The organism is Pseudomonas sp. NPDC012596 (genome assembly GCF_042902325.1).
Lineage (GTDB): Bacteria > Pseudomonadota > Gammaproteobacteria > Pseudomonadales > Pseudomonadaceae > Aquipseudomonas.
Genome location: NZ_JBIBEB010000002.1, coordinates 417,637 through 473,795, shown reverse-complemented (window position 1 = coordinate 473,795; position 56,159 = coordinate 417,637). Strand labels below are relative to the sequence as shown.

Annotated in this window: 51 protein-coding genes, 2 tRNA genes and 1 pseudogene (2 of these 54 only partly in view); 26 read left to right on the top strand and 28 right to left on the bottom strand. The window is 61.9% G+C overall.

Features of this window, described 5'->3' with window-relative positions:
* A protein-coding gene (locus ACFY68_RS04710) for an RHS repeat-associated core domain-containing protein (protein WP_387523775.1) crosses the window boundary here: on the bottom strand, positions 1 to 749 show its 5' portion. Its footprint begins 4 nt before the window's first position; 749 of the gene's 753 nt are visible here — the first part of the coding sequence; its start codon is at positions 747 to 749; the stop codon falls past the left edge of the window.
* 153 nt (positions 750 to 902) lie between these two features.
* On the opposite strand from ACFY68_RS04710, the pseudogene ACFY68_RS04705 reads away from it, so the two are divergent.
* Positions 903 to 1,277 (top strand): annotated as a pseudogene (locus ACFY68_RS04705) (transposase); the annotation flags it as partial.
* A gap of 63 nt (positions 1,278 to 1,340) precedes the next feature.
* On the opposite strand, the gene ACFY68_RS04700 reads toward ACFY68_RS04705, so the two are convergent.
* The 7 genes from ACFY68_RS04700 to ACFY68_RS04670 all read right to left on the bottom strand — a co-directional run bounded on the left by ACFY68_RS04700 (position 1,341) and on the right by ACFY68_RS04670 (position 10,698).
* Positions 1,341 to 2,153 (bottom strand): RHS repeat-associated core domain-containing protein, encoded by an 813-nt coding sequence (locus ACFY68_RS04700; RefSeq protein ID WP_387523772.1) that lies wholly within the window; start codon positions 2,151 to 2,153, stop codon positions 1,341 to 1,343.
* A gap of 753 nt (positions 2,154 to 2,906) precedes the next feature.
* Complete coding sequence (locus ACFY68_RS04695; protein ID WP_387523769.1) at positions 2,907 to 3,677, bottom strand: electron transfer flavoprotein subunit beta; 771 nt, start codon at positions 3,675 to 3,677, stop codon at positions 2,907 to 2,909.
* A gap of 10 nt (positions 3,678 to 3,687) precedes the next feature.
* Positions 3,688 to 4,920: an electron transfer flavoprotein subunit alpha/FixB family protein gene (locus ACFY68_RS04690; RefSeq protein ID WP_387523766.1), complete on the bottom strand. Its 1,233-nt coding sequence runs from the start codon at positions 4,918 to 4,920 to the stop codon at positions 3,688 to 3,690.
* Positions 4,920 to 6,872 carry a dimethylglycine demethylation protein DgcB gene (gene dgcB / locus ACFY68_RS04685; protein WP_387523763.1) on the bottom strand — a complete coding sequence of 651 codons (1,953 nt, stop codon included), beginning with the start codon at positions 6,870 to 6,872 and terminating at the stop codon, positions 4,920 to 4,922. The genes ACFY68_RS04690 and dgcB overlap by 1 nt, the downstream gene beginning before the upstream one ends.
* A 164-nt stretch (positions 6,873 to 7,036) precedes the next feature.
* Positions 7,037 to 9,097, bottom strand: a complete 2,061-nt coding sequence (gene dgcA / locus ACFY68_RS04680) for a dimethylglycine demethylation protein DgcA (RefSeq protein ID WP_387523760.1) — start codon at positions 9,095 to 9,097, stop codon at positions 7,037 to 7,039.
* 15 nt (positions 9,098 to 9,112) lie between these two features.
* Positions 9,113 to 9,643 carry a DUF5943 domain-containing protein gene (locus tag ACFY68_RS04675; protein WP_027594293.1) on the bottom strand — a complete coding sequence of 177 codons (531 nt, stop codon included), beginning with the start codon at positions 9,641 to 9,643 and terminating at the stop codon, positions 9,113 to 9,115.
* A gap of 77 nt (positions 9,644 to 9,720) precedes the next feature.
* Entirely contained in the window at positions 9,721 to 10,698 is a 978-nt protein-coding gene (locus tag ACFY68_RS04670; protein ID WP_139667934.1) for a dipeptidase, read from the bottom strand.
* Positions 10,699 to 10,983: 285 nt separating this feature from the next.
* Here ACFY68_RS04670 and ACFY68_RS04665 point away from each other — a divergent pair, with 285 nt between their 5' ends.
* From ACFY68_RS04665 to ACFY68_RS04655, 3 genes are all read left to right on the top strand, one after another.
* A complete protein-coding gene (locus ACFY68_RS04665; RefSeq protein WP_387523755.1) occupies positions 10,984 to 11,400 on the top strand; it encodes a lysozyme inhibitor LprI family protein in 417 nt (138 codons plus the stop codon).
* Positions 11,401 to 11,536: 136 nt separating this feature from the next.
* Positions 11,537 to 12,229 (top strand): hypothetical protein, encoded by a 693-nt coding sequence (locus ACFY68_RS04660; protein ID WP_387523752.1) that lies wholly within the window; start codon positions 11,537 to 11,539, stop codon positions 12,227 to 12,229.
* Between the two features lie 63 nt (positions 12,230 to 12,292).
* Positions 12,293 to 12,910 carry a hypothetical protein gene (locus tag ACFY68_RS04655; protein WP_387523750.1) on the top strand — a complete coding sequence of 206 codons (618 nt, stop codon included), beginning with the start codon at positions 12,293 to 12,295 and terminating at the stop codon, positions 12,908 to 12,910.
* 3 nt (positions 12,911 to 12,913) lie between these two features.
* Here the strand turns inward: ACFY68_RS04655 and ACFY68_RS04650 are convergent, their stop codons facing one another.
* Positions 12,914 to 13,861 (bottom strand): GlxA family transcriptional regulator, encoded by a 948-nt coding sequence (locus ACFY68_RS04650; protein WP_387523747.1) that lies wholly within the window; start codon positions 13,859 to 13,861, stop codon positions 12,914 to 12,916.
* A gap of 144 nt (positions 13,862 to 14,005) precedes the next feature.
* Between ACFY68_RS04650 and choX the strand changes: the two genes are divergently transcribed.
* The 5 genes from choX (at position 14,006) to ACFY68_RS04625 (ending at position 17,938) form a co-directional block, all read left to right on the top strand.
* Positions 14,006 to 14,950, top strand: coding sequence for a choline ABC transporter substrate-binding protein (choX, locus tag ACFY68_RS04645; RefSeq protein WP_346613563.1), 945 nt, complete (start codon positions 14,006 to 14,008; stop codon positions 14,948 to 14,950).
* Between the two features lie 123 nt (positions 14,951 to 15,073).
* A complete protein-coding gene (locus tag ACFY68_RS04640) occupies positions 15,074 to 15,958 on the top strand; it encodes a 3-keto-5-aminohexanoate cleavage protein (RefSeq protein ID WP_346613562.1) in 885 nt (294 codons plus the stop codon).
* A gap of 18 nt (positions 15,959 to 15,976) precedes the next feature.
* Positions 15,977 to 16,942 carry an L-carnitine dehydrogenase gene (locus tag ACFY68_RS04635; RefSeq protein WP_387523743.1) on the top strand — a complete coding sequence of 322 codons (966 nt, stop codon included), beginning with the start codon at positions 15,977 to 15,979 and terminating at the stop codon, positions 16,940 to 16,942.
* A gap of 10 nt (positions 16,943 to 16,952) precedes the next feature.
* Entirely contained in the window at positions 16,953 to 17,426 is a 474-nt protein-coding gene (locus ACFY68_RS04630) for a thioesterase family protein (protein ID WP_387523740.1), read from the top strand.
* Positions 17,427 to 17,680: 254 nt separating this feature from the next.
* A complete protein-coding gene (locus ACFY68_RS04625; RefSeq protein WP_387523737.1) occupies positions 17,681 to 17,938 on the top strand; it encodes a hypothetical protein in 258 nt (85 codons plus the stop codon).
* A gap of 96 nt (positions 17,939 to 18,034) precedes the next feature.
* On the opposite strand, the gene ACFY68_RS04620 is transcribed toward ACFY68_RS04625, so the two are convergent.
* The 7 genes from ACFY68_RS04620 to ACFY68_RS04590 all read right to left on the bottom strand — a co-directional run bounded on the left by ACFY68_RS04620 (position 18,035) and on the right by ACFY68_RS04590 (position 30,111).
* Positions 18,035 to 19,690 (bottom strand): ABC transporter ATP-binding protein/permease, encoded by a 1,656-nt coding sequence (locus tag ACFY68_RS04620; RefSeq protein WP_387523734.1) that lies wholly within the window; start codon positions 19,688 to 19,690, stop codon positions 18,035 to 18,037.
* Positions 19,687 to 22,455 carry an insulinase family protein gene (locus ACFY68_RS04615; RefSeq protein ID WP_387523731.1) on the bottom strand — a complete coding sequence of 923 codons (2,769 nt, stop codon included), beginning with the start codon at positions 22,453 to 22,455 and terminating at the stop codon, positions 19,687 to 19,689. The genes ACFY68_RS04620 and ACFY68_RS04615 overlap by 4 nt, the downstream gene beginning before the upstream one ends.
* 27 nt (positions 22,456 to 22,482) lie before the next feature.
* Positions 22,483 to 25,311, bottom strand: a complete 2,829-nt coding sequence (locus ACFY68_RS04610) for a TonB-dependent receptor plug domain-containing protein (protein ID WP_387523728.1) — start codon at positions 25,309 to 25,311, stop codon at positions 22,483 to 22,485.
* Positions 25,312 to 25,470: 159 nt separating this feature from the next.
* Positions 25,471 to 26,442 (bottom strand): FecR family protein, encoded by a 972-nt coding sequence (locus tag ACFY68_RS04605; protein ID WP_387523725.1) that lies wholly within the window; start codon positions 26,440 to 26,442, stop codon positions 25,471 to 25,473.
* A gap of 88 nt (positions 26,443 to 26,530) precedes the next feature.
* Positions 26,531 to 27,046 carry a sigma-70 family RNA polymerase sigma factor gene (locus tag ACFY68_RS04600; protein ID WP_387523722.1) on the bottom strand — a complete coding sequence of 172 codons (516 nt, stop codon included), beginning with the start codon at positions 27,044 to 27,046 and terminating at the stop codon, positions 26,531 to 26,533.
* Positions 27,047 to 27,233: 187 nt separating this feature from the next.
* Complete coding sequence (locus ACFY68_RS04595) at positions 27,234 to 28,340, bottom strand: GlxA family transcriptional regulator (protein ID WP_346613553.1); 1,107 nt, start codon at positions 28,338 to 28,340, stop codon at positions 27,234 to 27,236.
* 394 nt (positions 28,341 to 28,734) lie between these two features.
* On the bottom strand, positions 28,735 to 30,111 hold the full coding sequence (locus ACFY68_RS04590; protein WP_387523719.1) for an L-serine ammonia-lyase: 1,377 nt from the start codon (positions 30,109 to 30,111) through the stop codon (positions 28,735 to 28,737).
* A 442-nt stretch (positions 30,112 to 30,553) separates the two neighbouring features.
* On the opposite strand from ACFY68_RS04590, the gene ACFY68_RS04585 reads away from it, so the two are divergent.
* The 3 genes from ACFY68_RS04585 to choV all read left to right on the top strand — a co-directional run bounded on the left by ACFY68_RS04585 (position 30,554) and on the right by choV (position 33,606).
* On the top strand, positions 30,554 to 31,501 hold the full coding sequence (locus ACFY68_RS04585; RefSeq protein WP_346613551.1) for a choline ABC transporter substrate-binding protein: 948 nt from the start codon (positions 30,554 to 30,556) through the stop codon (positions 31,499 to 31,501).
* A gap of 81 nt (positions 31,502 to 31,582) precedes the next feature.
* Positions 31,583 to 32,431 (top strand): choline ABC transporter permease subunit, encoded by an 849-nt coding sequence (gene choW / locus ACFY68_RS04580; RefSeq protein ID WP_346613693.1) that lies wholly within the window; start codon positions 31,583 to 31,585, stop codon positions 32,429 to 32,431.
* Positions 32,428 to 33,606, top strand: a complete 1,179-nt coding sequence (gene choV / locus ACFY68_RS04575) for a choline ABC transporter ATP-binding protein (RefSeq protein ID WP_346613550.1) — start codon at positions 32,428 to 32,430, stop codon at positions 33,604 to 33,606. The genes choW and choV overlap by 4 nt, the downstream gene beginning before the upstream one ends.
* 120 nt (positions 33,607 to 33,726) lie before the next feature.
* Here the strand turns inward: choV and hisF are convergent, their stop codons facing one another.
* From hisF to ACFY68_RS04545, 6 genes are all read right to left on the bottom strand, one after another.
* On the bottom strand, positions 33,727 to 34,497 hold the full coding sequence (hisF, locus tag ACFY68_RS04570; protein ID WP_176509087.1) for an imidazole glycerol phosphate synthase subunit HisF: 771 nt from the start codon (positions 34,495 to 34,497) through the stop codon (positions 33,727 to 33,729).
* 10 nt (positions 34,498 to 34,507) lie between these two features.
* Positions 34,508 to 35,245, bottom strand: coding sequence for a 1-(5-phosphoribosyl)-5-[(5-phosphoribosylamino)methylideneamino]imidazole-4-carboxamide isomerase (gene hisA, locus ACFY68_RS04565; protein ID WP_060494680.1), 738 nt, complete (start codon positions 35,243 to 35,245; stop codon positions 34,508 to 34,510).
* 27 nt (positions 35,246 to 35,272) lie between these two features.
* Positions 35,273 to 35,533, bottom strand: a complete 261-nt coding sequence (locus ACFY68_RS04560; protein ID WP_387523713.1) for a DUF2164 domain-containing protein — start codon at positions 35,531 to 35,533, stop codon at positions 35,273 to 35,275.
* Positions 35,534 to 36,172: an imidazole glycerol phosphate synthase subunit HisH gene (gene hisH / locus ACFY68_RS04555; RefSeq protein ID WP_346613548.1), complete on the bottom strand. Its 639-nt coding sequence runs from the start codon at positions 36,170 to 36,172 to the stop codon at positions 35,534 to 35,536.
* Positions 36,173 to 36,766 carry an imidazoleglycerol-phosphate dehydratase HisB gene (hisB, locus tag ACFY68_RS04550; RefSeq protein ID WP_346613547.1) on the bottom strand — a complete coding sequence of 198 codons (594 nt, stop codon included), beginning with the start codon at positions 36,764 to 36,766 and terminating at the stop codon, positions 36,173 to 36,175.
* Between the two features lie 212 nt (positions 36,767 to 36,978).
* Positions 36,979 to 38,637 carry an OFA family MFS transporter gene (locus ACFY68_RS04545; protein ID WP_387523709.1) on the bottom strand — a complete coding sequence of 553 codons (1,659 nt, stop codon included), beginning with the start codon at positions 38,635 to 38,637 and terminating at the stop codon, positions 36,979 to 36,981.
* 370 nt (positions 38,638 to 39,007) lie between these two features.
* Here ACFY68_RS04545 and ACFY68_RS04540 point away from each other — a divergent pair, with 370 nt between their 5' ends.
* The 5 genes from ACFY68_RS04540 (at position 39,008) to ppk2 (ending at position 43,930) form a co-directional block, all read left to right on the top strand.
* Complete coding sequence (locus tag ACFY68_RS04540; RefSeq protein WP_387523706.1) at positions 39,008 to 41,251, top strand: AsmA family protein; 2,244 nt, start codon at positions 39,008 to 39,010, stop codon at positions 41,249 to 41,251.
* Positions 41,248 to 42,315: an A/G-specific adenine glycosylase gene (mutY, locus tag ACFY68_RS04535; RefSeq protein WP_387523704.1), complete on the top strand. Its 1,068-nt coding sequence runs from the start codon at positions 41,248 to 41,250 to the stop codon at positions 42,313 to 42,315. The genes ACFY68_RS04540 and mutY overlap by 4 nt, the downstream gene beginning before the upstream one ends.
* Positions 42,312 to 42,584, top strand: coding sequence for an oxidative damage protection protein (locus tag ACFY68_RS04530; protein ID WP_346613543.1), 273 nt, complete (start codon positions 42,312 to 42,314; stop codon positions 42,582 to 42,584). Before mutY ends, ACFY68_RS04530 begins: the two co-directional genes overlap by 4 nt.
* Positions 42,585 to 42,674: 90 nt before the next feature.
* A tRNA-Phe gene (locus ACFY68_RS04525) sits at positions 42,675 to 42,750 on the top strand.
* Positions 42,751 to 42,943: 193 nt separating this feature from the next.
* Positions 42,944 to 43,930, top strand: coding sequence for a polyphosphate kinase 2 (gene ppk2, locus ACFY68_RS04520; RefSeq protein ID WP_387523701.1), 987 nt, complete (start codon positions 42,944 to 42,946; stop codon positions 43,928 to 43,930).
* 4 nt (positions 43,931 to 43,934) lie between these two features.
* On the opposite strand, the gene ACFY68_RS04515 is transcribed toward ppk2, so the two are convergent.
* Positions 43,935 to 44,471: a hypothetical protein gene (locus ACFY68_RS04515; RefSeq protein ID WP_387523698.1), complete on the bottom strand. Its 537-nt coding sequence runs from the start codon at positions 44,469 to 44,471 to the stop codon at positions 43,935 to 43,937.
* A gap of 126 nt (positions 44,472 to 44,597) precedes the next feature.
* On the opposite strand from ACFY68_RS04515, the gene ACFY68_RS04510 reads away from it, so the two are divergent.
* Positions 44,598 to 45,041, top strand: a complete 444-nt coding sequence (locus ACFY68_RS04510) for a hypothetical protein (RefSeq protein ID WP_346613540.1) — start codon at positions 44,598 to 44,600, stop codon at positions 45,039 to 45,041.
* Between the two features lie 171 nt (positions 45,042 to 45,212).
* Here ACFY68_RS04510 and gabP read toward each other — a convergent pair whose 3' ends face one another.
* Positions 45,213 to 46,598 (bottom strand): GABA permease, encoded by a 1,386-nt coding sequence (gene gabP, locus ACFY68_RS04505; protein WP_346613539.1) that lies wholly within the window; start codon positions 46,596 to 46,598, stop codon positions 45,213 to 45,215.
* Positions 46,599 to 47,248: 650 nt separating this feature from the next.
* Here gabP and ACFY68_RS04500 point away from each other — a divergent pair.
* The 5 genes from ACFY68_RS04500 (at position 47,249) to ACFY68_RS04480 (ending at position 51,549) form a co-directional block, all read left to right on the top strand.
* Complete coding sequence (locus ACFY68_RS04500) at positions 47,249 to 48,022, top strand: ABC transporter ATP-binding protein (protein ID WP_387523694.1); 774 nt, start codon at positions 47,249 to 47,251, stop codon at positions 48,020 to 48,022.
* A 13-nt stretch (positions 48,023 to 48,035) separates the two neighbouring features.
* On the top strand, positions 48,036 to 48,797 hold the full coding sequence (locus ACFY68_RS04495) for an ABC transporter substrate-binding protein (RefSeq protein WP_387523692.1): 762 nt from the start codon (positions 48,036 to 48,038) through the stop codon (positions 48,795 to 48,797).
* A 55-nt stretch (positions 48,798 to 48,852) separates the two neighbouring features.
* A complete protein-coding gene (locus tag ACFY68_RS04490) occupies positions 48,853 to 49,548 on the top strand; it encodes an ABC transporter permease (RefSeq protein ID WP_387523689.1) in 696 nt (231 codons plus the stop codon).
* Positions 49,545 to 50,234, top strand: a complete 690-nt coding sequence (locus tag ACFY68_RS04485) for an ABC transporter permease (RefSeq protein ID WP_346613535.1) — start codon at positions 49,545 to 49,547, stop codon at positions 50,232 to 50,234. Before ACFY68_RS04490 ends, ACFY68_RS04485 begins: the two co-directional genes overlap by 4 nt.
* A 109-nt stretch (positions 50,235 to 50,343) precedes the next feature.
* Positions 50,344 to 51,549 (top strand): methyltransferase, encoded by a 1,206-nt coding sequence (locus ACFY68_RS04480; protein ID WP_387523686.1) that lies wholly within the window; start codon positions 50,344 to 50,346, stop codon positions 51,547 to 51,549.
* A gap of 366 nt (positions 51,550 to 51,915) precedes the next feature.
* Here ACFY68_RS04480 and ACFY68_RS04475 read toward each other — a convergent pair whose 3' ends face one another.
* Positions 51,916 to 52,188 carry a DUF3077 domain-containing protein gene (locus tag ACFY68_RS04475; protein ID WP_387523683.1) on the bottom strand — a complete coding sequence of 91 codons (273 nt, stop codon included), beginning with the start codon at positions 52,186 to 52,188 and terminating at the stop codon, positions 51,916 to 51,918.
* The gene (locus ACFY68_RS04470) at positions 52,185 to 52,460 is read right to left on the bottom strand and encodes a hypothetical protein (RefSeq protein ID WP_387523681.1); all 276 of its coding nucleotides are present in this window, start codon (positions 52,458 to 52,460) and stop codon (positions 52,185 to 52,187) included. The genes ACFY68_RS04475 and ACFY68_RS04470 overlap by 4 nt, the downstream gene beginning before the upstream one ends.
* Positions 52,461 to 53,005: 545 nt before the next feature.
* Between ACFY68_RS04470 and ACFY68_RS04465 the strand changes: the two genes are divergently transcribed.
* The 3 genes from ACFY68_RS04465 (at position 53,006) to ACFY68_RS04455 (ending at position 54,056) form a co-directional block, all read left to right on the top strand.
* Positions 53,006 to 53,254 carry a hypothetical protein gene (locus ACFY68_RS04465; protein ID WP_387523679.1) on the top strand — a complete coding sequence of 83 codons (249 nt, stop codon included), beginning with the start codon at positions 53,006 to 53,008 and terminating at the stop codon, positions 53,252 to 53,254.
* A gap of 98 nt (positions 53,255 to 53,352) precedes the next feature.
* Positions 53,353 to 53,428, top strand: a tRNA-Thr gene (locus ACFY68_RS04460).
* A gap of 304 nt (positions 53,429 to 53,732) precedes the next feature.
* A complete protein-coding gene (locus ACFY68_RS04455; RefSeq protein ID WP_387523676.1) occupies positions 53,733 to 54,056 on the top strand; it encodes a helix-turn-helix domain-containing protein in 324 nt (107 codons plus the stop codon).
* Here the strand turns inward: ACFY68_RS04455 and ACFY68_RS04450 are convergent.
* Positions 54,053 to 54,403, bottom strand: a complete 351-nt coding sequence (locus ACFY68_RS04450) for a type II toxin-antitoxin system RelE/ParE family toxin (RefSeq protein WP_387523810.1) — start codon at positions 54,401 to 54,403, stop codon at positions 54,053 to 54,055. The genes ACFY68_RS04455 and ACFY68_RS04450 overlap by 4 nt on opposite strands.
* A 500-nt stretch (positions 54,404 to 54,903) precedes the next feature.
* A protein-coding gene (locus tag ACFY68_RS04445; RefSeq protein ID WP_387523673.1) for a HEPN domain-containing protein crosses the window boundary here: on the bottom strand, positions 54,904 to 56,159 show its 3' portion. Its footprint extends 262 nt past the window's final position; only the last 1,256 of its 1,518 coding nucleotides appear in the window; the start codon falls outside the window, past its right edge; the stop codon is at positions 54,904 to 54,906.

Genomic DNA, 56,159 nt, shown 5'->3' with positions numbered 1-56,159 from the left:
ACCGCGGTGGTCCTGATCGGGCTCACATCGGACCTGGCATTCCACTGATTGCCGTGTACCGGGTAGCGCTCCGGCATAGGCGCAGTTGCAATGCTGAACAGTTCGGCGAAGGAAATCGCCGTGGCAAAAAATCCAAACGCCATATCCACCCAAGCAAGTAAATCGCCATGGGCGCCCATCAAACGCGCACCGGCGGTACCGATACTCATACCCGCACTCACCCCGCCCAACGTGGCCAGCACCTTGTCGCGCGTGCTCCACGTGTTCAAGGGTGTTTCGGCGGTGTTGAATGCCAGCACCCCCGCTCGGCTTCCTGCATCATGTCCCGAGATATTGAAATTACGCTCAGTGTTGTAATTGCGATAAACCCCGACCGCGGTGACGAGCAGATTGGCGACCCCTGCTGCAAAGCTTCTGAGCGGTCCGAGCCAGGCGGGACTCTGACCACTGGGGTCTGCCCTGTTGACCGGATCATTACCGCAGTAGGCATAGGCATTGATCCCGCCTTTGCCGAAGGGGCTCAGGCGATCCGCTGAATGAAAGCGCATCAAGACTGGGTTGTAGCTTCGATGGCCATTGCCCAGGTGATAGCAGCCGGTGACGCGATCGCGTGGCTGGCCGCTGAATCCCAGAATCGGGCCGCTGGGCTGATGTACATGACCGTAGGGTGTGTGGGCCCGGGGACCAAAAACCGAGCCTGCCATTGGCGGCTGAGCCCTGTCGGGGGCTAACAGATGGAGTGAAGACATGTTGGGTAGCTCTCGGTGTAAGAGTGTCCCGTGACGTTAACCCTGCAAGCGGATGAGGTGAACTGGCAAAAGTACTAGCGGATAGAACCCCACGCCCCTACCCACAGGCGGATTTGCCTACCGTTGTGGGCATCGCGTGGCTCTGCGCAGTGGAGCTTTTCGCCCATCCTGATCCCCAAGCATGAGCGCCGTTACACCGGTTTCGACGACAAGATCATCGCCATGTACGCCCGTGGAATGACGGTCAGAGAGATCCGGGCGTTCCTTTCCGAGCAGTACGGAACAGAGGTTTCACCCGACTTCATCAGCTCCGTGACAGACGAAGTCATGGAAGAGATCGGCGCGTGGCAACAGTGCCCTCTGGAGCCGATGTACCCGGTCATTTTCTTCGATGCGCTGCGGGTGAAAATTGGCGAAGAAGGCCTGGTACGCAACAAGGCGATTTACTTGACCTTGGGCGTTCTGCCCGATGGTACGCGCCATAGTCTGGGCATCTGGATCGAGAATACTGAGGGTGCGAAGTTCTGGAAAGAAACGGACACTCCCGCCCCCGTCAAGGTACACAGTACTGCGGCGGGGCTCTCCAGCGGCTTACAAACGCGTTACTCTGATACCGGCCTCAACATCAGGTTGCCTAACACGCCCCCTCACTCTCTCGACAACCCCCCTGTAAGCACCCGATACGGCAGTGCTCACCGCCCTGCTGGCTTGTTGTATCCCTCGCCACATATAGCTCAAGCCGTAAGCATCCAGTACTGCTTCGGCGAGCAGTCGCCCTCTAGGCATCCCTCGTACACCCGCACGACGCCACTCATGCCTGGCATTCATAGGTAGGGCTGCGAAGCCCAGAAATCCAGCCCCTGCACGTCCCAGGTCAGCCCCATTGAGTACCGGCTGAAGGTTTGCCATGGAACCAGGATTAAAGGTATTGGCTAGATGCGGTCCACGCAGAATGATCGAAGTCGTGTAAGCGTACGTATCAAGAACATTTGCAGCAGCGGCCACGCGAGGATGACGGCTCGGCAGTGCTGGTTCGACAACGCGATCCGGAAGTGCAACATTGTTGATCCTGGCCCTCATACGCGAAATAACCATATTGCCCGTACCTGCTATCGCACTTGTGCCAAAAGCCAAGTGAGTTAACAACTCGATCCAGAACCGCCCCGACTCGTCGGTCCGATTAACGGGGTCACCTCCACAATAGGCATACGCATTTATCCCTCCACGGTCGAACGGGCTAAGGTTATCGGGGCTCACGAATCGCATTAACGCAGGGCTGTAGTGGCGATAACCATTCCCCAGCGGGTAACCCCCCAAAAGCGGATCACGGCGTTGGCCGCAAAACCCCAGAGCTGTTACCGGGCTGCCCCCAGAAACGCCGTAAGGTGAGTAAGCTCGTGCCATGGTTATCCACAACTCCGCTAAGTGCTCGACTACCTTAGCGCTAACTCAGAAGGTTGTGTACTGACACAAATATCAGGTGCACCCTGATCAATATTTGATCAACACAAGCAAAGCCTTGGTATTGTTGGGCTACAGCGATGTTCATACAACTTGTCCACAGAGACGCCAACAGAGTTTGTGAGCAAAAACTCGAACGTGCAGAGCCTGGGTTGTGGATAAGCGATTCAAGGCCTTGATAATCATGAATCAGAATACATTCACCAATTTGATTATTTTCTGATCAAATCCTCACAAGCCATGACCTGCGCGCCTTTCGGGCAGTGCCGAACAGATTATCCACAGACCAGCTAACAGCGATTGTGGGCAAAACCACTCGGAGACACGCATATCCGTGTCTGAAGAGCCGGCTCAAACCTGATCAGTTTATGAGCAAAGCTCTGAAAGCCCCGTTATATATGGCCCCCAGCCATGCACCAACACTTTATCCACACCTTGGCGAACAGATTCCGTGGGCAAAACAGAGTTGGCACCTGACGGTTGTGCCAAGTTTCGCCAAATCCAGCGGTGTGGTGGGGAACAGGATGGACTTATGCACAGGTAGGATGTGCATACGTCGGTCAGGGGATCGTTGTGCGAGCGGGCTTGCCCCGCGAAGCAGCCCCCTCGGTGTACGGCACCGGCTGCGCCGGTGTTCGCGGGGCAAGGTCCGCTCCCACAGAGTGAGGGCGGCCTTGCCGGCGAGCGCGAAAGGCTTTAGCGCAGCACGCCTTCTTCCACCAGCAGCTTGAGGATGGCCTCGGCGCCTTCCTGTGGCGATACATCCTTCAGCACCTTGCCGCCACCGCCACTGGCCTTGGCGGTGGCAGCCTTCATCCGGTCTGCGCCGCTCTTGGCCTTGATCACCTTGAGCCGCTTGGGCCGTGGCCGTGCAGGCTGCAACTCGGCTTCGGCCAGCAGATCATCCTCGACTATCGCCACATTGCGCGCCGCCAGCACACCCCGGCGCGCCGGCCCGAATGCGCTCTGGCGCGGCTTGGGCGCAGCGTTATCCACAGTCGCCAGCAACGGCAGGCGCACTTTCAGCCGGCGCCGCTGACCACGCGGCAAGGCCTGCAATACTTGGGCGGTGCCGTTCTCGATCGACTCCACCTCGGCCAACCCCACGATCAACGGCCAGCCAAGTTTTTCGGCCAGCAGGAACGGCAACATGCCCGACCCTTCACCCGTCTCGGCCTGGCTGCCGGTCAGCACCAGCTGCGCCCCGGCGTCGCGCAGGTAATCCCCCAGCACGCCCAGCACATCAGCACCGGCAGGCTGCTCCAGCACATCCAGGTGATCCAGGCCCATGCCCAGGTAGGCGCGCAATGCTTCTTCTTGCGGGTCGCCGGCATGCACCACCTGCAAGTTATCCCCAGCCAGCCGCAAACCTAGCTCCACCGCACGCGCATCCTGCTCGGCGCGGCGTGCGCGGCCGGAGCTGGGGTGGGCACCGATGGAAACCAGGCTGATGACTTTCGTACTCATGCTCGTGCCCTTATGCCGCGTCGCGCTGGCCGCCGCTGCGGAAGTTGTCCACAGCCTCGATCAGTGCCTGGAGAATCGCCGAACTGTCGCCAATCACCGACAGGTCGGCACGTTTGATCATGTCGCAGCCTGGGTCCATGTTGATTGCCACCACCTTGTCGCAGGCGCCAATGCCCTGCAGGTGCTGGATCGCGCCAGAGATACCCACAGCCACGTAGACCCGCGCAGTAACCCAGGTACCAGTCGCACCCACCTGGCGGTTGCGCGGCATGAAGCCGTCGTCCACTGCCACCCGCGAAGCGCCTTCGGTGGCGCCGAGGGCTGCGGTCGCCTTGTGATACAGGTCCCAGTCCTTGACGCCATTACCGCCCGAAACGATGAACTCGGACTCGGCCATGGCAATGGTGGCCGGGTCTACGGCCACCGAGCCGAGGTCTTCGATACGCGACAGGCTGCGTGCAACGCTTGTGGACAACTCCACCGGCAGCGCTTCGTGGCGGGTCTCGTTGACAGGTTCGGCGCATTCCGCCGCAGCCAGGATCAAGCGTGGCACGGCGCGTTGCAGGTCCTGCTGACCCGCACCGGCACGGCCGATGCACTGGCCGTCCTTGACCTGCCAAACCCGCGTCGCCGGGCGCTCGCCCAAAGCGGCAGCGAAGCGCCGGCCCAGTTCGCCACCACCGGTGCGGCTATCGGGCAGCAGCCAGTGGCGCGGCGTGAACTGGTTATCCACAGCCCGCAGCCCCTGCACCAGTTGCTCAGGTGCGTAGCCTTCGAACGCTTCGCCTTCGATAACCAGCAGGCGATCGACGCCGGCTGTGGAAAAGTTGCTTTCCTTGTGTTCGCCAAACACCACGGCCAACACTGCGCCGTCTTTGCCGGCCAGGCCGTGTGCCAGCCCCAGCAGGTCGCGATCGTGGCTGCTCAGGCGGCCACCGACCATGTCTGGCACCACGGCAATGTAGAACGCCGGCGCCGGCACCTGGTGCAGCGGCAACTGCACCACCGCTGCCGCTGCGCGCCGCCCGCCGACACCGGTGCCCTGCTGGGCACCGCTGCGGTCGATACGCTTGAGGCCATTGGGGCCGATGAACCCGGCGGCGATGGCATGCGGGTTCTTGCGGATGAGGCCGTTTGGCCCCATCCAACGGGTTTGTTGCGTCTGCAGGGCCGCATGTAGCGGGTGCAGACGGTTACGGGCGATCCACTCGGCGCGCGGGTCGCGGCGGATGATGTCGCTCATCAGTGCACCTCCGCAGGTTCACGTTTGACCGTTGGCGACTTTGGGGCCGCCGGGGTTTCCTCTTCGATCAGCACATCGGCTACCAACTCGGCGAGGTCCTTGATCTGTGGGCGCGGTTCGACCACGCCTTCGAGCATCGCAGTGCACTGTGGGCAACCCACTGCAACCAGCTCGGCCTTGGTCTCGCGGATGTCGTCCATGCGCATGTCGGGTATACGTTGCTTGCCCGGGATATCAGTGATCGGCGCCCCCCCGCCACCGCCGCAGCAACGGGAACGGAAGCCCGAACGTTCCATCTCGCGCACTTCGATACCCAGCGCCTTGAGCACTTCGCGGGGCGCTTCGTATTCACCGTTGTAACGGCCCAGGTAGCACGGGTCGTGGTAGGTGACGCTGCCGCCCTTGTGCTGGCCGAGGTTGAGCTTTTTGGCTGCGATCAGTTCAGCGATGTAGGTGCTGTGGTGCTGCACCTGGTAATCCCCACCCAGTGCGCCGTATTCATTCTTCAACACATGGAAGCTGTGCGGGTCGCAGGTGACGATGCGCTGGAACTTGTACTTGGCCAGGGTCTGAATATTGCGCCTGGCCAACTGCTGGAAGGTGGCTTCATCGCCCAGGCGGCGCGCCACGTCGCCACTGTCGCGCTCTTCCAGGCCGAGCACAGCGAAGTCCACGCCGGAGGCCTTGAGCACTTTGACGAACGAACGAAGGGTGCGCTGGTTGCGCATGTCGAACGCGCCGTCGCCTACCCAGAACAGTACGTCGGTGGTTTTCACTTCCGGCAGCAGTTTCAGGTTGAGGTCGGCTGCCCAGTTCATGCGGCCACCGGGGGCGAAGCCACCCGGGTTGTCGGTGGCGATCAGGTTTTCCAGTACTTCGGCGCCCTTGTTCGGGGTGGCGCCCTTCTCCAGCGTGAGGTGGCGGCGCATGTCGACGATGGCATCGACGTGCTCGATCATCATCGGGCACTCTTCGACACAGGCGCGGCAGGTGGTGCACGACCACAGGGTTTCGGCATCGACCAGGCCGTTGACGATGGGCTGGTGCGGGTTGCCGCCGTGCTCGCCAATGGGTTTGCCCGGGTATGGGCTGCCAGCGAATTGTGCGTCGGTGCCACCGGCCAGGCCGATGACCATGTCCTGGATGAGTTTTTTCGGGTTCAGCGGCTGGCCTGCAGCGAACGCTGGGCACATGGCTTCACATTTGCCGCACTGCACGCAGGCATCGAAGCCGAGCAGCTGGTTCCAGGTGAAGTCCACCGGTTTTTCCACGCCAAGCGGCGCGTTGCGGTCTTCCAGGTCCAACGGCTTGAGGCCGGTGGAGCGGCCGCCGCCGAAGCGTTCGGCGCGGCGGTGCCAGGCCAGGTGCAGGGCACCGGCGAAGGCGTGTTTCATCGGGCCGCCCCAGGTCATGCCGAAGAACAGCTCCGACACGCCCCACAGCACGCCCAGGCCAAGTACCGCGACCATCACCCAGCCACCGGTGTTGGCAGGCAGGATGCCGGCAACCGGCAAAGTGGCAATGAAGAAGCTTGCCGCAAACACCAGCAGGCTTTTCGGCAGGCGCATCCACGGGCCTTTGGATAGGCGCGAAGGCGGATTGAGCCGACGTTTGAAGACGAAGATGGCACCGCTGAACATGATCACCGTGGCGACCAGCAGCGCGTAGCCGAGGATCTTGCTCTGCAGGCCGAAACCGTGCACCAGAATGGCCAGCACGGCCGACAGTACGAAGCCGCCTGCGGTGGCCACGTGGGTCTTGGACATGTATTTGTCGCGCTCGACCACGTGGTGCAAATCCACCAGGTAGCGGCGCGGCATGGCCAGCAGGCCGCCGATCAGGTTGACCTTGGACGGCCGGCCACGCCGCCACATGCGCACCCGGCGCAGGGCGCCGAGCGCCGCCAGGCCAAGGGCAGCGAACAGCAGGATGGGTAGAAGGGTGTTCAACATGGGAGGCTCCCACAACAACAGCTGAATTCTTGCGCCGCTATGCCCCTTGTGGGAGCGGGCTTGTCCCGCGAAGACGTCCGGCCTGACAACATCGTTGTTGGTGCTGACGCATTCGCGGGGCAAGCCCGCTCCCACAGGGGTCTACGGCGTTTAGGCGCGCTGGATCAGAAATCCTTGCACAGCCGCAAGGCGTCGTAGATCGCCGCATGCACATTGCGCTGGGCCACGCAGTCGCCGATCCGATACAGCAGGTAGCCCTCGCCCGGCTGGCTGAGGATCGGCTGCGGCTTGATGGCGAACAGCGCCTCCACATCGATCTGGCCCTTGTTGCGCGAGCCTTCCTTCAGCGCGTAGTACAGTTCTTCATCGGGTCGCACGCCGTTCTCGATCACCACCTGGTCGACCACGCGTTCTTCCTTGGCGCCGGTGTATTCGTTCTCGAGCACCGCCACCAGCTTGTCGCCTTCGCGGTAGACCTTCTCCAGCATCATGTCGCCGGTCATGATCACTTCTTTCGGGTACATGCTGCGGTAGTAGGTGGGGAAGGTCGTACCGCCCATGGCCACGCCCGGCTTGATGTCATCGGTGACGATCTCGACCTGGCTGCCCTTGTCGGCGATGAAGTCTGCCGCCGACATGCCAGTGAATTCGCAGATGGTGTCGTACACCAGCACGTTCTTGCCCGGCGCAACCTTGCCGTCCAGCACGTCCCAGCTGCTGACCACCAGCCCTTCGGCGGCGCCCCAGTGCTCGTTCTGCTCGACGAACGGATGGCCGCCCACCGCCAGCACGATGACGTCCGGGCGCAAGTCCTGGATGGCGTCCACGCTGGCAGCGGTGCCCAGGCGCAGGTCGACTTTCAGGCGCGCGAGTTCCAGCTGGTACCAGCGGGTGATGCCGGCAATCTGATCACGCTGCGGGGCCTTGGCGGCGATAGTGATCTGCCCGCCAATCTGGTCCTTCTTCTCGAACAGGGTCACGTCGTGGCCGCGTTCGGCCGCCACGCGGGCGGCTTCCATGCCGGCAGGGCCGGCACCGACCACCACCACCTTGCGTTTGACCCCGGTGGTCTTCTCGATGATGTGCGGCACGCCCATGTATTCACGGGAGGTCGCGGCGTTCTGGATGCACAGCACATCCAGGCCCTGGTACTGGCGGTCGATGCAGTAGTTGGCGCCCACGCACTGTTTGATCTGGTCGATCTGGCCCATCTTGATCTTGGCGATCAGGTGCGGGTCAGCCATGTGCGCGCGGGTCATGCCAACCATGTCCACGTAGCCGCCTTCGAGGATGCGCGTGGCCTGGTTCGGGTCCTTGATGTTCTGCGCGTGCAGCACCGGAACCTTGACCACTTCCTTGATGCCGGCCGCCAGGTGCAGGAACGGCTCCGGCGGGTAGCTCATGTTGGGGATGACGTTGGCCAGGGTGTTGTGGGTGTCGCACCCCGAGCCGACCACGCCAATGAAGTCGAGCATGCCGGTCGCATCGTAATACGCGGCGATCTGCTTCATGTCCTCGTGGCTCAGGCCATCGGGGTGGAACTCGTCACCACAGATACGCATGCCCACGCAGAAATCGTCGCCGACTTCGGCGCGCACGGCCTTGAGCACTTCCAGGCCGAACTTCATCCGGCCTTCGAAGGTGCCGCCCCATTCGTCGGTACGTTTGTTGACCCGCGGGCTCCAGAACTGGTCGATCATGTGCTGGTGCACTGCCGACAGTTCGACGCCGTCCAGGCCGCCTTCCTTGGCCCGACGCGCAGCCTGCGCGTAGTTGCCGATAACCCGCCAGATCTCTTCCACCTCGATGGTCTTGCAGGTGGCGCGGTGCACCGGCTCACGGATACCCGACGGCGACATCAGGGTCGGCCAGTTGAAGCCGTCCCAACGCGAGCGACGGCCCATGTGGGTAATCTGGATCATGATCTTGGCGCCATGCTTGTGCATGGCGTCGGCCAGGTTCTGGAAGTGCGGGATGATGCGGTCGGTCGAGAGGTTGACCGACGCCCACCATTCCTGCGGGCTGTCGATGGCGACCACGGACGAGCCGCCGCAGATCGCCAGGCCGATGCCGCCCTTGGCCTTCTCTTCGTAATACTTCACATAGCGGTCGGTAGTCATGCCGCCGTCAGTGGCGTAGACCTCGGCGTGCGCAGTGCTGAGCACGCGGTTGCGGATGGTCAGTTTGCCGATCTGGATCGGCTGGAACATTGCTTCGAATGCCATGACGCTATCTCCGGCTTACAACGGCTTTGTAACGAACAGGCCATCTTCGTGGCCTTCTTCCGACCCGCCATAGACCTGTTCGGCCACAGTGCGAATCTTGCTGCCGCGGGCAGCGAGAATCTGGTCCATTGCGCCGGCGAACCAGCCGGTGAACATGTAGTCGACCTTGCGGCCAACCTTGCCGTACACGTATACGAACGCAGAATGCTTCAGCTTGACGCTGCAGGTGCCTTTGTCCAGGTCAATGTCCTGGATCTCGAACAGGCCCCAGCCACGCTGGCTCAGGCGCTTCATGTAGTGCTCGAACACCGCCACGCCTTCCAGGCCATGGCATTCGGCTTCTTTCTCACACCAGTGCCAGGCCGACTTGTACCCAGCCTTGTAGAGAATCTCGGCGTAGGCGTCGGCGCCCAGCACTTCCTCGATGCCGATGTGGTTGTTGACGAAGAAATGGCGCGGTACATACAGCATCGGCAGGGCGTCGCTGGTCCAGACACCGGTCTCGCTGTCGACTTCGATTGGCAATTGCGGGGCGATCTTGGCCATGGAAACTCAACTCCATAAAAATTTTCATGTGGGTGCCCCTGCGTTGCTGGCAGGGGCTATCAGGCTTGGAGAGCGGCTTACTCGCCCCAGACGTCCTTGAGGACGTTTACCCAGTTCTCGCCCATGATCTTGCGTACCACGCGCTCGGAATGGCCGCGCTTGAGCAGGGTTTCGGTGAGGTTGGGGAATTCGCCGACGGTGCGGATGCCCAGCGGGTTGATGATCTTGCCGAAGTTGGTCAGGCGACGGGCGTAGCCCTTGTCGTGGGTCAGGTACTCGAAGAAGTCCTGGCCGTGGCCCTGGGTGAAGTCGGTGCCGATGCCGATGGCGTCTTCACCCACGATGTTCATGGTGTACTCGATCGCTTCGGCGTAGTCGTCGATGGTCGAGTCGATGCCCTTGGCCAGGAACGGCGCGAACATGGTCACGCCGACAAAACCGCCGTGATCGGCGATGAACTTCAGTTCTGCGTCCGACTTGTTGCGTGGGTGCTCTTTCAGGCCCGATGGCAGGCAGTGCGAGTAGCACACCGGCTTTTTCGATTCGAGGATGACTTCTTCGGACGTCTTGGAGCCGACGTGGGACAGGTCGCACATGATGCCCACGCGGTTCATTTCGGCGACGATCTCGCGGCCGAAGCCGGACAGCCCGCCGTCACGCTCGTAGCAGCCGGTGCCGACCAGGTTCTGGGTGTTGTAGCACATCTGCACGATGCCCACGCCCAGCTGCTTGAATACATCGACGTAGGCGATCTGGTCTTCGAACGCATGGGCATTCTGGAAGCCGAAGAGGATGCCGGTCTTGCCCAGCTCCTTGGCCTTGCGGATGTCGGCGGTAGTACGCACCGGCATGACCAGGTCGCTGTTGTCGCGGATAAGCTTCTGGCTGGAGGCGATGTTGTCGACGGTAGCCTTGAACCCTTCCCAGACCGACACCGTGCAGTTGGCCGCCGTGAGCCCGCCTTTGCGCATGTCTTCGAACAGCTCGCGGTTCCACTTGGCAATGATCAAACCGTCGATGACGATGCTGTCGGCGTGTAATTCGGCTGGGCTCATCAGGCTGTCCCCTTTTATTGAGTTGGGTCGCACCGAACGTTGTGCCGGCGCTTTGGGGCCAGCATATGCCTGTGCCCCGAGGCGCCCCGATGCAAAAACGACAGGGGGTTTGCCGAAAGCGTCAATGCGCGACATGAGCACGTCTGGCACGCCGTTCGGGGATGAGAGACAGTCTCGATAACGACCTTTTCACCCCGTTCATGAACATTTCGTCAGGGAGCTATCGCCATGCCGCCGGCTGAGCGAGAATCCCTGCGATTCCACAGCCTGTTAAGGAGAAAACGGATGAAATCAATGGCATGGCTGGTGCTGCTGGCCGTCGTGAGCGGGGCCCAGGCCGGTGAGGAAGAAAGCACGCCTTGCGACAATGTCGAGACCGACCAACAGACGTTCGAGTGCGCGGCATTCAACAAGCAGACCGCCGAGCGTGAACTGAAATCGGCCTATGACGACCTGCTTCAACGCATGCGCGAGCAGTATGGGGACGAAGCGGGCCTGAAGTCGCAAATAGAAGCCGCCGAAAGGCTCTGGAGCCAACTGCGCGATGCCGATTGCAAAGTCGAAACCCATGCCGAACAACCTGGCAGCAAGGCCTACCAGACGGCGTGGAACAGCTGCATCGCCCAGCGCAGCGATGAGCGATCGGAGTATTTGCGCAGCCTGGGCGCGCAAAACAGTGACGAGCCGGCACCGGAAGATTGATCCGGGCGGGTTTGAAGGCTGCCCTCCAGTGGAACAATGTGCTGCTGATAGTCACAGCGCCATTTCTCGATAGTGCGCCAAGACGACGTGCCTGCAACGTGCGTTTCGTCACCCTCAACTATCAAGGAATAAGTAAATGGCTGACATCAAAGTTGAAATGGAGAAAATCCGCAAAGAAGGTCAGGAGCGCGTAGCCGCGACCGGCCAGACGATCTGTATATTCGCCGAAAATGTGCCTGCTGGCATTGCAGAAGATATCCTGGCGGGTATGCGATTGATGACTGAAGTGGCCAACAAGAAGTTCGACAAGGAAACCCAGCAGCGCGAGTGGTACAACTTTTACAACGATGGCCTGATCAAGTTTGGCTGGACCATGACGGGTGCGGCCCACGCCGAAGATGCCATTGATGAGGATAACCTGACCCTGGCAGAGCTGCTCACCAAGTCCATCACCATCAGTGTCGGCCGTGACCCGCGTCGGGCCGCCTGTGCCAAACGCGTGCTGCAAGTCGTCGTGCAGAAGCCAGAAGTCAAAAGTTACCTGGAAAAACACAGCCAGAGCCAAACCGGCAAATCGAGCAACTTCGTCGTCGCCCAGTGCGAGATGACGCCACAAGGCCTGCCTGCGATGCACATGACCAGCTTCCAGGCCAGCTATGACTCGAAAATCGAGCGTGATGGTGCTCTGACCCGCAAGGTGGACAAAACCTCGACCCGCGTTTATCGCGCCTCGCAACAAGGTACTTTCAGCGTTCGTCACTTCGATGCTGCGCGTGATCTGGTGAATGAGAAGATCAAAGGCGACATCGCCGCCTTCCTCGCGATCTAACCAACGAGGCCGGGTAGCAGGATTTGCTGGTACCCGGTTCCCGTCATCATTGAGCGATGCTGCATGAGCGATACAAGCCTCGACACTCGAATATTCGACGAGCGGTTGACAGTCAAGCCCGCCCCCTGGCTGACACTGGAAACCTGGGAAGACTTGCAGCTATGCCTGCGTTATTCACAAGCCATGGCCAATGATGAATACTCGATGGAGACCCAACCCGAGCAGTGGTTAGCTGTCGTTCTCGCCACCTTGAAATCACTGAAATTCACTGTGTTCGAACATACGCACAAAGCCATTGCGTATGAGCCGCACCTTCTCGCACTAAGCGATGTGTACAGGGGTTATCTGCCCCCGCTACGCGATAAAGGCCCTTGGTTCAAGCGTCTTGAAGAAAACGTAAAAGCCGCTTTGCAATCTGCGGGTAAGCACACCTTCAACGTAATGAACGCCTCTTCACATCTGAGCATCGAAATGGATCATGAAGGGGACAGCATCCCCGTTGCTATCCTGTTCTTTGTCTACTGCGTAACTGACCCTGCCGAACCCGCGCAGAGGTTGAACCTGGTCTTTGACCATCTGGGCGCCCGCTTCAATGCGCGTGAATTCGCGCCATTGCGCAATCACCTGCAGGCTAGAAATCGCGAAAATCTGATAGCCATTTTAAATCGCGATTTTAACTGAAGTTCATTTTGGGCGAGGAGGTTGACGCTCTTCCCGTGGGCACTTTCCAAACCTCAGCTTGTAGCGCCGGGTGAAATACGAGGGCAGTTCAAAACCACACGCCAGGCTGATCTCAGTCACCGACATGTCAGTCTGGGCCAACAGCTGACGCGCCTTGTCCAGCCGGAGTGCGAGGTAAAAACTGCTGGGTGTTTCGTTGAGGTGCATGCGGAACAGACGCTCCAGTTGACGCCGTGTCACTTTGATAGCAGCGGCCAGGTCCAGCGTACTCAGCGGTGGCTCGGTGTGTTTTTCCATTTCGCCAATGGCATGGACCAGTTTCTTGTTGCTGATACCGTAACGCGCACCGATCTGCATGCGCTGGTGGTCCTGGCGCTGACGGATACGCCCCAGCACGAATTGCTCGGACACCTTTACGGCCAAGTCGCTGCCGTGGGACTGGGCTATCAGGTGCAGCATTAAATCAATCGAAGCAGTGCCGCCGGCACAGGTAATACGGCTGCGGTCGATCTCGAACAGCTCCTGGGTTGCCTGCAGGCCTGGGTAGCGCTCCTTGAACGCCTCTAGGGCTTCCCAGTGCAATGTCGCCCGGTAACCGTCCAGCAAGCCTGCCTCGGCCAGCACCATCGCGCCCGTGTCGATGCCCCCGAGCATGACCGCTTCATGGTTCAGCCGACGCAGCGCCTGCAGAAGCTTCGGCGCAACATTGGCAAGTGGCTCGAAACCCGCTACCACCAGCACTATGTTGGCAGGCTCACCCTCCCCCAGCGCGGCGTCGGCGTTCACCGACATGCCGTTGCTCGCCAGCACCGCCTCGCCGTCCAGGCTGAGCACCTGCCAGCGGTACAACTGCCCGCCAAAACGGTTGGCCACCCGCAATGGCTCTACCGCCGAAATGAACCCCATGGCGGAAAAGCCCGGCACCAACAGAAAGGCAATCGTCTGCATCATCCCCTACTCCACAGAAACTGGTCGCCCAGGTGCTAATTCCTGTCGCCAGCGTGCGCTTGGCCAAGGTACCGCCAGCGTAGCGTATTCACACGGTCCGCAGAGGCCGCCCTCAATAACAATATGCACTGCCGATGGAGAGCCACCATGCACAGCTTGATCCGCCGCAGCCTGTTGTCCCTTGCCCTGAGCAGCATCGTTGCAACCCCGCTTTTCGCCGCCGAGCCTGCGGCCTGCAAGAACGTGCGCCTTGGCGTAGTCAACTGGACCGACGTCATCGCCACCAGCGCCATGGCCCAGGTGCTGCTCGACGGCCTGGGTTACCAGACCAAACAGACAAGTGCCTCGCAGCAGATCATCTTTGCCGGCATCCGCGACAAGCGCCTGGATATGTTCCTGGGTTACTGGAACCCGATCATGACCCAGACCATCACCCCGTTCGTCGACGCCCAGCAGGTCAAGGTGCTCGACAAGCCGAGCCTGGAAGACGCCCGGGCAACCTTGGCCGTGCCCAAATACCTGGCCGACAAGGGTTTGAAGACCTTCGCCGATATCCACAAGTTCGAGAAGGAGTTGGGCGGAAAAATCTACGGCATCGAGCCGGGCTCCGGCGCCAATACCCAGATCAAGGCGATGATCGCCAAGAACCAGTTCGGCCTGGGCAAGTTCCAGCTGGTCGAGTCCAGCGAGGCTGGCATGCTCGCCGCCGTCGACCGCGCCGTGCGGCGCAAGGAGGCGGTGGTGTTCTTCGGTTGGGCGCCGCACCCGATGAACGTCAACATCGACATGGCCTACCTGGGCGACAGCCAGGACGCGCTTGGCCCGGACGAAGGCCGCGCCACGGTGTGGACGGTAACCGCGCCGGATTACGCCGACCGCTGCCCCAACGCGCACCGCCTGCTGGCCAACCTGAAATTCAGCGCCGAGGACGAGAGCCGCATGATGCAGCCGCTGCTCGACCACAAGGACGCACTGGCCTCGGCCCGCCAGTGGCTCAAGGACCACCCCGACGACAAGGCCCGCTGGCTCGAAGGGGTGACTACCTTCGACGGCAAGCCTGCGGCTGAGAACCTCAAGCTCACCGCCAACTGATCCGGCCTCTTCGCGGGGCAAGCCCGCTCCCACAGGTACAGCGTAAAACTCAGGATCTCGCTGATCCTGTGGGAGCGGGCTCGCCCCGCGAAAGGGCCAGCGTAGACACCACAAGGAACCGCCATGAACCACGACGTCATCATCACCTGTGCCCTCACCGGCGCCGGCGACACGGTCGCCAAGAGCCACCTGGTCCCGGTCACCCCGAAACAAATCGCCGAATCCGCCGTGGAGGCGGCCAAAGCCGGCGCCACCGTGGTCCACTGCCATGTCCGCGACCCGCAAACCGGTCGTTTCAGCCGCGATGTCAACCTCTACCGCGAAGTCATGGAACGCATCCGCGAAGCCGACGTGGACATCATCGTCAACCTGACCGCCGGCATGGGCGGCGACCTGGAAATCGGCCCGGGCGAATCGCCCATGGAATTCGGCCCGGGCACCGACCTGATCGGCCCGCTGGAACGCCTGGCCCACATCGAAGCGCTGCTGCCGGAAATCTGCACCCTCGATTGCGGCACCCTCAACTTCGGCGACGGCAATGCCATCTACGTCTCCACCCCCGCGCAGCTTCGCGCTGGGGCCAAGCGCATTACCGAGCTGGGCGTGAAAGCCGAGCTGGAAATCTTCGACACCGGCCACCTGTGGTTCGCCAAGCAGATGATCAAAGAAGGCCTGCTCGACGACCCGCTGTTCCAACTGTGCCTGGGCATCCCGTGGGGCGCGCCGGCTGACACCACCACCATGAAAGCCATGGTCGACAACCTGCCCGCCAACGTCACCTGGGCGGGCTTTGGCATCGGCCGCATGCAGATGCCCATGGCAGCACAAGCCATGCTGCTCGGCGGCAACGTGCGGGTCGGCCTGGAAGACAACCTGTACCTGGACCGTGGCGTGCTGGCCAGCAACGGCCAGTTGGTGGAACGCGCAGCCGAGATCATCACCCGCCTGGGTGGCCGCGTGCTCACGCCGGCAGAAGGCCGGGAAAAAATGAACCTCAAGCGCCGCTGATACCTTCAGGAGACCGATATGCCCTTCATTACCGAAATCAAGACTTTCGCCGCCCTGGGTAGCGGCGTGATCGGCAGCGGCTGGGTCGCCCGTGCCCTCGCCCACGGCCTGGATGTGGTGGCCTGGGACCCGGCGCCCGGTGCCGAGCAAGCCTTGCGCAAACGCATCGCCAACGCCTGGCCGGCGCTTGAGAAACAAGGCCTGGCTCCAGGGGCGTCACAGGATCGGCTGAAATTCGTTGCCACCATCGAGGAATGCGTGCGCGAGGCCGATTTCATTCAGGAAAGCGCACCAGAGCGTCTGGACCTAAAGCTCGACCTGCACGCCAAAATTAGCGCCGCCGCCAAGCCCGACGCGATCATCGGCTCCAGCACTTCGGGCCTGTTGCCCAGTGAATTCTACGAGTCGTCCACCCACCCGCAGCGCTGCGTAGTCGGCCACCCGTTCAACCCGGTATACCTGCTGCCACTGGTCGAGATCGTCGGCGGCAACCACACCACCCCTGAAGCCATCGAAGCTGCCAAAACCATCTACACCGCCCTGGGCATGCGCCCGCTGCACGTGCGCAAGGAAGTCCCCGGTTTCATCGCCGACCGCCTGCTCGAAGCGCTGTGGCGCGAGGCGCTGCACCTGGTCAACGACGGCGTGGCCACCACCGGCGAGATCGACGATGCCATCCGCTTTGGCGCCGGCCTGCGCTGGTCGTTCATGGGCACCTTCCTCACCTACACCTTGGCCGGTGGCGATGCCGGTATGCGCCACTTCATGTCGCAGTTCGGCCCAGCCCTCAAGCTGCCCTGGACCTACCTGCCAGCGCCGGAGCTAACCGACAAACTGATCGACGATGTGGTGGACGGCACTTCGGAGCAACTGGGCGAGCGCAGCATCGCCGCGCTGGAGCGCTACCGTGATGACACCCTGCTGGCGGTGCTGGAAGCGGTGAAAACCAGCAAAGCCAGCCATGGCATGTCGTTCAGCGACTGAGGAAAGCACGATGCCCGCACTGATCACCTACCGCACCCCAGTCCAGGAGGACTGGGTCGATTACAACGGGCATCTGCGCGATGCCTTTTACCTGCTGATTTTCAGCTACGCCACCGATGCGCTGATGGAGCGCATCGGCCTGGACGCCGACAGCCGAGGGCAGAGCGGGCACTCCCTGTTTACCCTGGAGGCGCACATCAACTACCTGCACGAAGTGAAGCTAGGCACCGAGGTGTGGGTGCAGACGCAGATCGTCAGTTTCGACAGCAAGCGCATGCAGGTTTACCACAGCCTGCATCGCGCGGGTTTCGAAGACGCCCTGGCCGCCAGCGAGCAGATGCTGCTGCATGTGGACCTCGCGGGGCCGAAAGCGGCGCCGCTCAGCGAGCTCAGTGTGAGGTTGCTGCAAGGTGTGATGGACGAACAGCGTGATCTTGCAGCGCCAGCCTACGTTGGGCGGGTGATTGGACTGCCAAAAAAATAACCCCGGAAAGCCGTGAGCTACCGGGGCCAAGAGCGAGCAACATCCACTGTGCGTGAGTGAGGGTGACCAAACCCTCGGGGGCCGTGAATAGCTGCAGTCTGCTGACTTCACCGCACCGGCAATTAGCCGGGAGCGACCTGTTCTTAGCCAAAGCAGTCATCGCGGCGTACAACCCTTGCGGGCATGTCGCGGTAGACACAGAATCGGTCGTAAATCACAGCAGCACTCTCTTAGCGATAAAAGGGACAACAGCCATGATGCATGCGGATTTGATTGATCAGGACGACCTCGCCGGCCAGCTACGCGCGCGCGGTTTCGATATTCCTGCCGGGGCCAGTGCCGAGCAGGCCTGCGAGGCGGTGGTTCGCGGGCTGACCGAACCCAATGCGCGGGCGCTGAAGGGCATGGTCGAGCAGATGTACACCGGCAGCGCGACGATTTTGCCGGCGGTGCGCCAGGCGATCGACAAGCAGCTGTTGCCGGCCTTGGCGCAATTCAGCAGACGCGCCTGAGACCGCCTTGCCGGCCTCATCGCAGGCAAGCCCGCCCCCACAGGTACCGCACAATCCTGTAGGAGCGGGCTTGCCCGCGATGAGGCCAGAGTTGATTCACACGCGCTCCAGCTCCAGCGTTTTCCCGAACACCTTCGCCACCCCCTCCTGGTGCGTCACCGCCACCACCGTACACCCCGGCAGTTCGCGCTTGAGCATTTCCAGCAACCCTTGCGCACTGCCGACATCCAGCTGGCTGGTCGCCTCGTCCAGGTACAACGTATCCGGCCGGTACAACAACGCCCGCGCCAGGCTCACCCGCTGCTGCTCACCGCCAGACAGCACACGCTCCCACTCGGCCTGCTTGTCCAACTGCCCGATCAGCCCGCCCAAACCGACCTTGCCCAGCACATCGACCAACAGCATATCGTCGATCGACCGCACTTGGGGATAAGCCAGCAAGCCGCGCAAGCTCATGTGCGGCATGTAGGGCTTTTGCGGCAACAACAAGCTGCGCCCCGGCGGCAGCTGCCAGTCACCCTGGCAGTAAGGCCACAGCCCCTGCAGGGTGCGCAGCAAGGTCGACTTGCCCAGCCCGCTGCGCCCGCCCAGGCGCACCCACTGGCCCTGCGCCACACGCAGGTCGAGGCCACGCAGCATCGTGCTGCCATCTGGCCGGCAAAGCGTCAGCCCGCGCATGCACAGGCAGTCACCGTGTGCTGCCGGGGTGGCCTGTTGCCGGCTTGCCGCAATCGCCTGCTCGAACTGCTCCAGCCGCTGCAACGCCGCGCTCCAGCGCACCAGCTTGTTGTACAGTTTGATGAACCAGCTGAGCGAGCCATGCACGGCGTTGAAGGCACTGCGGATCTGCATCAGCCCACCGAGGGTGATGGTCTTGGCCATGAATGCCGGCAGCGCGGCGAACACCGGGATAATCAGGCTCAAACGCTCGTAGGAGACGGTGAACAGGCTGAGGTTACGCTCGCGCCCCATCAACTGCCGCCAATTGTCGGCGATGGCGCGAAAGCGTTCGGCCAGCTGCTCGCGCTCGACGGCCTCACCCCGGTATAGAGCAATCTGCTCGGCATGGTCGCGCTTGCGCAGCAGGCTGGCGCGAAAATCCGCCTCGCGGTGTTCACGCTCGTAGTTGAGCGCATGCAGCGGCTTGCCGATCAGGTGAGTGAGCAGGCTACCGATCAAGGTGTAGGCCAGCACGAGCCACAGCAGATAGCCATGCACCGTGAAACGCTCCCCGAACAGGCTGAAGGTCTGCACCCCCGACAGGTTCCACAGGATCACCACGAACGCGCCAACCTGCGCGAGGTTGATCACCAGCGAAGCGACCAGCTCGATGCTCAAGCCAACCATCAGGTCGACGTCCTGGGCGATACGCTGGTCGGGGTTGTCCGGCTCGCCGGTCAGCCCAAGGCGGTAGAAGGCCTGGTCGGCCAGCCAGGCGTCGGTCAGGCGCCCGGTCATCGCCTGGCGCCAGCGCAGCTCCAGCCCTTTGCGGATGTAGTCCATGGCCACGATGATCAGCACATAGCTGCCCAGGTACAGCGCGTACTCGCCGACCAGGCCGTACAGCCCCGTTGTGTCGAACGCGGCCAAGGTGTCGTAGAAGGTTTTGCTCCAGCTGTTGATCAGCACATTGATCTGCACCACCAGCAAACCCAGGCCGATCACCGCCGCCAGCATCAGCCATGCCACCCATTGCCGGCGGTCATGCCAGAACGGGCGGCTCAGGCGGTAGAACGTGCGCAAGGTATTCACAAGGCCTGCTCCAGCGCGGCGGGCGATGGCAGCAGGCGCAGCTGCACCTGGTTGGCGGCTGGGAATAGCTGCCGCGCCATTTGCTGCATGGTCGGCAGGGTCAACGCTTCGGGCAACCTGGCCTGTTCGCTGAGGTAGCGGGGGTCTTGCCAGTGGCGCTCGCTGAGGATCAGGCGCTTGAACTGGGTTTGCGGGTCTTCGCGGCGCTTGGCTTCCTGGCGGTTCAGTTCGTGGCGTGTGGTCATCAGCCACTGCTCATCCACGCTCAAACCGGCCAGGGTCTTCTGCGCCAGCGCCCAGAGTTCGTCCACCCGCGCCGGGTCGCAAGTGAAGCTCAGCGTACTTTCGATACGCTGCGAATCGGGGTCAAGCTGTGCATCGAAGCTCAGGCGATACACCCCCGAGGCTTCACCGCGCAGCTGCTGCTTGAGCCGTTGGTTGGCGAGGTCGCGCAGCAGCGCTACGCGCATGGCCGCTTGTGGTTGCCAGGCTTGAGGTAGGTAGCTGCTGGCGTGCAGAACGGCCCGCGGCTCCAGCGCGATGGCCAGGTCTGTGCGGCGCTGGCCAGGCTGCTGTACGGCCGGTTGCGCGTTTGCCGCAGCGCCGCGCGGCAGGTTGGCCAGGTAACCGCGTACCAGCGGTTCGAGCTGCTCTGCGGGCACGTCGGCCATCAGGTAATAGGTCACGGGGGCGCTGGCAAGGCGCTGCCAGTCGGCCTGCAACTGCTCGCGGTCCAGCTGTTGCAGCGCTAGCGGGTCGGGGCTTTGCCAATGATCGGCGCCGTACTTGAGTACGCGCTGCGCGCTTTCCTGGCGTGAACGTACATCTGCGGGGCTGCTGCGCACCCGCTGCAGCAGGTCGTTGCGCGCTTCGTCGAACAACGTCGGGTCGATGCCCGCCAGCTGGCTCAGGCGATAGCTCTGCAACAAGGCCGGCAGTTGCTCGGGAGCACCGCTGAGGTTCAGCTGCAGGCGCTGCGGCTGATGCTCCAGGCCGAGCGTGGCCCGCTGTGCCTGGCGCCACGCTTGAGCGCCATCCGGCCCGCTGCGCACAGCCAGTTGCGCAGCCATCTGCAGGCGCCAGGCTGGCGCATCGGCAAGGCGGTAGCCTGCGGATGATTCGGCCTGTAGCAGCCAGTTGCCGTCCGGGCCGTTGCGGCGCAGCCACACCAGCTTGTCACCGTTGCCCAGGGCCCAGTGCTCGACGTGCTCGGCGGCGAACGCCTGGCGCCCGATGATTTGCCCGGCTGGGCCCGGTGCATCGGGCTTGTAGGTTGCCACGGTGGGGGCGTCAGTGCGCTGCTGCGCAGGTGCGGGCAGGGCCTGGCTGGCGATCTGCACCTGCAATGCCTCGAGCGCCGCAACAGTTGGCACCTCGACCTCCGACTGCCTGGGCACGCTGAACTGCAGCACGCGGTCGGCACTGCCTAGCCAATGCTTCAGCCTGCCGTTGAGGTCGTCGAGGTCGATGCCTGGCAACACCTGCAGATAGCGTCGCGCTGCAGCATGGCGTTCGACCACGCTGCCTTCAGGCGCCGTGGCGTTGGTGAGCTGCTCGACCCATTGCTCGAACGTACGTGGCGTGTGGTTGGCCAGGGTCTTGTCGCCCAAGGCGCTGATATGCGCCCGCTCGTGTTCGAAGTCCTGCTCGCTGAACCCATGCTGGCGCAAGCGCTCGATCTCGGTCAGCAACTGGCGCAACGCTTGTTCGTGCTGCAGGCCTTCTACGCCAGCAGCGATGCCGAGCACCGTCGACTGGCTGCCGATCAGGGTTTTCTGCGCGGTCAAACTGCGCACACCCGCCTGCCTGGGCTGACGACGCAAGTTGTCGACCAGCGCGGCCAGGGCCATGCGGTCGATCAACCGCTCACGCATGGCCGCGCGGCTGGTACCGCGGCTTTCCGGCTCGTGCAGGCGCAGCAGCAGCGACACCTGGCTGCTGCCGGATTGAGGGTCCTGCAGGCGGAAGATCTTCAGCTGGCCATCCAATGGCAGGTCGCGATGCCCGCGCGGCGGTACCGCGCCGCCTCGCGCTTTACCGAAGGCCGTTTCGATTTGCGCCAGCATCGCTCCAGGCTCGAAATCGCCCACGGCTGAAATGACCATGTTCGACGGCTGGTACCAGGTGGCCTGGAACGCTTGCAGGTTGGCCAGCCTGGCTTCTCGGATAGCCGCTTCGTTGCCGATGGTGCGGTGCGCCGGGTAGCGCGAACCGACGCGTTGCGATGCCGTGCGCTGTTCGTTCATGCGCTGCGCCACACCCAGCCCGCCACGCCATTCCTCGATGACGATCGGCCGTTCGCGCTCGAGGTCCGCCGCGCTGTAGTCGCCGGCGAACGCCATGTCGGCCAGCACCTGCAGGGCCTGCGGCGCCTGGCGCATGCCCGATGGCGGGCTGAGCATGTACTGGGTACGCTCGTAGTTGGTCATGGCGTTGAAGTGCCGGCCTTGCACCCAACCCAGGCCGACCATGCGTGCGCGCACGTTTTCGGCGTGCCCGGCACGGCTGTGGAACACCAGGTGCTCGACCAGGTGGGCGACACCGACCTGGTCGTCGGCCTCGTCCACGGAGCCGGCGTTGACGGTCATGCGCAGGTCGAGCCTGCCGGGCTGGGCCGACTCGCGCACCAGGCGGTATCGCATGCCGTTGGCCAGGGTGCCTTGAGTGACCTGGGGATCCCAGGGCAATGGCGCGTCAGGTTCAGGCAGCGACGCGCAGGCGCCGAGCAGCAGCGGGCCGAGCAGGCCCGCGAGAAGCTTTTTCATCAGGGTGTCCACGGTTTTTTTCAGGGATCAGAAGCGGTAGCCGACTTCCAGCCAGTACTGGCGGCCGACTTCGTAAGTGGTCCGGGCGGTGCTGCTGTTGCTGACGATAGGGTTGACCTTGTCGGTGACGTTGGTCACATCCACAGCCACGAACAGCGCCTGTTCTTTTGCCGTGGGGATCTCCCACTTGACGCGCATGTCCCAGGTTGGGGCGGCGGCCACCGAGGCGGTGTCGTAGACGCGCAGGGCCTCGCCGTCGATATCTTCGGTGCGGCCAGTGTCGATGATCTGCTCGTAGGCGCCGCGGTAACGGAAGAAATTGCTGATGCTCAGGTGCCAGCTGGGGATCTCGGTGATGGTGGTCAACCGCGCTGTCCATGGGCGGTTGAAGTCGCTGGCCGGCAGCTCGCTGTACGCCAGGCGTTTGCCATCGTAGATCACGTCGTCATCGGCGTATTCAGCTTCGCTGAAGCCGCTTTCGTAGGTGCTGTAGGCATTCTTGCTGCGCGACCAGTCCAGCGCCAGCTGCAGGCTGGTGATGCTGCCCAGCACGCGGAACGACTGATTGGGGGTGATCGTCAGCGAAACATTGTCGCTCTCGCTGGCGCCGGCGTTGACGTAGGTGTAGTAGATGCTCTGGTAGCCATCGACGGGGTCGAGGCCGAGCGTACGCGACGAGGTGCGTACCACTTGGTCGTTACCCTTGCGGTGCACGTACTTCAAGCGGAAGTCGGTGTTCAGCCAGCGCTGCTCCAGGCCCAGCATCAACTCGTCGTCGTAGGGGATGTTCATGTCCGAGAAGCGGTTGGTATTGAGCACCTGACGCCCCACCCACGCGCCGTCCTGGCTGGCCCGGGTGTAGGTAGTGTTCAGGGCCTGGCGGCCATCGGCCAGGCGGTACTTGAACAGGTTGCGCCCGTAGTAGCGGTTGGCGCCGAATACCAGCACGGTGCTGCGGTCGCCGAAGAAGTCGTAGTCACCGGCAAAGCGCGGCGAAACGGTCTTCTGCTTCATGTAGTCGTCGCCCTCAAAGCGCAGGCCCGGGCGCAGGCTGAGCTTGCCGATCTGCATCTGGTCGTCGATGAAGAAGGCGTAGGCGTTTTCGGTCAGGTCGATCTTGCCGGCGTTGTACTGGGTACGGATGCTGCCCCACTGGCGGGTGTCGCCGTTGAGCAGCGGGCTGACCGAGCACCATGGGTCGCTGCCCGCGCAACCTGTGCCGTTGTCGCGCTTGAAGGTGTTGACGCCCTGCCCGGTCTCTTCGCGCTCCCACACGGCGTGTTGCTGCGAAACCTCAAGGCCCGTGGTGATGCCGTGACTGACACCGGCGAAGTCGAAGGTCTGCCATTCGCCTTTGAGGGTGTAATCGATGCCACGCTGGGTCTGGTCGAGGTTGCCGAAGGCGCCTTCGCCGCTTTTCGCGGTGTTGCTGCTGGGGTTGCCCCAGTTCTTGGCGTCGGAGTACCACCAATTTACGGTGTCTGTTTCATCGGACTCACGCGAGCTGTACAGGTTGGTCAGCGCCAGGGTATGGGTCCAGCGCGCCTGGTCACCTTCCCAGATCGCCTTCAGCGAGCCCTGCCAGCCACCGTTCTTGTTGGTGAACCCGGAGTTCAGGAAGTTCTCGCGGAAGAACACGTTCTCTTGGGGCGCCTGGATGAACGAGCTTTCCACGGTCAGCCGATCGTTGACGTCCCAATATGTCTTGAGCATGTAGTTGTCGAGCTGGCGGGTCTGGTCTTCGCGGCTGTCGGCATTGGGGCTGGTGTAACCGTTCTCGTAGCGGTTGAGCGGGATCACCGAACGGCGCTGGGAAAAGCTCAGGACGGCGCCGAAGTTGTCGGTGAGGTGGCCTTCGAGCATGCCGCGCAGGGTGGTTTTCTCGAACTCGGGCTGGTACTGCTCGGAGGACGAGTTGGCGAAGCTTTCCTGGTCCTGCTCGGTGATGTGATAACGCGTCCACTCCGAGCGGCTGATGCCGTAGGAAAACTTGCCGTGCAAGCCCTTGCTCGGGCGGCGGGTGATGGCATCGATCACACCACCATTGAAGCCGCCGTACTCCGCCGGCACGTTGCTGTCATAGACCTTCACTTCCTGCAGCAGGTCGGCGTCCAGGGCGATGCCGTGGGGGTTGCTGGGCGCGGCGTCGAACTGGCGGTTCTCGCTGTAGCCGTGGGCGCCGGGGTCTAGGTCGTTGTTGATCGAGATGCCGTCGATCATGAAGTTGTTCTGGTAGAACTTGGCGCCATTGATGCTGATGTCGGCGGGGTCGATCTCGCCTGGGGTGTTGGAGCTTTTCTGCGCGCCGGAAAACTGCACGCTGGGGTGCATCTGCAGCAGCGTGGTGATGTCGCCGTTGGCACCGGGGAAGGCACGGATGGCCTTGCCGCTGATGACCGTGGCGCCCATGTAGCCGTTGCCTTCGGTGTCGCCCAGCACCAAGGTGTCATGCAGCTCCAGCGGGCCGGCGTCGGCTTCGCTGTGCAGCAGGCGCAGGCTGATCACATCACCGTCCGTGTCCCAGGTCAGCCCGCTACCTGAGAGCAGCCGCGACAGTGCCGCCTCGCTGCTGAAGTTTCCCTGCACCGGGTTGCCCAAGGCGCCCTCGAGCAATTGCGCATCAGCGCTGACCTGCAGCCCGCTCTGCTGGCCGAAGGCGATCAGCGCGCCAGCCAGTTGCTGCGCCGGGATGGCGAAGGCATGTACCTGCGCCAATTGCGCGGGCGCCTCGGTGGCCCACAGCAGCGGCGCGGGCAGGAGCCCACCCAGGCCCAGCAGCCCACTGCCCAACACGCATTTCAGGCGCAACGACCAACCCCGCGCGCTGCGCGGCTTCCGGCTTATTGTTTGTGTCATGCCACATCCCCGCCCCGGGCAACTGCCGGAACCAAAATTGAATACGAATCGCTATCAGTTGTTGCGCGCGGGGGAGAAGACGGGGCAATACGAGGAATTTTCAGAAAATTCAGGAAATATTTTTGCAGGTGGGGGGCCGCTGAGCAGCGGCCCGGCGGCTCAAGGCTTGCTCAGCACCAGCAGCCAAGGCCCGTAGCTGTGCACGTCACCGCCGTGGGGACGAAGCACAGCCCGCAAGGCAGCCTCAGGCTTGCGCAGGTCATACACACCGGTAACACGCTTGTCGCCCAGTGCATCATCGCGCAGCAACACCTTACCCGGCAGGTACCGCGCCAGTTCTTGCACCAATTCGGCGACACGCTGGTTATCGGCAATCAACTGCCCCTGGCGCCAAGCCGCCACTTGCGATGGCACGAGGGTGTTCACCTGTACGAGGCCATCGACATAACGCAGCCGTTCACCGGCCGTGAGCGCATCCGACAGGACATGCCCATCGACGGCATCCTCGACCCTCACCGAGCCATGCTGCACATCCACCCCCGCCCTGCCCGGCCGTAGCGCGACGTTGAAGGCAGTGCCGGTCACCGTCACTTTTATCGCATCAGCGCGTACGTGGAATGGCTTGGCCTTGTCGGGCATCACCTCGAAGAACGCCTGGCCCGTCAGCAGCTTCACGTCGCGATGATCGCCGGAGTAGTCCACGGCAATAGCGGTGTCGCTGTCCAGCTGCACCACGCTGCCATCTGCCAACGTCACATCGCGGGTCTCGCCTTGGGCGGTGCGGTAGTCGGCCTGCAGGCGCAGGCTCAGCGAAGGTGCTATGGCCACCATCAGGCAGGCCGCCACCGCTGCACTCAACCACCAGCGCCGGGCAGGCTTTTTCCTGGGCAGCTGTAGCACCCTGGCGGTCGCAGGTTGCTCGGGCCACTGCTCGGCGGTGGCAGGCGCCAGCTGGCCGGTCAGGCGCCACACCCGCTCGGCCTTGCCGTAGGCCTGGGCATTGGCCACATCGCTGGCGCACCACTGCGCCAGCTCGGCACGCAGTTGCGCATCGTGCGGCGCCTGCTGGATGCGCAGGAGCCAGTCGAGGGCTTGGTCGCGGCGGCTGGATACGCGGTCTGCTGACGTCATGTCCGGCAAGTCTCCAGGGGGCTCGGGGGCGCGAAGGGTCGCACAGAGTCGGCCCATTGAGCAAAGGACGCGCCAGCAGCAGGCATTTTCACAGGTCGTCCTCCAGCTGTGCCATGCAATGGCGCAAGGCATCGTGGACCAACTGGTGCACCAGGCTCACCGAGACGTTCAGGTGGGCGGCCACCTGCTGCAAGGTGAAGCCACCGAGGCGGTGCATTTCGAAGGCCAGGCGGGTGCGCTCAGGCAACGCCTGGAGGGCACGGTTGATGGCGGCGAGCTCATCCTGCTGGGTGATGGTCTGTTCGGGCGAGGCGGTGCTGGAAGGCAACTCGGCAAGCATCTCGTCGCCACCGGGCTGGGCCTTTTCGGTTGCCGTGCGGCGGGTCTGGTCCAACGACAGGTTACGGACGATGCGATAGAGATAACTGGCCGGGTGGCGGATATCGGCATCGCTGTCCTGGCGGCTGAAGCGCAGCCAGGCTTCCTGTACCACGTCTTCGGCACGGGCGCGGCAACCCACGATTGGCGCGCAATAGTCGACCAGTGCTGCCCGGTGGGCGAGGTAGAGCTGCAGTTTGTCGTCCGCCACGGGGTGGTGTGCCAAGCGATTTCGGGGGCGGCGATGTTACCTGTAGTCGAGAATCATTATCAACCAATGATGCAGCGTTGCCCTCTTGGCCCTCATCGCCGGCAAGCCGGCTCCCATAGGTAGCGCACCGATCTCACGCCTTGCGGTGAATCCTGTGGGAGCCGGCTTGCCGGCGATTGGGCTGCAAAGCAGCCCCGAAGCCTTAAAGCCTCACGCTGGCAAACGTCGACTCGTTACGCGCCTGGCTCAGTGCAGCCATCGGCCCGCTGTGCGGCGACAGGGTCATGGCCTGCGGAATCGGCATCATTGCCACCTGCTGCGCGGTATTGGAGCCTACGCGCTCATCCCGCGGCGGAATACCGAAGTACTCGCGGTAACACTTGGAGAAGTGCGGCGTGGAAACGAAGCCGCACACCGACGCCACTTCGATGATCGACATCGGCGTCTGCTTGAGCAGCTGCCGTGCGCGGATCAGGCGCAGCTTCAGGTAATAGCGCGATGGCGAGCAGTGCAGGTACTTCTGGAACAAGCGCTCGAGCTGGCGCCGCGACACGGCCACATACACCGCCAGTTCGTCCAGGTCGATCGGCTCTTCCAGGTTGGCCTCCATCAGCGCGACGATTTCCTGCAGCTTCGGCTGGTTGGTGCCAAGCATGTGCTTGAGCGGCACGCGCTGGTGGTCCTGTTCGTTGCGAATACGCTCGTAGACGAACATCTCGGAGATCGCCGCGGACAGCTCGCGACCATGATCGCGGCTGATCAGGTGCAGCATCATGTCCAGCGGCGCGGTGCCGCCGGAGCTGGTGAAGCGGTTGCGGTCGAGGGTGAACAGGCGCGTGCTCATATTGACCCGCGGGAAGGCCTCCTGCATCGCGGCCAGGCACTCCCAGTGCACGCTGCAATCGAAGCCGTCGAGCAGGCCGGCACAGGCCAATGCCCAGCTGCCGGTGCACACCGCACCCAAGCGGCGCGACTGGCGGGCCTGGGCCTGCAGCCAGGTAACGTGCTCACGGGTAACGGTGCGCTGGATGCCCACGCCGCCGCAGACGATCACGGTGTCGATCGGCGGCGCGCTGTGCATGGCGGCATCGGGGGTGATCTGCAGGCCATCGCTGGCCCACACCTGGCCGCCATCCACGGTCAGCGTGTGCCAACGGTACAGCTCACGGCCGGACAGCTGGTTGGCCATGCGCAGCGGCTCGACGGCCGACGCCAGGGAAATAAGGGTGAAATTGTCCAGTAGGAGAAAACCGATGGACTGGGGTGCTGTGCGGTTCTGGGTTGGGTTCCCGGAGGTGTACGACGTCATCGCGATTTCTCCTCACACAAATGCAGGGTGTGCCTCAGGCGGGCACTGATTTCTTGTTATGACCCCCCGGTCAGTTTCCGAGGGGTAGGTTGCCAATCTCAACGCAAACGCCGTGCCGGAAGTTGAACAGCCATTCGAAAACTCCTGAAAACGACGCCTTTGCTGAGCAATTCAGGGGCTTGCGATGCGTTTGCCAGGCGGCGCAAACCGGCGAGCTAGCGCCTCTCGTGTAACCGTTGAGCACTTTGGTGACACGCGCAGTGTAGGTTTCCCAGAAACGACACTCTTGAGTGTCACCGACAATGCCCACACTGATCACGACACCCGACGATCGGTAGATGCACAAACGCCCCATAACGGGGCGTCGTGTCGAGAATAGCGCGAGATCAGCGCATCAACATTCGATGGCGCTGACCGCCAGCCCACCGCGCGAAGTCTCTTTGTATTTGTCGTGCATGTCGGCCCCGGTATCGCGCATGGTGCGGATGACCTGGTCGAGCGAGATGAAGTGTTCGCCGTCACCACGCAGGGCCATCTGCACGGCGTTGATGGCTTTGACTGCAGCAATCGCATTGCGCTCGATGCACGGCACCTGCACCAGGCCACCGACCGGGTCGCAGGTCAGGCCAAGGTTGTGCTCCAGAGCGATCTCGGCCGCGTTCTCCACCTGCCCCGGCGTGCCGCCCAACACTTCGGCAAGGCCCGCCGCCGCCATGGCGCACGCTGACCCGACTTCACCCTGGCAGCCGACTTCGGCACCGGAAATCGAAGCGTTCTTCTTGCACAGGATGCCCACCGCCGCGGCGCCGAGGAAGAAGTCGACCACGCTGGACTCATCGACCTCGTCACTGAAGCGCATGTAGTAGTGCAGCACCGCCGGGATGATGCCGGCGGCGCCGTTGGTGGGTGCGGTGACCATGCGCCCGCCGGCGGCGTTCTCTTCGTTGACCGCCAGCGCGAACAGGTTGACCCACTCCATGGCGCTCATGGTCGAGCCAATCACATTAGGCTTGCCGATCTCCTGCAGGCTGCGGTGCAACTTGGCGGCACGGCGGCGCACGTTCAGCCCGCCGGGCAGTGTGCCCTCGTACTTGAGGCCGTTGTTGACGCACTCCTGCATGGCTTCCCAGAGCTTGTGCAGGCCCGCGCGGATTTCCGCCTCGCTGCGCCAGACCTTCTCGTTGGCCATCATCAATTGCGACACGCTGAGGTCGTTTTGCTTGCACAGGCGCAGCAGCTCGGCGGCGCTGTTGAAATCGTACGGCAGCACCGTCTGGTCGGCGTCCAGCACGCCGCTGGCAGCCTGCTGCGCATCGACCACGAAGCCGCCGCCCACCGAGTAGTAGGTGTCACGGTGCAGCTCGCCTTGCTCGCCTTCGGCGATCAGGGTCATGGCGTTGGGGTGGTACGGCAGGTTTTCGTCCAGCAGCAGCATGTCGCGGGCCCACACGAATTCGATGGGCAGGCGGTTATCCAGCTTGAGGATGTTGGTTTCGCGCAGGTCGGCGATGCGCGGGACGATCTGGGTCGGGTCGATGGCGTCGGGCCAATCGCCCATCAAACCCATGATGGTGGCGTTGTCGGTGCCGTGGCCGATGCCAGTGGCCGACAGCGAACCGTACAGCCGCACCTCGATACGTTTCACCTGCGCCAGCTCCCCGCGTTCACGCAGGCCCTGAACGAACAAAGCACCCGCACGCATGGGGCCGACGGTATGCGAGCTGGAGGGCCCGACACCGATCTTGAACAGGTCGAACACGCTGATGGCCATTGTCGCTTCACCTCTTGCTGGGCTTGTCTCTGCGCGCCATGCGCAGGGCGGGGCAACTGCTAGGCTGAAGCTGCGAGCCGCCACGAATGCAAGCATCATCGGGCTTTTACGCACCCCCTCGCCGTCTGCAACCGACGTAATTTTGTCCAGCAGCGCCGCGCTGTTTTGGCCATTTGTGCGCCGCTTTTCAGCGCTTGAGTGACGGAAAAATGCGCCGGTCGGGGTGGATAAATCCATAAGCGACATCGCCCTCACTGGATGCGACCCGTTGCGTACTGGATACGACCCCACCAGTAGGCGATTGCCCGGCGCTGGAGGATTATCGAAAGCGACTCGTATTGCACGGCCTCGCAACCTGCCCTCTGCAGGCCTGGTCGACCGGACCCTGAGAAAGCCCCGGCGGCCCCCGCGAACCCGAAGATAAAATCACAGGAGTCCATCCATGAAAGGTTCACCCTCGCTGTTGCTGGTCGCGTTGCTGTCCGCACCGTTACTGGCCCAGGCTGCAGAACCCGAGCAGTGCCAGACGGTGCGTTTCTCCGATGTCGGCTGGACCGACATCACCGTTACCACAGCGACCACCAGCGTCGTGCTCGAAGCCTTGGGTTACAAGACCCACACCACCATGATCTCGGTACCGGTGACCTACAAGTCGCTGGCCACCGGCAAGGACCTGGACGTGTTTCTCGGCAACTGGATGCCGACCATGGAGAACGACATCAAGCAGTACCGCGACGCCGGCACTGTAGAAACCGTGCGCGCCAACCTGGAAAACGCCAAGTACACCTTGGCCGTGCCACAGGCGCTGTACGACAAGGGCCTCAAGGATTTTGCCGACATTCCCAAGTTCAAGAAGGAACTGGACGGCAAGATCTACGGCATCGAGCCTGGCAACGACGGCAACCGCACCATCCAGAGCATGATCGACAAGAACGCCTTCGGCCTGAAAGACGCCGGTTTCAAGATCGTGCAGTCGAGCGAGGCCGGCATGTTGTCGCAGGTCGACCGGGCGCAGAAACGCGGGGATGCCATCGTGTTCCTGGGTTGGGAACCCCACCCGATGAACACCCGGTTCAAGATGCAGTACCTCACCGGCGGGGATGATTTCTTCGGCCCCGACTACGGCAAGGCCACCGTGCTGACCAACACCCGCAAGGGCTATGCGCAGGAGTGCAGCAACGTTGGCCAACTGCTGAAGAACCTGTCGTTCGAGCTCAAGGATGAAAGCACCATGATGGGCTATGTCCTGGACGACAAGATGAAACCCGAGGCTGCCGCGCAGAAGTGGCTCAAGGACAACCCAGGCAAGCTTGACGCCTGGCTGGCCGGGGTAACCACCGTGGACGGCAAACCCGGCCTTGAGGCGGCCAAAGCCAAACTGACGCAATAACGCAAGACGCTCAAGCAACACCGCGGGGCGGGACCGTGCCCGCCCCGGACTGATTTCAATCTTTGCAGGTGGAAGCTCGCTATCATGCTTATCGATCAGAAAATACCCCTGGGTCAGTACATCGCGTCGTTCGTCGAATGGCTGACCCAGAATGGCGCCGCTTATTTCGACGCCATCGCCCAAGGCCTGGAATTCATGATTCATGGGGTCACCAGCACCCTGACCTGGTTCAACCCGTTCGTCCTCATTGCCCTGTTCGCCGGCCTCGCGCACTTGATCCAGCGCAAATGGGCGCTGACCGTGTTCGTTGCGCTGTCCTTCCTGCTGATCCTCAACCTGGGTTACTGGCAGGAAACCATGGAGACCTTGGCGCAGGTTACCTTCGCCACGGTGGTGTGCGTGGCCATCGGCGTGCCGCTGGGCATCGTCGCCGCACACAAGCCGATGTTCTATACCGCCATGCGCCCGGTCCTCGACCTGATGCAAACGGTGCCGACCTTCGTCTACCTGATCCCTACCCTGACCCTGTTCGGCCTGGGTGTGGTACCCGGGCTGATCTCCACGGTGGTGTTCGCCATCGCCGCGCCCATCCGCCTCACTTACCTGGGCATCTGCGACGTGCCGCAAGAGCTGCTCGACGCCGGCAAGGCCTTTGGCTGCTCACGCCGCCAGCTGCTGACCCGCATCGAACTGCCCCACGCCATGCCGAGCATCGCTGCCGGGGTTACCCAGTGCATCATGCTGTCGCTGTCGATGGTGGTGATCGCCGCCCTGGTGGGCGCCGACGGCCTGGGCAAACCCGTGGTCAACGCACTGAACACCGCCGATATCTCCCTGGGCTTCGAAGCGGGCCTGGCGATCGTGCTGCTGGCGATCATGCTCGACCGTATCTGCAAGCAACCGGAAGCCACGGTAAGGGGTGAAGCATGAGCATCATTCGTTTCGAAGACGTCGACGTCATCTTCTCCAACAAGCCGCGCGAGGCACTGGCGCTGCTGGACCAAGGCAAAACCCGCGAGCAGATCCTCAAGCAGACGGGCCTGGTGGTCGGCGTCGAAAAGGCCAACCTGGACATCAACAAGGGCGAGATCTGCGTGCTGATGGGGCTGTCCGGTTCGGGCAAGTCGAGCCTGTTGCGCTGCATCAACGGCCTCAACACGGTCAGCCGCGGCAAGCTGTTCGTCGAGCACGAAGGCAAGCACATCGACATCGCCCACTGCACCCCGGCCGAACTGAAGATGATGCGCACCAAGCGCATCGCCATGGTGTTCCAGAAGTTCGCCCTGATGCCTTGGCTGACGGTGCGCGAGAACATCAGCTTTGGCCTGGAAATGCAGGGCCGCCCTGAAAAGGAACGGCGCAAGCTGGTGGACGAGAAACTCGAGCTGGTGGGCCTGACCCAGTGGCGCAACAAGAAGCCGGACGAGCTTTCCGGCGGTATGCAGCAGCGCGTGGGCCTGGCCCGGGCGCTGGCGATGGATGCCGACATCCTGCTGATGGACGAACCGTTCTCCGCGCTCGACCCGCTGATCCGCCAGGGCCTGCAGGACGAGCTGCTGGAGCTGCAACGCAAGCTGAGCAAGACCATCGTATTCGTCAGCCACGACCTGGATGAGGCACTGAAGCTGGGCAGCCGCATCGCCATCATGAAAGACGGCCGGATCATCCAGTACAGCAAGCCCGAAGAGATCGTGCTTAACCCGGCGGACGAGTACGTGCGTACGTTCGTCGCCCACACCAACCCGCTGAACGTGCTGTGCGGCCGCAGCCTGATGCGCACGCTGGACAACTGCAAGCGGATCAATGGTTCGGTGTGCCTGGACCCTGGCATCGATTCGTGGCTGGACCTGGGCGAAGGCGGTTCGCTGCAGCGTGCACGCCAGGGGCAGAACGGGCTGGACCTGCAAAACTGGGCGCCGGGTGAGGATGTGGAGTTGCTGGAGCGTCGGCCGACGCTGGTGAATGCCGATATCGGCATGCGCGAGGCGCTGCGGATTCGCTATCAGACCGGCAACAAGCTGGTGTTGCAGGATAACGACAAGGTGGTGGGGATTCTTGGGGATACCGAGCTTTACCACGCGTTGCTCGGCAAGAACCACGGGTGAAGCTATTGGGGCCGCTTGCGGCCCATCGCCGGCAAGCCGGTTCCCACAGGGCCGGCGTACACTGTACCTGTGGGAGCCGGCTTGCCGGCGATGGGCTGCGCAGCAGCCCCAATTACTGGATCAGCGAACCACGATCCCGCGCGAAGCCATGTAGGCCTTGGCCTCCGGCACGGTGTACTCACCAAAGTGGAAGATGCTCGCCGCCAGTACCGCGCTGGCATGCCCTTCCAGAATCCCGTCCGCCAGATGCTGCAGGTTGCCTACACCACCCGAGGCAATGACCGGAATGCCCAGCGCATCGCTGATGGCACGGGTTACACCGAGGTCAAAGCCGTTCTTCATGCCATCCTGATCCATGCTGGTCAGCAGGATCTCACCGGCACCCAGGCCTTCCATCTTCTTCGCCCACTCGACGGCATCCAGCCCGGTCGGCTTGCGCCCACCGTGGGTGAAGATCTCCCAGCGCGGCGCTTCGCCAGGGGCGGAAACCTTCTTGGCATCGATGGCCACCACAATGCACTGCGACCCGAAACGGTCGGCAGCTTCACCCACGAACTCGGGGTTGAACACTGCGGCGGTGTTGATCGAAACTTTGTCGGCCCCGGCATTGAGCAGGTTGCGGATGTCTTGCACGGTACGCACGCCGCCACCCACGGTCAGCGGGATGAACACCTGGCTGGCCATACGCTCGACGGTATGCAAGGTGGTGTCGCGGCCATCGACACTGGCGGTGATGTCGAGGAAGGTGATTTCGTCGGCACCCTGCTCGTTGTAGCGACGGGCGATCTCCACCGGGTCGCCGGCGTCACGGATGTTCTCGAACTTGACGCCCTTGACCACCCGGCCGTTGTCCACGTCCAGGCAAGGGATGATGCGCTTGGCCAGTGCCATGGTTCAGTCCTCAGCCTTGGTAGTTGTCGCAGAAGGCCTGGGCCTCGGCGACATCCAGAGTGCCTTCGTAGATGGCGCGGCCAGTGATGGCGCCGACGATGCCTGGCGCCTTGGCGTCCAGCAGGGCCTTGATGTCACCCAGGTTGTGGATGCCACCGGAAGCGATCACTGGAATGCGCGTGGCTTCGGCCAGGGCCTTGGTGAACGGCACGTTGCAGCCCTGCATCATGCCGTCCTTGGCGATGTCGGTGTAGACGATCGCCGAGACGCCATCGGCCTCGAAACGCTTGGCCAGGTCGATGACCTGCACCGAGCTCACTTCAGCCCAGCCGTCGGTGGCAACGAAACCGTCCTTGGCATCCAGGCCAACGATGACCTTGCCCGGGAACGCCTTGCACGCTTCGGCGACGAATTCTGGCTGTTTGACCGCCTTGGTGCCGATGATCACGTAGCTGACGCCGGCCTTGACGTAGTGCTCGATGGTTTCCAGCGACCGGATGCCGCCGCCGATCTGGATCGGCAGGGTCGGGTAACGCTTGGCGATGGCGGTAACCACTTCACCGTTGACCGGCTGGCCTTCGAAGGCGCCGTTGAGGTCGACCAGGTGCAGGCGGCGGCAGCCACCCTCGACCCATTTGGCGGCCATGCTCACCGGGTCGTCGGAAAATACCGTGGAGTCTTCCATGCGGCCCTGGCGCAGGCGCACGCAAGCGCCGTCCTTCAGATCGATAGCGGGGATAATCAGCATCTTGGGAACCTGTCTATTTGTTGGGTTTCAGGGCTTCTCGAGTGCCCACAGGTCGCTTTCGATGCTCTCGAACCGCTCCTTGAGGTGCAGTTGAACATCGGCAATCGCCCTGTTGTAGTAATGAGGTGCAATTTCTTTGCTGAACAGGTCGAGGACTTCGGCCACCTCGAACGACCCCAGCTGCAGCTCGAAGCGGTCTTCCAGGAAGCGCTTCAAGGTGTCGAGCGCCTCGCGCTCCTGCTCTGCGGCCAGGGTGATGACCGGGGCCTTGGCCTTCGACCTGCTCATTTACCAGCGCCCGTCCCAGGCGACGAAGTTCTGCAGCAGCTGCAGGCCATGGGTATGGCTCTTCTCCGGGTGGAACTGCACGGCAAAGCGCGAACCGTCGGCCAGCGCGGCGGCGAAGTCGACGCCATAGTGGCCGCGGCCGACCACCTGGCCCGGCTTGCCGGCATTGATGTAGTAGCTGTGCACGAAGTAGAAACGCGCGCGGTCAGAAATGTCGTGCCACAGCGGGTGGTCGATGGTCTGGGCGACTTCGTTCCAGCCCATGTGCGGCACCTTCAGGTGCTCGCCGTCTTCACGCAGGTCTTTGCCGAAAAAGCGCACGTTGCCTGGGAACAGGCCGATGCAATCGACACCGTCGTTTTCTTCGGAATGGTCGAGCAGCGCTTGCATGCCGACGCAAATGCCGAGGAACGGGCGGTCCTGGCTGACTTCACGCACCAGGCTGTCGAAGCCCAGGCGGCGGATTTCGGCCATGCAGTCGCGAATCGCACCCACGCCGGGGAACACCACACGGTCAGCCTCGCGGATTACCGCGGCATCGCTGGTGACCAGCACCTTGCCGGCGCCGACGTGCTCAAGCGCCTTGGCCACCGAGTGCAGGTTGCCCATGCCATAGTCGATTACGGCTACCGTCTGCATTTACAGGCATCCCTTGGTGGATGGCATCTGCCCGGCCATGCGCTCGTCGAGGGTCACGGCCATGCGCAGCGCGCGGCCGAAAGCCTTGAACACGGTTTCGATCTGGTGGTGGGTGTTGTGGCCACGCAGGTTGTCGATGTGCAGGCTCACCAGGGCGTGGTTGACGAAGCCCTGGAAGAACTCCTGGAACAGGTCGACATCGAAGCCACCGACCGTGGCACGGGTGTACGGCACGTGCATCTGCAGGCCTGGGCGGCCGGAGAAGTCGATGACCACGCGCGACAGCGCTTCGTCCAGCGGCACATAGGCATGGCCGTAGCGGAAGATGCCTTTCTTGTCGCCAATGGCCTGGGCGAATGCCTGGCCCAGGGTGATACCGACGTCTTCGACGGTATGGTGATCGTCGATATGCAGGTCACCCTTGCACTCGATATCCAGATCGATCAGCCCGTGTCGGGCGATCTGGTCGAGCATGTGTTCAAGGAAAGGCACGCCGATATCAAATCGAGCCTTGCCACTGCCATCGAGGTTGATCGAGCACTTGACCTGGGTTTCCAGGGTATTGCGCTCGACGGAAGCCTTACGTTCGACCATCACCAGCTCCGCAAAATCATTGGGCGAAAAGGGCTCCATTATATGCCCAGAACGCTCAAGCTTGAAACGCGGATGACATATGGCAATGCAAGGGGCTGCTTTGGCTCCCACAGAGACCCCACAAAATTCGTGCACTGTAGAGAAACCTGTGGGAGCCGGCTTGCCGGCGATGAGGCCATGACAGCCAGCCAATCAGCTGGCTGTCATGCCCCTCAGTGGAACAACACCGCCGTCTTCTGCAGGGTAATCCACACCCCCCAGGCCAGCGGAACAACCACCACGGCCCAGGCAATCAGCACCAGCGGCAGGCTGCCCGGCGCGGCATGCCATTCCAGCGAGCGCGCACCGTCGGCACCTTTGTCGTGGCTCAGCGCACGCTCGGCCGCCAGTTGTGCATCGCTCATGAAGTGCTTGTCGGCCACCGGGCGCACCAGCAAGTTGCAGATGAAGCCCAGCACCAGCAGGCCAGCGAGGATGTGCAGGGTCATATCATAAGCCGCTGCACGCTCCACACCTGCTGCCAGCTGGTACTCGCGCAGGTAGGTGATCAGCACCGGGCCAAGCACGCCGGCAGCGGCCCAGGCCGTCAGCAGGCGACCGTGGATGGCGCCGACCATCTGCGTGCCGAACAGGTCGGCCAGGTAGGCCGGCACCGTGGCGAAACCACCGCCGTACATGGACAGGATGATGCAGAAGGCCGCCACGAACAGCGCCACGTTCCCCAGGTGGCCCATGTTCGGCACCAGGCTGTAGAGGCCAACGCCCAAGGCGAAGAAGGCGAAGTAGGTGTTCTTGCGGCCGATGTAGTCCGAGAACGACGCCCAGAAGAACCGCCCACCGATGTTGAACAGGCTGAGCAGGCCGGTGAAGCCGGCCGCGATGGCGGCAATCTGTGCCAGCTGCGAGGCATTCAGCTCACTGAAAGTCAGCTCGTTGCCCAGCAGCTTGCCGGCAAACACTTCCTGCAACAGCGGCGAGGCCATGCCGAGGATGCCGATGCCCGCCGACACGTTCAGGCACAGTACCAGCCAGATCAACGCAAACTGCGGGGTTTTCCACGCCACACTGACGTGCACATGGCGGTCGGTGACCATCGCGTTGGCTTTTTTCACCGGTGCGGTCCAGCCTTCCGGTTTCCACCCGGTAGGCGGCACGCGATAGGCCAGGGCGCCAGCCGTCATGAACACGAAGTAGATCGCCGCCATGGCGACGAAGCTCTGCCATACGCCGACTTCATGCTCGTTGCCGAAGTGGCCCATCAGCGCAGTGGCCAGCGGGGCGCCGACCATTGCGCCGCCGCCGAAGCCCATGATCGCCATGCCGGTGGCCATGCCGCGCTTGTCCGGGAACCACTTGATCAAGGTCGAGACCGGCGAGATGTAACCCAGCCCCAGTCCGATGCCGCCGATCACCCCAGAGCCCAGCCACATCAGCCAAAGTTGGTGGGTTTTCACGCCAATCGCCGAAATCAGCATGCCGCCGCACCAGCACAGCGCCGACACCAGGCCAGCCTTGCGTGGGCCGGCGTGCTCCAGCCAGCCGCCCAGCACGGCTGCCGAACAGCCGAGGAAGACGAAGAACAGGGTGTAGATCCAGCTGAGCATGGAAATCGGCCAGTCGCACTCGGCGCTGAACATTCGGGCGATGAAGCCCATGTCAGCCGAACAGGCGACCGGTGCGGTGATGCCGATGGCCTGCGACAGCGGCAGCCAGAATACGGAGAAACCGTAGGCCATGCCGATGCACAGGTGAATGGCCAGCGCCGCTGGGGGGACCAGCCAGCGGTTGAAGCCCGGGCGGGCGATGATGCGCTCCTTCGACAGGAAGCCGGGCGCGCTGGCGGCCGCCCCTGCCGTGATACTGCTGTTCATGGATTCGATCCTTTTGTAGGTAGACGGTGCTTGCGGATTGAATGCCCGGCTCTTCTGAATGCACGTGAGGCGTGGCCGTTGCATGGCAACGCGCCGCGACAATGGGTCGCGGGCGCTTCGAAAGCGGCGCAAGAGTACCAGTTCGCCTATGACATGGAAGCAATCTGATATCGTTATTTTTTCCCCGGCTGAAACGGTAGTGCACGCAGGTCAGCGCAAATGAACTGCCCGAACCACAGCTGTCGAAAGCCGCAACATCTGATCTATTTGTAGGAAATGCCCTGTATCTCTTGTCTGATACTCAGGGCCCACCGCTGCGGCGCTATACTCTGCCGCTTGAAATTCAAATACGGACTACAAGGACTCGCCCATGAAAGCGTTCGGCAAAATCCTGGGACTGGGGCTTCTCGGGTTGCTGCTGATCATCGTGGCGCTGGGCTTCGCCCTGACCCACCTCTTCGATCCCAACGACTATAAAGACGAGATCCGCCAGTTGGCGCGCGACAAGGCCCATGTCGAGCTGACCCTCAACGGCGATATCGGCTGGAGCCTGTTCCCGTGGCTGGGCCTGGAACTGCACGAGGCCAGCATCGCCACGCTGAACAAGCCCACCGAGCCTTTCGCCGACCTGCAGATGCTCGGCCTGTCGGTACGCGTGCTGCCCTTGCTGCGCCGCGAAGTGCAGATGAGCGATGTGCGCGTCGAAGGCCTGAACCTGACCCTGGCCCGTGATGAACAGGGCCATGGCAACTGGGAAGACATCGGCAAGCCGCTGCCGGCGAAGGACGGCGCAGCCGCCAGCACCCCAGCGCCCGCCGAACAGCCAGGTGCGCCGGCAGAAAGCAGCAGCGAGCGCACGGTGAAGCTGGACATCGACAGCCTCACCGTGAACAACGCCCGCGTGCAGTACACCGATGCCAAGACCGGCAAGAGTTACAGCGCCGAAAGCATCCAGCTGAGCACTGGCCCGGTCCACGAAGGTGCGAACATCCCGCTCAAGGCCAGCGCCTTCCTCAGCGCCAGCCAGCCGAACCTCAAGGCGCGTACGGAGCTTGCCGGCGAGCTGCGCTTCGACCGCAAGCTCAAGCGCTACAACTTCGAGGACATGCGCCTTACCGGCGAAACCTCGGGCGAGCCGCTGGCCGGCAAGACCATGACCTTCGCCGCCCAGGGCCAAGTGCTGGTCGACATGGCGGCCAATGTGGCGTCGTGGAACGGCCTCAAGATCTCCGCCAACCAGCTGCGAGCCCTGGGCGAGCTGAACCTGCGCGACCTGGACAAGGCGCCGCAGCTCAGCGGCGGCCTGTCCATCGCCCAGTTCGACCTGCGCACCTTCCTCGACGGCATCGGCCACCCGCTGCCGGCCACCAACGATCCCGCTGCCTTCAACAAACTGGAGCTGGTCAGCCGCCTGCAAGGCACGCCGAACAGCCTGGCACTGGAAGACCTGGCGGTAAAACTGGACGACAGCACCTTCAGCGGCCGTGTTGCCGTCGAAGACTTCGCCAAGCAAGCCCTGCGCGTTAAGCTCAAAGGCGACAAATTCGACGCCGACCGTTACATGCCGGCCAAGAGCGAAGAAGCCAAGGGCGCCACCGCGGCGCGCCAGAACGAGGTCAAGCAACAGGAAGCCAGCGCCGTGGCCGGGGCAGGCAGCTCGCCGCTGCCGAACGCGCCGACCCAGGTGGCCTGGAGCAACGACAAGCTGCTGCCGGTTGATCGCCTGCGCGCCCTCGACCTGCAGGCCGACCTGGCCTTCGGTTCGCTGACCCTCGACAAGTTGCCAATCAGCGACGCGCAACTGCAGGCGACCGGCCAAGGCGGCCTGGTCACCCTGCAAACCTTGCGCGGCGGCCTTTACAACGGCAGCTTCGAGGCCAAGGGCACCGTCGACGTGCGCCCTGCCGTGCCGCAGATCGGCCTCAACACCAAGATCAACCGAGTACCGGTTGAGCACTTCATCAAGGCTGAAGACAAAGATCAGGCCCCGCCGGTAAAAGGCCTGCTGACCCTGACCAGCGATCTGACAGCCACCGGTAACAGCCAGAAGGCACTGGTCGACACCCTCAACGGCAGCGCAAACTTCACCATCAACGACGGCGTGCTGGTCAACGCCAACCTGGAGCAGCAACTCTGCCAGGCCATCGCCACCCTCAACCGCAAGTCGCTGAGCGGCGAGCCGCGCGGCAAGGACACACCGTTCGAAGAACTGCGCGGCAGCCTGGTGATCCGCAACGGCGTGGCCAGTAACCCGGACCTCAAGGCACGCATCCCCGGCTTGACCGTCAACGGCCACGGCGACCTCGACCTGCGGGTGCTGGGCATGGACTACAACGTGGGTGTGGTCGTTGAAGGTGACCAGCGCGCCATGCCCGACCCAGCCTGCCAGGTTAACGAGCGCTACGTCGGCGTCGAAGTGCCGCTGCGCTGCCGTGGCCCGCTGGAGCTGGGTGCCAAGGCCTGCCGCCTGGACCAGGACGGCCTGGGCAAGGTTGCCGCCAAGCTGGCCGGCAACCGCCTGAAAGACAAGATCGATGAAAAGCTCGATGAAAAACTCGGAGACAAAGTGAGCCCAGAACTGAAAGACGCGCTCAAGGGGCTGTTCAAGCGATGACCCCTGCGCAGTTCTCCAGCGCCGTGCTGGATTGGTACGACCAGCACGGCCGGCATGACCTGCCCTGGCAACAGGGCATCAACCCTTACCGGGTGTGGGTGTCGGAAATCATGCTGCAACAGACCCAGGTCAGCACCGTGCTGAACTACTTCGACCGCTTCATGCAGGCGCTGCCTACCGTGCAGGCCCTGGCCGAAGCGCCGGAAGACGAGGTGCTGCACCTGTGGACCGGCCTGGGTTACTACACCCGCGCGCGCAACCTGCAGAAGGCCGCGAAGATCGTGGTCGAGCAGCATGGCGGCGAATTCCCACGCAGTGTCGAGCAGCTTACCGAGCTGCCCGGCATCGGCCGCTCGACTGCGGGCGCCATCGCCAGCATCAGCATGGGCATCCGTGCGCCGATCCTGGATGGCAACGTCAAGCGCGTGCTGGCCCGCTACACCGCGCAGGCCGGCTACCCGGGCGAGCCCAAGGTGGCCAACCAGCTGTGGGCCACCGCCGAGCGCTTCACCCCGCCCACCCGCGCCAACCATTACACCCAGGCGATGATGGACATGGGCGCCACGCTGTGCACACGCAGCAAGCCCAGCTGCCTGATATGCCCGCTGCAGCGCGGTTGCGAGGCGCACCTGCACGGTGAAGAAACCCGCTACCCCGAGCCCAAGCCGCGCAAGGCCCTGCCGCAGCGCCGCACACTGATGCCGCTGCTGGCCAACCACGAAGGCGCGATCCTGCTTTACCGTCGCCCTTCCAGCGGCCTGTGGGGCGGGCTGTGGAGCCTGCCCGAGCTTGAAGATATCCAGCAGCTCGATGACCTGGCCTACCAGCACGGCTTGCGCCTGGCAGAAAGCCGTGAACTGGATGGCCTGACCCACACATTCAGCCATTTCCAGCTGGCGATCGAGCCGTGGCTTGTGCGTGTCGACCCGGTCGGCCAGCACGTGGCCGAGGCCGACTGGCTCTGGTATAACCTCGCCACCCCGCCGCGCCTGGGCCTCGCCGCCCCGGTCAAGAAGCTGCTCAAACGCGCGGCCGACGAACTGATTGCAGGAGATGCCCGATGACCCGTACCGTGATGTGCCGCAAGTACAACAAAGAATTGCCAGGCCTGGAGCGCCCGCCCTACCCCGGCGCCAAGGGCCAGGACATCTTTGATCACATCTCGCAGCAAGCCTGGGCCGACTGGCAGAAACACCAGACCATGCTGATCAACGAAAAGCGCCTGAACATGATGAACGCCGAGGACCGCAAGTTCCTCCAGGCCGAGATGGACAAGTTTTTCGCCGGCGAAGACTACGCCCAGGCGGAAGGCTACGTTCCCCCGGCCGAATGACCCCAAAAATCGTAAGCGACGGAATTAATTTAAAATTTTTTCAAAAAGTCGTTGACGAGCGGTCTGGAAATCTATTTAATTCACCTCGTCGCCCAGATAGCTCAGTCGGTAGAGCAGAGGATTGAAAATCCTCGTGTCGGCGGTTCGACTCCGTCTCTGGGCACCACCTTCAAGCTTCTGGTGGTTGCAAAGTTACCCGAAGCGACAACAAGAAACCCGCCTAGTGCGGGTTTTTTGTTGTCTGGATTTTTTCATTCTCTTCTGCCTCACTTCTCATTGTTGACCAACATCAACAAGCGCCTTCTCGCTCAAACCCACAATTGCAGACGGACACACGACCCGACCCTGCAAGGACCTCCATGAGCGAAGAAACTCCCCTGCTGCTCCCCGCCCCCGACAGCCCCACGCCAAGCCCCTCGCCAAAACCGCGCCCCCGCCGCCCCCGTCAGCGCAAACCCGAGCCGGCCATCACCCAGATCAGCCAGGCACCGGCCGCGCTGGAAGTGGCCAGCGCACCGAAAGGCAGCAACGAGGACAGCACCTCTGCGCGCCTGCCGGCCAGCTACCCCTACCCCACGCGCATGCGCCGCCAGGAATACGAGACAGCCAAGCACGCGCTGCAGATCGAGCTGCTGAAGGTACAAAGCTGGGTCAAGGAAACCGGGCAGCGTGTGGTGGTGCTGTTCGAAGGGCGCGATGCTGCGGGCAAGGGTGGCACCATCAAGCGCTTCATGGAGCACTTGAATCCGCGCGGCGCGCGCATTGTCGCGCTGGAGAAGCCTTCCGAGCAGGAAAAGGGCCAGTGGTATTTCCAGCGTTACATCCAGCACCTGCCCACGGCAGGCGAAATGGTGTTCTTCGACCGCTCCTGGTACAACCGCGCCGGGGTCGAGAAGGTGATGGAGTTCTGCTCGCCCCTGCAGTACCTGGAGTTCATGCGCCAGGCGCCGGACCTGGAGCGCATGCTGTGCAACAGCGGCATCCTGCTGTTCAAGTACTGGTTCTCGGTGAACCGCGAGGAGCAACTGCGCCGCTTCATCTCACGCCGGGATGACCCACTCAAGCACTGGAAGCTTTCACCCATCGACATCAAGTCGCTGGATAAATGGGAGGACTACACCGCCGCCAAAGAGGCGATGTTCTTCCACACCGACACCGCCGATGCACCGTGGACGGTAATCAAATCCGACGACAAGAAGCGCGCCCGGATCAACTGCATCCGCCACTTCCTGCATTCGCTGGATTACCCCGGCAAGGACCTCAGTGTTGCGTATGCGCCCGACGCACAATTGGTAGGGCGCGCCTCACGCGGTTTCGAGGAAGATGAGCTGGCACCGCAAGCCTGAAGGCTTAGAAGTTAGCGATGGCACTGCAATAGTCCGCCTTGCGCTTGGGCACTTCCCGCGTGTCGCCCAGGCGCTTGAGTGAACCATCGCAGGCACTGTAGCCATGCACGACAAACTCATAGTCAGCGCCTTTTTCCGGCACGAACGAGAACATCCCCAGGCAGTTCTGCACCCTGTCATACCCCGCCGACTGGCCGCGATCGAGAAAGTGCAGGGTAAAGGGCTTGCCCGCCGGGACCAGCACCTCGCTGACCGCATCCCCCGCCTGCACCGCCGCACTGGCAGGCATACCCAGGCTCTCGCCATTACGGTCGGCGAAGCCTTCGGTGGGCACGGCGATTACCCCCGCGCCAGGGCTGTACCAGTCCACGCAGTCCTTTTCCGGCACAGCACGCACCATGCCATTGGCCACCACCCGCAGCCTTGCGGTATCGCCTGCAACCGGCGAGGCGTAGGGCGTATTGAACGATTTGACCGCAGCCATATTGCCGCAACCACAGAGCGCCGCAGCCAGCAGGCCAAGCGAGAGTGCTGTTTTCATCCGTGAAACCTCATCAATGGATACCGGATATCCGGCGGCCTGCCTCAGACCACTGCCTGCCGCTTGGGTTTCCTCGGCAAGTACGATTCAATACGCACATTTTCGCCCCCAAGGATTTCCAGCCCCATGGCTACCCATACCAAGCAACAGAAACGCGCCAAACGCGCCGCCACCAAGGCCAAGCAGAACCGTATGGTGCGCAGCGGCCAGGCAGTCAAGGCCAGCGCCGGCGACAGCGCCAGCATTGAGCAGGTGTTCAACAAGGCCATGGAATCGGACAGCTACAAGGATATGTTCGAGAAGATGAAAGCCGCGCAGGAAACCAGCCTGGTGGCGATGATCTCGGTGTTCCTGGTCGACCCGCTGCTGGCCCTGGTACTCAAGGGGCACAAGGAAGAGCACGCCACCGACTACATCGTGCTGGTGTTCAACGCCTACCGCACCTGGCTCGATGGCGCCGACGAAGACACCACCATGGCGTGGCTGGAGAGCGACGAGTTCCAGGAAGCGTACATCGCCGCCTCCGAGCTGGTGGCCAAGCAGCAACAGCAGCAGAAACAGTTCGGCTGAGTTTGTACTGGTCTCTTCGCGAGGAAAGCCGGCCCCACAGGTTGTACACAGGCCTCGGGCATTGTGGAGAAACCTGTGGGAGCGGGCTCGCCCCGCGAAGAGGCCGGCACTGAGAACCAAAAAGGCCGCGCCCCTCACAGGGCGCGGCCTTTTCATTGCAGCCAGCGCGGGTCAGTTATCCAGCGCCACCCGCCCGGCCGCCTGGCGCTTGCGATGCACCAGCAAGCCAGCCGCCACAACACCAATGCTCAGCAGCGCGGTGGCGATAATCTCCGCCCGATGGTCTTCACGCAGCCCCATCACCACCAGCACGGCAACGATGAAGGCAATGGTCGCCCAGGTCAGGCCCGGGAACAGCCACATCTTGAAGTCGATCTTCTCGCCACGCGCTTCACGCTGGCTGCGCATGCGCAGCTGCGAAACGGCGATCACCAGGTACACCAGCAGCGCGATGGCGCCAGAGCTGGCCAGCAGGAACTCGAACACCTGGGCCGGCGCCACGTAGTTGGCGAACACGCAGAGGAATGCCGCTGCGGTCGACAGCAGTACCGCCACATGCGGGGTAGATGCCTTGGTGGTGCGCTGCGCAATAGCCGGAGCATCGCCACGCTTGCTCAGCGAGAACAGCATGCGCGAAGAGGTGTACAGCGCCGAGTTGAGGCAGCTGGTCACGGCGATCAGCACCACGATGTCGACGATCAGCTTGGCGTTCGGCACACCGATGCGGCTCAGCACGGTCTGGTACGAACCGGTCTCGGCCAGCGCAGGGTCGTTCCACGGCACCAGGGCCACGACCAGGAAGATCGACACCAGGTAGAACAGGCAGATACGCCAGATCACCGAGTTGGTGGCGCGGCTGATCTGCTTGCCCGGGTCTTTCGATTCGGCAGCAGCGATAGTGACGATTTCGGTACCCATGAACGAGAACATGGTGGTCAGCATCGCTGCCAGCACTGCGCCCAGGCCATTAGGCATGAAGCCTTGGGTATCGAAAAGGTGGCTTGCACCGCTGACCTGGCTATTGGGCACGAAGCCGAACATGGCCACGCAACCCACGACGATGAAGCCGATGATCGCCAGCACCTTGAGCAGTGCAAACCAGAACTCGAACTCACCGTAGTTCTTGACGCTGCACAGGTTGGTCAGGGTAAGTGCCAGGGTGATCAGCAGGGAGAAGGCCCAGAGATCCACCGCAGGGAACCAGGCGTGCAGGATTGCCGCGGCGGCGTTGGCTTCCAGCGGGATGACAAGCACCCAGAACCACCAGTACAGCCAGCCGATGGTGAAACCGGCCCAGCGGCCAATGGCGCGGTCGGCATAGGTTGAAAACGAACCGGTGTCCGGCGAGGCAATCGCCATTTCGCCGAGCATGCGCATCACCAGCACCACCAGGGTACCGGCGGCGGCATAGGCCAACAGCACGGCAGGGCCGGCAGCAGCGATGGCGTGGCCGGAGCCTACGAACAGACCGGCGCCGATGACGCCAGCAATGGACAGCATGGTGACATGCCGTTGTTTGAGCCCCTGAGCGAGGTCATTGGAATTGTTACCGCTCATAAAACTACCTTTGTAAGGAGTGGACCACCCGACTGCTGAAACGGAGCGCGCCCGGGGTTGGTTTAGGCGTCGCTGCAATCGGCGGATTCCATACGGCAATAAGCGGGCCATTTGCTGAATGCATTCGTCAGATTGATCTGGCAGCCGTGAAGGGCGCGGGTTGCAGGGCATTCGGCCAAGTGTGACCGAAAGGCCGCCAAATTCGCAGTAAATGACGAGATTACGGAAATACCCACTTACAAACGCACCAAAGGTGCTCCTTGGTAACACCTATGCACCATGGCAATACAAAAAAGTGCAACCTTGGGGTACAACCTGGGATCGGGTTGAGGCTATCGCGGCTGAAGCCGCTCCTACAGGGGATCGCAGTGGCTTGCGGAGCGGGTTTGGCCGCGAAGGGGTCAAAAGCGCTTCCCACACCTGCCCAAAGCTGGCACCATCGCGCCTTTTTTCATCAAGGCTCTGGAGTTGGGCGAGCCCCCTTGCGGACATCTGCGCGACGTTGCGCTGCAACGATGCGACAAATCCCCCGGCAATGCCCCGAGCCCCCTGCGACCCTGTTGGCCGCCATTATGCCGCTATGCTAGCTTGGCGCACGCCAGGAAGGCCGCCAACAGCTGGGAACGCACCCGAACACATGAGGACCGCACATGGCCCAGGCCACGCCCGCGCTGGAAATCCGCAACCTGCACAAACGCTACGGCGACCAGGAAATTCTCAAGGGCATTTCGCTGACCGCGCGTGACGGTGACGTGATCTCCATTCTGGGATCGTCCGGCTCCGGCAAGTCCACCCTGCTGCGCTGCATCAACCTGCTGGAAAACCCACACCAGGGCGAAATCCTAGTGGCCGGTGAGTCGCTGAAGCTCAAGGCTGCCAAAAATGGTGACCTTATCGCTGCCGACAACCGCCAGATCAACCGCCTGCGCAGCGAAATCGGCTTCGTCTTCCAGAATTTCAACCTGTGGCCGCACATGTCGGTGCTCGACAACATCATCGAGGCGCCACGCCGCGTGCTCGGCCAGAGCAAGGCCGAGGCGATCGAAGCCGCCGAAGCGCTGCTGAACAAGGTCGGCATCTTCGACAAGCGCCACAGCTACCCCGCCCAGCTTTCCGGTGGCCAGCAGCAGCGTGCCGCCATCGCCCGCACCCTGGCCATGCGCCCCAAGGTCATCCTGTTCGACGAGCCAACCTCGGCGCTCGATCCAGAAATGGTCCAGGAAGTGCTTAACGTTATCCGCGCACTGGCCGAAGAAGGCCGTACCATGCTGTTGGTGACGCACGAGATGAACTTTGCCCGCCAGGTGTCCAGTGAAGTGGTCTTCCTGCACCAGGGCCTGGTTGAAGAGCAAGGATCGCCGCAGCAGGTCTTCGAGAACCCGACCTCGGCGCGTTGCAAGCAATTCATGTCCAGCCACCGCTAACGGAGCAACACGAATGCAGACCTACAAGAAATTCCTCCTGGCAGCTGCCGCCACTCTGGTGTTTTCGGCCAATGCCATGGCAGCCGAAAAACTGAAAATGGGCATCGAGGCGGCCTACCCGCCCTTCAACAACAAAGATGCCAGCGGCCAGGTGGTCGGCTTCGACAAGGACATCGGCGACGCGCTGTGCGCCAAGATGAAGGTCGAATGCGAAGTGGTCACCTCTGACTGGGACGGCATCATCCCGGCGCTGAACGCCAAGAAGTTCGACTTCCTGATCTCCTCGCTGTCGATCACCGACGAGCGCAAGCAGGCGGTTGATTTCACCGACCCGTACTACTCCAACAAGCAGCAGTTCATCGCACCGAAAAACGTCGACTTCAAAACCGACCGTGCTTCGCTCAAGGGCAAAACCATCGGTACCCAGCGCGCCACCCAGGCCGCGACCTGGCTGGACGACAACGGTGGCATGGACGGCGAGTTCAAGGTCAACCTGTATGACGGCCAGGAAAACGCCTACCTGGACCTGACCTCCGGCCGCCTGGACGCCATCCTCGCCGACAAATATGCCAACTATGACTGGCTGAAGTCCGACGCCGGCAAGAACTACGAGTTCAAGGGCGACCCGGTCAACGACAGTGACAAGGTCGGCATCGCCGTGCGCAAAGGCGACAACGAGCTGCGCAACAAGCTCAATGCCGCACTGAAGGAAATTGTCGCCGACGGCACCTACAAGAAGATCAACGACAAGTACTTCCCGTTCAGCATCTATTGATTCGCCCCGACTGGCACGCCCTGGCGGCGTGCCAGTCCCTAGAACGACCCTGCCCATGAATATCGACCTGCACGGATTCGGTCCGGCCCTGGCGGCTGGCACCTTGATGACCGTAAAACTGGCGCTTTGCGCCCTGCTGCTTGGGCTGGTCCTGGGCCTGCTCGGCGCCCTGGCCAAGACTTCCCCGATCAAACCGCTGCAATGGCTTGGCGGCTTCTACTCGACCCTGGTTCGTGGTGTGCCCGAACTGCTCTGGGTATTGCTTATCTACTTCGGCACCGTTGGGCTGATGAACAGCCTCGGCAACGCCCTCAACATGCCCGGCCTGGAACTCAGCGCCTTCGCCGCCGGCGTGATCGCCCTCGGCCTGTGCTTCGGCGCCTATGCCACCGAAGTGTTCCGCGGTGCCATCCTGGCGATCCCCAAGGGCCACCGTGAAGCCGGCCTGGCGCTGGGCCTGTCGAAGGCGCGCATCCTCTCGCGGATCATCCTGCCGCAGATGTGGCGCATCGCCCTGCCCGGCCTTGGCAACCTGTTCATGATCCTGATGAAGGACACCGCGCTGGTGTCGGTGATCGGCCTTGAAGAAATCATGCGCCACGCACAGATCGGCGTGACCGTGACCAAAGAGCCCTTCACCTTCTATATGGTTGCGGCCTGCATCTACCTGAGCCTGACCATCGTCGCCATGACCGGCATGCACTTCATGGAAAAACGCGCCGCTCGCGGCTTTGCGAGGGCTGAGCAATGAATTGGGAAGTGATCATCAAGTGGCTGCCACGCCTGGCCCAGGGTGCCACGCTGACCCTGGAGCTGGTGGCCATTGCGGTTGTCGCAGGGCTGATCCTGGCGATCCCGCTGGGCATCGCCCGCTCCTCCAGGCACTGGTATGTGCGCGCCGTGCCTTACAGCTATATCTTCTTCTTCCGTGGCACGCCCTTACTGGTGCAGTTGTTCCTGGTCTATTACGGCCTGGCGCAGTTCGATGCGGTGCGTGCAAGCAGCCTGTGGCCCTACCTGCGCGACCCGTTCTGGTGCACGGTGCTGACCATGACCCTGCACACCGCCGCCTACATCGCCGAGATTTTGCGTGGCGCGCTGCAATCGATCCCCAAGGGTGAGATCGAGGCGGCTCGGGCGCTGGGCATGTCGCGCGGCAAGACGCTGTTCTACATCATGCTGCCCCGCGCTGCGCGCATCGGCCTGCCGGCCTACAGCAACGAAGTGATCCTGATGCTCAAGGCCAGTGCGCTGGCCAGCACCGTGACCCTGCTGGAGCTGACCGGCATGGCACGGACCATCATCGCCCGCACCTACCTGCCGGTGGAAATCTTCTTTGCGGCAGGCCTGTTCTACCTGCTGATCTCGTTCATTCTGGTACAGGGCTTCAAGCTGCTGGAGCGTTGGTTGCGCGTAGACGCCTGCCAGGGGCGCTGAGATCTCGCTGACCTCATCGCGGGCAAGCCCGCTCCTACAACCGGTGCTATGACTGTAGGAGCGGGCTTGCCCGCGATGAGGCCCTATAACCCCCACCCCCCTCAAGCCCATGCCCCCCTACCTCCACAGCCACCACCTAAACGACCGCTTCCAGGCCCTCGACCAGTTCCTGACCGAGCACCAACAGCTGTGGAAACCCAGGCCCTTCACCACCCTGCGCCTGGACTGGGAAGCCCAACACCCCGAACTCTCCGCCCACCTGCGCCACTGCAGCCTGACCGACGCCGAAGCCGACCTCGACCCGCAAGCCCTGCCCGCGCCTTATCCACAGTTAGCCGATAAAGCTCAACAGCTCTGCGCCCTTGGCGACCTACCCGACACCGGCCTGCCCCCCGCCGCCCACCGCCTGGACGTCAACGTGCCCGGCCGTAAATGGCAGCAGATCGAAGCCTTCAGCCGCCGCCTGGGCTTTCGCGCACAAACCCAGCACTGGCTGGACTGGTGCTCGGGCAAAGGCTACCTTGGCCGCCGCCTGCTGCAGCCTGGCCAGCAGCTGACCTGCCTTGAGTACGACGCCGCACTGGTCGCTGCCGGCCAGGCCTTGAGCGACCATCACCATTTGCCGGCCACCCACATCCATCAGGACGTGATGGCCGCCGACAGCCGCCGCCATCTCGACAGCGACAAAAGCGTGGTGGCCCTGCACGCCTGCGGCGACCTGCACGTGCACTTGCTGCGCGTGGCCAGCCAGCAAGGCTGCCGCCACCTGGCCGTGGCGCCGTGCTGCTACAACCGCATCCAGGCCGAGCACTACCAGCCGTTATCCACAGCCGCGCAACACTCGCCGCTGCACCTGTCACTGACCGACCTCGGCCTGCCCCTGAGCGAAACCGTCACCGCCGGCGCACGCGTGCGCCACCAGCGCGACAGCTCCATGGCCCGGCGCCTGGGTTTCGACCTGCTGCAGCGCCAACAACGCCAATGCGATGACTATCTGCCTACCCCGTCTTTGCCGGTTGCATGGCTGAGCAAACCCTTCGAGCAGTACTGCCGCGACCTGGCCGCGCTGCGCGACCTGGAACTCACCCTTACTCCCGACTGGGAAGCCCTCGAAGCCGTCGGCTGGCAGCGCCTGGCTGCAGTGCGCAACCTCGAACGGGTGCGCAACCTGTTCCGCCGCCCCCTGGAGCTGTGGCTGGTACTCGACCGCGCGCTGTTCCTTGAAGAGCAAGGCTACACCGTGCGCCTGGGTACCTTCTGCGATTACCCGCTCACCCCACGCAACCTGCTTTTACTGGCAGAACGCGACAGTTAGCCACAGCACAACCTGTGGATAAGTCTGTGAACAAGCTTGTGATGAATGTTTGCAGCCAAGCGCTATTTCAAACGCCTGGCTTATTCCGAAGTGCTCGCCAAGCCCAGTAAAAACAGGCATTTGCGCAAAGACCGACGGCGTGTGGAATCGGCATGCCTTTCGCGCAAGGCATGGATGCCTCTTGTGCATAAACAAAAAATCCATTAGGCAAAACCCACTCCTTGTAGGAGCGGGCTTGCCCGCGAAAAGACCCCAAGTCGCTCACAGGTCATGCGCGGAGACTGTGGGAGCGGCCTATGTCGCGATGGGCCGCAAAGCGGCCCCACCTCAGGCAATGCATAACTCAAGTGAGCAGCATTACCCACTTCACCGGACTCTATTCCTGCCCATCTCAATATCGTTCATCAAAGCCTTAGCCAATGAACTGAGATAATCCGCCGCACCCAGCAGCTTATGGTCGTCCTCCATATCACCTTCACGCACCAGGTGCTTGATGTAGCCCAGCAGCACTGACACCTGCTCATAGGCCGCATCGATTGGGATACCGGGCTGCACACGCAGGAGGCCCACCGCCGGGTTACCGACTTCAAGGAATGTTTCGAGGCCCGCGGTGGTAACAGGCTTGGGATCCTGACTCATTGCACCGCCTCCTTAGCCTGGGCGTCTTCCAAACGCCGCTTTGCATGCTGCACCAGCACGCAGGCCGAATCGGCTGCATGGGCGGCGTTGACCAGCAGGTGCAGGCCGGGTTTTCCGGCGTGGTCACGGCAATGGTTATCGATGGTTTCGGCTACGACACGCATAAGCTCGAGGGCGTGGGCGATGGCGTCGGTTGGGGAGATGTCGCTGTGGATCGAGAAATATGGCGTGGTGATGAGAGGGCGCGGTGGGTCTGGAACGATTTTCTTCATGGCTAATTCCTTATTCCAAGGGAAAGGCCTGCCACGAAAATCTTTCTCACGGATTTGGGTGGCAGCCGTACGCGGGGTGAGAAACCGAGGGAATAAGGAAGCTCGGCCAGACCGAAGTCTGCCCGCGTACGACCACCATGTGGCTACTGCTTATTCGCAATCGGGTTCTCACACCCGGTCACCAGAATCGGCGACCCAGGAACGGTATCCCTGAGTGTCTTTCACGCCAATCGTGAAGCTTCAGCAGCGCGCGTAGGATAATTCCCAAACACCCCAACCCTGAAGCATTTGGTTTCAGCTTCAGAAATCCCTTACAGATGCCCCCCAATCCCACAGCCCCACCGCCCGGTTTTTGTGGGAGCGGGTTTGCCCCGCGAAGAGGCCCGCACATTCAGCGCCCTCCCGCCCCAAGGCACCGCAACCCCAAGCCAACGGTGTATCATCCCCACTCCAAATCATTAAAAAGCTACGTCGCGCGCTGCCCGCCAGCCCCGCGACCGTCTGGCGTTGCGCCAGACCGACATGGACAAACGGACTTAGACATCGTGACCCAAGCCAAACCCCTCGCCCTGCTGGCCTTCGCGCTCACCCTGACCGCCTGCAGCAATAGCCCCGCGCCCCAGCCCACCAGCAACCTGGGCTGGAACACCCCAGCCATGCAGCTGGGCGGCGACAACGGCCTGCCCCTGCGCACCGAAAGCCCCTGCCGCAAGCGCGGCTGCGACAACGACAAGCTGTTCTTCAACCCCGGCAAGACCGAGCCAAACGTCAATACCATCCACCGCGGCTGGTAGGAAAATTCTCCTTTTAGGCCGGTGACTTAGGTCATTTTCGAGTATTTGAAAGGAAGTGGTTTACAGGCGTCGAACGATCGTTATAATGACGCCCCATTGCCGGTATAGCTCAGATGGTAGAGCAACTGACTTGTAATCAGTAGGTCCCGGGTTCGATTCCTGGTGCCGGCACCAGACGCAGTATCAAAAAGGCTCACCGAAAGGTGGGCCTTTTTTGTTTCCGCCAGCCCCGAATTCCCCCCTTCGCCCAGCCAACGTCGTGTTGTCACAAATCCCCCGAAGCCACCACGACCGGTGTAGGAGCTGGCTTGCCTGCGATGGGCTGCACAGCAGCCCCAACACCCCAAAGCAGATGCAATGCTCTACTCACCAGCACAGCTCAAAATCAGACACCCCTCCACCAGAAACGCTTTGACTCGCCAGCAAACGCCCGCTACGATTTATCGCAAATTTGAGATATTTCTACTGAGGCAAGCCAATGGCGCTTCAATTCCACGAAAGCCCTTTCCACGCCACCCACGACGCTGATACCGCCAGCAAAATGGCCTTGAAAATGGACTTGTCCATCTTCATCACTGACTGCATCAAAAAAATGGGCCTCAAGCAGCATGAGGCTGCGGCCAAGCTGAACGTAACCCAATCCCGCATATCCGAGCTTGCAAATGGCAAGATCGAGAAATTCACCTTAGACGCCATGATGGACATGCTGGACAAGCTCGGCTTTCGCACCACCCTGAGCCTGCCTTCGAACGATGCTGGCTCGCCCCCCCAGATCGTGATCACCCAAACGCCTGGCAGCTAAACCCTGTATCCCATTTTTCTCAGTTCTTGCTTCAACTCCTTCATCCCCTGTTCGGCGACCTGCATCGCGTGCCGGTCAGACCCATTGGTCGTTTTTACGAACGAATGCAACACGACGACCATGTCTGCATATTTGGCCACATACACGCATCGGAATGCGGGGCTGCCGTTGATGATGAGCTCAATCGCACCCGCCCCTACCGACTCGGTCAACGACTTGACCGGCCGCTCTGGGTCCTGACCATACTGGATGCGTCGCAGGTCTTTACCAAAATCGTCCTGAACGTCCTTGGGTAGGTCTTTGTATTCACGCTCAGCGGCTGCACTCACAAACGCAAATTTTTTCAAGCGTGTATCCACGTCGAGATGCTGGATGGGTGGATGGGTGGATGGCATGGGGGCGAGGAGGCGAGGAGGCGAGGAGGCGAGGAGGCGAGGAGGCGAGGAATTTAGCGCAGTGGCTTGCAGTTAGCGGGAGTAGAAATGTTTCGCGATATAACCCTCAAATATCGTGTTTCTTCCACCCACTGAAATGAATTCGACCATGAACTGGGACACGGTCAGATCAATGTCGTCGCTGCCTAAATTGGAGGACGGACATGAAGAAGCCATTCGACATGTAACTGTTTCTAACTGGTGTGCTGACTGGCTCGCATGTAACACGGAACGGCATCTACGTCAGGCAAGTATCATCCAAAGAAAATAGCAGAACGATGGGAGCTAGAAACCCCTGGGCTTGGCAAAGAAAACATGTCGAATGGTTTTTTACTTGTCGCCTCACTCAACACAACAAGGCGACAAAATATTATTATTTGACAGTCCGGGCACCCACTCGCCGTTTAGAGAACTCATGGAAGTTCAAGCAGATTCTTTAAACGATTAACATTTTCTAAATAATTTGCAGCATAAACTCCAAACGGATGTGTCATTGAATTCTCTTGCTCGATCCAGGCCTTCAAATCCCATCCAAGATCCAGTAAATCAGATGCAGCGAAGACAAACTCCAGAGTATCAGTGAGGAAGGCAAACTCCGTGAAATTATCTTCATAATCAAATGAACGCTTGCTGCCATGCACATAGTGATTACGTGACAATACCGCATGATTACATGGCAAGTACAAATCTGGAAATCTTTCTCCAACCGCCGCAATTACCTTTTCAGCTCGGTGATATATTTTATCGCGCAAACTTGCCTTTCCAACCCTCCCTAAGCTCGATAGAACAGACTGCCTAGCGAAGCTATCCGGCAACGCTTTGAATATATCACGGCATTTTTTCACTGCATCTTTGAGCAAAGCATCTGCTTCCTTTACTTTAGGCGCATGGCTCTCAGGCAACAAGTCAAACATATTGGCAGCACCAACTATACGATTGATACTATAGCTATCAAAGAAAGCAGTCGCGAATCGTGTCCTGGGGTGGTTCATACTCCCAGCACTATTGATCCAACCTGTCATTACTTTGGAAAATTCATCGGGACGTCGTTCTGGAGACAAAAGGGCGTCGCCCAGACTGATCTTTGAATCACCTTCAACACGTTCGTTGCACAGGCTCCAATATAAGCGTGCACAACTAGGGATATCAGGCGCCGGGGCCGTTGAGCGATGGGTGAGTTCGAGCTCAATCCAGCGATAACGCTGACGGTGTCCAAGGATAAGCTCAAACAAACTGTGCAAGCCTATAAGTGTATCAATCGCTACGCCTAGCGTCTTAGCTTCTTTAAATTCGATATTAACAGTGACTTCATTGCTTATTCCGATTCCGGCAGCACTTCCCATATTATGAGAAGTCCTATTCGTCAATGATATTTTGCCAACATCTGCCTGACCAGCTAATATTTCCCATGCGCCGCTGAAATACAGAAGATGCGGATAATCACCAATCTGAGGGTCAAATTCAAGCCTTGTCCATCCATAAGTTTCTCCTATTTGCTCCTGACGCTTGTGATCATTCTCAAGGAGCTGGCGAACGTCTTCTACGCCTGGATGTAATGCCTTGAAAGTTTTGTGATTGCTTAGAAGACGATCGACGTTCTCGAAATGGTAGCGAACTGCCTGAATGACGGACTCACCAGAGCTAATGTACTCTTCACCGACAGCAACAA

What these genes read in the sequence shown, in the direction of transcription:
- ACFY68_RS04700 (WP_387523772.1), bottom strand. Translation starts at nt 2,153, where the DNA reads ATGGCACGAGCTTACTCACCTTACGGCGTTTCTGGGGGCAGCCCGGTA.
- ACFY68_RS04695 (WP_387523769.1), bottom strand. Translation starts at nt 3,677, where the DNA reads ATGAGTACGAAAGTCATCAGCCTGGTTTCCATCGGTGCCCACCCCAGC.
- ACFY68_RS04690 (WP_387523766.1), bottom strand. Translation starts at nt 4,920, where the DNA reads ATGAGCGACATCATCCGCCGCGACCCGCGCGCCGAGTGGATCGCCCGT.
- dgcB (WP_387523763.1), bottom strand. Translation starts at nt 6,872, where the DNA reads ATGTTGAACACCCTTCTACCCATCCTGCTGTTCGCTGCCCTTGGCCTG.
- dgcA (WP_387523760.1), bottom strand. Translation starts at nt 9,097, where the DNA reads ATGGCATTCGAAGCAATGTTCCAGCCGATCCAGATCGGCAAACTGACC.
- ACFY68_RS04675 (WP_027594293.1), bottom strand. Translation starts at nt 9,643, where the DNA reads ATGGCCAAGATCGCCCCGCAATTGCCAATCGAAGTCGACAGCGAGACC.
- ACFY68_RS04670 (WP_139667934.1), bottom strand. Translation starts at nt 10,698, where the DNA reads ATGAGCCCAGCCGAATTACACGCCGACAGCATCGTCATCGACGGTTTG.
- ACFY68_RS04665 (WP_387523755.1), top strand. Translation starts at nt 10,984, where the DNA reads ATGAAATCAATGGCATGGCTGGTGCTGCTGGCCGTCGTGAGCGGGGCC.
- ACFY68_RS04660 (WP_387523752.1), top strand. Translation starts at nt 11,537, where the DNA reads ATGGCTGACATCAAAGTTGAAATGGAGAAAATCCGCAAAGAAGGTCAG.
- ACFY68_RS04655 (WP_387523750.1), top strand. Translation starts at nt 12,293, where the DNA reads ATGAGCGATACAAGCCTCGACACTCGAATATTCGACGAGCGGTTGACA.
- ACFY68_RS04650 (WP_387523747.1), bottom strand. Translation starts at nt 13,861, where the DNA reads ATGATGCAGACGATTGCCTTTCTGTTGGTGCCGGGCTTTTCCGCCATG.
- choX (WP_346613563.1), top strand. Translation starts at nt 14,006, where the DNA reads ATGCACAGCTTGATCCGCCGCAGCCTGTTGTCCCTTGCCCTGAGCAGC.
- ACFY68_RS04640 (WP_346613562.1), top strand. Translation starts at nt 15,074, where the DNA reads ATGAACCACGACGTCATCATCACCTGTGCCCTCACCGGCGCCGGCGAC.
- ACFY68_RS04635 (WP_387523743.1), top strand. Translation starts at nt 15,977, where the DNA reads ATGCCCTTCATTACCGAAATCAAGACTTTCGCCGCCCTGGGTAGCGGC.
- ACFY68_RS04630 (WP_387523740.1), top strand. Translation starts at nt 16,953, where the DNA reads ATGCCCGCACTGATCACCTACCGCACCCCAGTCCAGGAGGACTGGGTC.
- ACFY68_RS04625 (WP_387523737.1), top strand. Translation starts at nt 17,681, where the DNA reads ATGATGCATGCGGATTTGATTGATCAGGACGACCTCGCCGGCCAGCTA.
- ACFY68_RS04615 (WP_387523731.1), bottom strand. Translation starts at nt 22,455, where the DNA reads ATGAAAAAGCTTCTCGCGGGCCTGCTCGGCCCGCTGCTGCTCGGCGCC.
- ACFY68_RS04610 (WP_387523728.1), bottom strand. Translation starts at nt 25,311, where the DNA reads ATGACACAAACAATAAGCCGGAAGCCGCGCAGCGCGCGGGGTTGGTCG.
- ACFY68_RS04605 (WP_387523725.1), bottom strand. Translation starts at nt 26,442, where the DNA reads ATGACGTCAGCAGACCGCGTATCCAGCCGCCGCGACCAAGCCCTCGAC.
- ACFY68_RS04595 (WP_346613553.1), bottom strand. Translation starts at nt 28,340, where the DNA reads ATGACGTCGTACACCTCCGGGAACCCAACCCAGAACCGCACAGCACCC.
- ACFY68_RS04590 (WP_387523719.1), bottom strand. Translation starts at nt 30,111, where the DNA reads ATGGCCATCAGCGTGTTCGACCTGTTCAAGATCGGTGTCGGGCCCTCC.
- ACFY68_RS04585 (WP_346613551.1), top strand. Translation starts at nt 30,554, where the DNA reads ATGAAAGGTTCACCCTCGCTGTTGCTGGTCGCGTTGCTGTCCGCACCG.
- choV (WP_346613550.1), top strand. Translation starts at nt 32,428, where the DNA reads ATGAGCATCATTCGTTTCGAAGACGTCGACGTCATCTTCTCCAACAAG.
- hisF (WP_176509087.1), bottom strand. Translation starts at nt 34,497, where the DNA reads ATGGCACTGGCCAAGCGCATCATCCCTTGCCTGGACGTGGACAACGGC.
- hisA (WP_060494680.1), bottom strand. Translation starts at nt 35,245, where the DNA reads ATGCTGATTATCCCCGCTATCGATCTGAAGGACGGCGCTTGCGTGCGC.
- ACFY68_RS04560 (WP_387523713.1), bottom strand. Translation starts at nt 35,533, where the DNA reads ATGAGCAGGTCGAAGGCCAAGGCCCCGGTCATCACCCTGGCCGCAGAG.
- hisH (WP_346613548.1), bottom strand. Translation starts at nt 36,172, where the DNA reads ATGCAGACGGTAGCCGTAATCGACTATGGCATGGGCAACCTGCACTCG.
- hisB (WP_346613547.1), bottom strand. Translation starts at nt 36,766, where the DNA reads ATGGTCGAACGTAAGGCTTCCGTCGAGCGCAATACCCTGGAAACCCAG.
- ACFY68_RS04545 (WP_387523709.1), bottom strand. Translation starts at nt 38,637, where the DNA reads ATGAACAGCAGTATCACGGCAGGGGCGGCCGCCAGCGCGCCCGGCTTC.
- ACFY68_RS04540 (WP_387523706.1), top strand. Translation starts at nt 39,008, where the DNA reads ATGAAAGCGTTCGGCAAAATCCTGGGACTGGGGCTTCTCGGGTTGCTG.
- mutY (WP_387523704.1), top strand. Translation starts at nt 41,248, where the DNA reads ATGACCCCTGCGCAGTTCTCCAGCGCCGTGCTGGATTGGTACGACCAG.
- ACFY68_RS04530 (WP_346613543.1), top strand. Translation starts at nt 42,312, where the DNA reads ATGACCCGTACCGTGATGTGCCGCAAGTACAACAAAGAATTGCCAGGC.
- ppk2 (WP_387523701.1), top strand. Translation starts at nt 42,944, where the DNA reads ATGAGCGAAGAAACTCCCCTGCTGCTCCCCGCCCCCGACAGCCCCACG.
- ACFY68_RS04515 (WP_387523698.1), bottom strand. Translation starts at nt 44,471, where the DNA reads ATGAAAACAGCACTCTCGCTTGGCCTGCTGGCTGCGGCGCTCTGTGGT.
- ACFY68_RS04510 (WP_346613540.1), top strand. Translation starts at nt 44,598, where the DNA reads ATGGCTACCCATACCAAGCAACAGAAACGCGCCAAACGCGCCGCCACC.
- gabP (WP_346613539.1), bottom strand. Translation starts at nt 46,598, where the DNA reads ATGAGCGGTAACAATTCCAATGACCTCGCTCAGGGGCTCAAACAACGG.
- ACFY68_RS04500 (WP_387523694.1), top strand. Translation starts at nt 47,249, where the DNA reads ATGGCCCAGGCCACGCCCGCGCTGGAAATCCGCAACCTGCACAAACGC.
- ACFY68_RS04495 (WP_387523692.1), top strand. Translation starts at nt 48,036, where the DNA reads ATGCAGACCTACAAGAAATTCCTCCTGGCAGCTGCCGCCACTCTGGTG.
- ACFY68_RS04490 (WP_387523689.1), top strand. Translation starts at nt 48,853, where the DNA reads ATGAATATCGACCTGCACGGATTCGGTCCGGCCCTGGCGGCTGGCACC.
- ACFY68_RS04485 (WP_346613535.1), top strand. Translation starts at nt 49,545, where the DNA reads ATGAATTGGGAAGTGATCATCAAGTGGCTGCCACGCCTGGCCCAGGGT.
- ACFY68_RS04480 (WP_387523686.1), top strand. Translation starts at nt 50,344, where the DNA reads ATGCCCCCCTACCTCCACAGCCACCACCTAAACGACCGCTTCCAGGCC.
- ACFY68_RS04475 (WP_387523683.1), bottom strand. Translation starts at nt 52,188, where the DNA reads ATGAGTCAGGATCCCAAGCCTGTTACCACCGCGGGCCTCGAAACATTC.
- ACFY68_RS04470 (WP_387523681.1), bottom strand. Translation starts at nt 52,460, where the DNA reads ATGAAGAAAATCGTTCCAGACCCACCGCGCCCTCTCATCACCACGCCA.
- ACFY68_RS04455 (WP_387523676.1), top strand. Translation starts at nt 53,733, where the DNA reads ATGGCGCTTCAATTCCACGAAAGCCCTTTCCACGCCACCCACGACGCT.